This window comes from Gordonia oryzae (assembly GCF_003797185.1).
Lineage (GTDB): Bacteria > Actinomycetota > Actinomycetes > Mycobacteriales > Mycobacteriaceae > Gordonia > Gordonia oryzae.
Genome location: NZ_RKMH01000003.1, coordinates 287639 through 345309, shown reverse-complemented (window position 1 = coordinate 345309; position 57671 = coordinate 287639). Strand labels below are relative to the sequence as shown.

General features: G+C 66.3%; 52 protein-coding genes. 28 read left to right on the top strand and 24 right to left on the bottom strand.

The window, feature by feature from the left end; genetic code table 11:
* Positions 1–259 precede the first annotated feature (259 nt).
* From EF294_RS05800 to cysC, 8 genes are all read left to right on the top strand, one after another.
* Positions 260–1357, top strand: a complete 1098-nt coding sequence (locus EF294_RS05800; RefSeq protein WP_123926756.1) for a nucleoside triphosphate pyrophosphohydrolase — start codon at positions 260–262, stop codon at positions 1355–1357.
* 623 nt (positions 1358–1980) lie between these two features.
* Positions 1981–2868, top strand: coding sequence for a LysR family transcriptional regulator (locus EF294_RS05790; protein WP_123926590.1), 888 nt, complete (start codon positions 1981–1983; stop codon positions 2866–2868).
* A 69-nt stretch (positions 2869–2937) separates the two neighbouring features.
* Entirely contained in the window at positions 2938–3939 is a 1002-nt protein-coding gene (locus tag EF294_RS05785) for an alpha/beta hydrolase (protein ID WP_246007695.1), read from the top strand.
* Positions 3936–5009, top strand: coding sequence for a quercetin 2,3-dioxygenase (locus tag EF294_RS05780; protein WP_123926587.1), 1074 nt, complete (start codon positions 3936–3938; stop codon positions 5007–5009). The genes EF294_RS05785 and EF294_RS05780 overlap by 4 nt, the downstream gene beginning before the upstream one ends.
* A gap of 42 nt (positions 5010–5051) precedes the next feature.
* Complete coding sequence (locus tag EF294_RS05775; RefSeq protein ID WP_185090954.1) at positions 5052–6563, top strand: sulfatase family protein; 1512 nt, start codon at positions 5052–5054, stop codon at positions 6561–6563.
* Between the two features lie 107 nt (positions 6564–6670).
* Entirely contained in the window at positions 6671–7471 is an 801-nt protein-coding gene (gene stf0 / locus EF294_RS05770) for a trehalose 2-sulfotransferase (RefSeq protein WP_123926584.1), read from the top strand.
* Positions 7468–8433: a sulfate adenylyltransferase subunit CysD gene (gene cysD / locus EF294_RS05765; RefSeq protein WP_123926577.1), complete on the top strand. Its 966-nt coding sequence runs from the start codon at positions 7468–7470 to the stop codon at positions 8431–8433. The genes stf0 and cysD overlap by 4 nt, the downstream gene beginning before the upstream one ends.
* A complete protein-coding gene (cysC, locus tag EF294_RS05760; protein WP_123926574.1) occupies positions 8433–10322 on the top strand; it encodes an adenylyl-sulfate kinase in 1890 nt (629 codons plus the stop codon). Before cysD ends, cysC begins: the two co-directional genes overlap by 1 nt.
* Positions 10323–10637: 315 nt before the next feature.
* Here the strand turns inward: cysC and efeB are convergent, their stop codons facing one another.
* From efeB to efeU, 3 genes are read right to left on the bottom strand one after another with little or no spacing between them, the layout of a single operon-like run.
* Entirely contained in the window at positions 10638–11933 is a 1296-nt protein-coding gene (gene efeB, locus EF294_RS05755; protein WP_123926571.1) for an iron uptake transporter deferrochelatase/peroxidase subunit, read from the bottom strand.
* A gap of 43 nt (positions 11934–11976) precedes the next feature.
* Positions 11977–13167 (bottom strand): iron uptake system protein EfeO, encoded by a 1191-nt coding sequence (gene efeO, locus EF294_RS05750; protein WP_185090953.1) that lies wholly within the window; start codon positions 13165–13167, stop codon positions 11977–11979.
* Positions 13167–14900, bottom strand: a complete 1734-nt coding sequence (gene efeU, locus EF294_RS05745) for an iron uptake transporter permease EfeU (RefSeq protein ID WP_123926568.1) — start codon at positions 14898–14900, stop codon at positions 13167–13169. The genes efeO and efeU overlap by 1 nt, the downstream gene beginning before the upstream one ends.
* Positions 14901–15434: 534 nt before the next feature.
* On the opposite strand from efeU, the gene EF294_RS05740 reads away from it, so the two are divergent.
* The 5 genes from EF294_RS05740 to EF294_RS05720 all read left to right on the top strand — a co-directional run bounded on the left by EF294_RS05740 (position 15435) and on the right by EF294_RS05720 (position 19751).
* Positions 15435–16124, top strand: a complete 690-nt coding sequence (locus EF294_RS05740) for a lytic transglycosylase domain-containing protein (RefSeq protein WP_123926743.1) — start codon at positions 15435–15437, stop codon at positions 16122–16124.
* Positions 16125–16242: 118 nt separating this feature from the next.
* Positions 16243–17526, top strand: coding sequence for a phosphopyruvate hydratase (gene eno, locus EF294_RS05735; RefSeq protein WP_123926565.1), 1284 nt, complete (start codon positions 16243–16245; stop codon positions 17524–17526).
* A 13-nt stretch (positions 17527–17539) separates the two neighbouring features.
* Positions 17540–18235: an FtsB family cell division protein gene (locus EF294_RS05730; RefSeq protein WP_123926563.1), complete on the top strand. Its 696-nt coding sequence runs from the start codon at positions 17540–17542 to the stop codon at positions 18233–18235.
* Between the two features lie 47 nt (positions 18236–18282).
* Positions 18283–18807, top strand: a complete 525-nt coding sequence (locus EF294_RS05725) for a DUF501 domain-containing protein (protein ID WP_123926561.1) — start codon at positions 18283–18285, stop codon at positions 18805–18807.
* Complete coding sequence (locus EF294_RS05720; protein WP_123926558.1) at positions 18804–19751, top strand: Ppx/GppA phosphatase family protein; 948 nt, start codon at positions 18804–18806, stop codon at positions 19749–19751. Before EF294_RS05725 ends, EF294_RS05720 begins: the two co-directional genes overlap by 4 nt.
* A 146-nt stretch (positions 19752–19897) precedes the next feature.
* On the opposite strand, the gene EF294_RS05715 is transcribed toward EF294_RS05720, so the two are convergent.
* The 4 genes from EF294_RS05715 to EF294_RS05700 form a co-directional block, all read right to left on the bottom strand.
* Positions 19898–20407: a DUF4395 domain-containing protein gene (locus tag EF294_RS05715; RefSeq protein WP_123926740.1), complete on the bottom strand. Its 510-nt coding sequence runs from the start codon at positions 20405–20407 to the stop codon at positions 19898–19900.
* Positions 20408–20555: 148 nt separating this feature from the next.
* Positions 20556–21002, bottom strand: a complete 447-nt coding sequence (locus EF294_RS05710) for a hypothetical protein (protein ID WP_123926555.1) — start codon at positions 21000–21002, stop codon at positions 20556–20558.
* Between the two features lie 122 nt (positions 21003–21124).
* Positions 21125–22327, bottom strand: a complete 1203-nt coding sequence (locus EF294_RS05705) for a fatty acid desaturase family protein (RefSeq protein WP_123926553.1) — start codon at positions 22325–22327, stop codon at positions 21125–21127.
* Positions 22328–22332: 5 nt separating this feature from the next.
* Entirely contained in the window at positions 22333–23433 is a 1101-nt protein-coding gene (locus tag EF294_RS05700; RefSeq protein WP_123926551.1) for a ferredoxin reductase, read from the bottom strand.
* A 231-nt stretch (positions 23434–23664) separates the two neighbouring features.
* Between EF294_RS05700 and EF294_RS05695 the strand changes: the two genes are divergently transcribed.
* The 8 genes from EF294_RS05695 to EF294_RS05655 all read left to right on the top strand — a co-directional run bounded on the left by EF294_RS05695 (position 23665) and on the right by EF294_RS05655 (position 32210).
* Positions 23665–24042 carry a biotin carboxylase N-terminal domain-containing protein gene (locus EF294_RS05695; protein WP_425459399.1) on the top strand — a complete coding sequence of 126 codons (378 nt, stop codon included), beginning with the start codon at positions 23665–23667 and terminating at the stop codon, positions 24040–24042.
* A 31-nt stretch (positions 24043–24073) separates the two neighbouring features.
* Entirely contained in the window at positions 24074–24334 is a 261-nt protein-coding gene (locus EF294_RS05690) for a hypothetical protein (RefSeq protein ID WP_123926549.1), read from the top strand.
* A gap of 876 nt (positions 24335–25210) precedes the next feature.
* The gene (locus EF294_RS05680; RefSeq protein WP_123926542.1) at positions 25211–25876 is read left to right on the top strand and encodes a TetR family transcriptional regulator; all 666 of its coding nucleotides are present in this window, start codon (positions 25211–25213) and stop codon (positions 25874–25876) included.
* Positions 25877–26046: 170 nt separating this feature from the next.
* Positions 26047–27156 carry a dimethylsulfone monooxygenase SfnG gene (gene sfnG / locus EF294_RS05675; RefSeq protein ID WP_123926539.1) on the top strand — a complete coding sequence of 370 codons (1110 nt, stop codon included), beginning with the start codon at positions 26047–26049 and terminating at the stop codon, positions 27154–27156.
* A gap of 1 nt (position 27157) precedes the next feature.
* Positions 27158–28432, top strand: a complete 1275-nt coding sequence (locus EF294_RS05670; RefSeq protein ID WP_123926536.1) for an SfnB family sulfur acquisition oxidoreductase — start codon at positions 27158–27160, stop codon at positions 28430–28432.
* A 92-nt stretch (positions 28433–28524) separates the two neighbouring features.
* Entirely contained in the window at positions 28525–30135 is a 1611-nt protein-coding gene (locus EF294_RS05665) for a serine/threonine-protein kinase (protein WP_123926533.1), read from the top strand.
* A gap of 76 nt (positions 30136–30211) precedes the next feature.
* Positions 30212–31123: a serine hydrolase gene (locus EF294_RS05660; protein ID WP_425459398.1), complete on the top strand. Its 912-nt coding sequence runs from the start codon at positions 30212–30214 to the stop codon at positions 31121–31123.
* 151 nt (positions 31124–31274) lie between these two features.
* The gene (locus EF294_RS05655) at positions 31275–32210 is read left to right on the top strand and encodes a serine hydrolase (RefSeq protein WP_123926734.1); all 936 of its coding nucleotides are present in this window, start codon (positions 31275–31277) and stop codon (positions 32208–32210) included.
* Positions 32211–32232: 22 nt separating this feature from the next.
* Here EF294_RS05655 and EF294_RS05650 read toward each other — a convergent pair whose 3' ends face one another.
* From EF294_RS05650 to EF294_RS05615, 8 genes are all read right to left on the bottom strand, one after another.
* A complete protein-coding gene (locus EF294_RS05650) occupies positions 32233–33834 on the bottom strand; it encodes a YibE/F family protein (RefSeq protein ID WP_123926530.1) in 1602 nt (533 codons plus the stop codon).
* A 58-nt stretch (positions 33835–33892) separates the two neighbouring features.
* The gene (locus EF294_RS05645; protein WP_123926731.1) at positions 33893–35356 is read right to left on the bottom strand and encodes an LLM class flavin-dependent oxidoreductase; all 1464 of its coding nucleotides are present in this window, start codon (positions 35354–35356) and stop codon (positions 33893–33895) included.
* A 269-nt stretch (positions 35357–35625) separates the two neighbouring features.
* Positions 35626–36240 (bottom strand): response regulator transcription factor, encoded by a 615-nt coding sequence (locus EF294_RS05640; RefSeq protein WP_123926527.1) that lies wholly within the window; start codon positions 36238–36240, stop codon positions 35626–35628.
* Complete coding sequence (locus tag EF294_RS05635) at positions 36233–37336, bottom strand: sensor histidine kinase (protein WP_123926524.1); 1104 nt, start codon at positions 37334–37336, stop codon at positions 36233–36235. The genes EF294_RS05640 and EF294_RS05635 overlap by 8 nt, the downstream gene beginning before the upstream one ends.
* 29 nt (positions 37337–37365) lie before the next feature.
* Entirely contained in the window at positions 37366–38181 is an 816-nt protein-coding gene (locus EF294_RS05630) for an ABC transporter permease (protein WP_123926521.1), read from the bottom strand.
* A 31-nt stretch (positions 38182–38212) separates the two neighbouring features.
* Entirely contained in the window at positions 38213–39115 is a 903-nt protein-coding gene (locus EF294_RS05625) for an ABC transporter ATP-binding protein (protein WP_123926518.1), read from the bottom strand.
* A 327-nt stretch (positions 39116–39442) separates the two neighbouring features.
* Positions 39443–39862, bottom strand: a complete 420-nt coding sequence (locus EF294_RS05620; protein ID WP_123926515.1) for a hypothetical protein — start codon at positions 39860–39862, stop codon at positions 39443–39445.
* 96 nt (positions 39863–39958) lie between these two features.
* The gene (locus EF294_RS05615; protein ID WP_123926512.1) at positions 39959–41905 is read right to left on the bottom strand and encodes an APC family permease; all 1947 of its coding nucleotides are present in this window, start codon (positions 41903–41905) and stop codon (positions 39959–39961) included.
* A gap of 263 nt (positions 41906–42168) precedes the next feature.
* Here EF294_RS05615 and EF294_RS05610 point away from each other — a divergent pair, with 263 nt between their 5' ends.
* Together EF294_RS05610 and EF294_RS05605 are read left to right on the top strand one after the other, a co-directional pair.
* Positions 42169–42852, top strand: coding sequence for an MspA family porin (locus tag EF294_RS05610; protein ID WP_123926509.1), 684 nt, complete (start codon positions 42169–42171; stop codon positions 42850–42852).
* Positions 42853–42916: 64 nt separating this feature from the next.
* A complete protein-coding gene (locus EF294_RS05605; protein ID WP_123926506.1) occupies positions 42917–43588 on the top strand; it encodes an MspA family porin in 672 nt (223 codons plus the stop codon).
* Positions 43589–43701: 113 nt separating this feature from the next.
* Here EF294_RS05605 and EF294_RS22660 read toward each other — a convergent pair whose 3' ends face one another.
* The 4 genes from EF294_RS22660 to EF294_RS05575 form a co-directional block, all read right to left on the bottom strand.
* The gene (locus tag EF294_RS22660) at positions 43702–44064 is read right to left on the bottom strand and encodes a hypothetical protein (RefSeq protein ID WP_123926503.1); all 363 of its coding nucleotides are present in this window, start codon (positions 44062–44064) and stop codon (positions 43702–43704) included.
* 125 nt (positions 44065–44189) lie between these two features.
* Entirely contained in the window at positions 44190–44927 is a 738-nt protein-coding gene (locus EF294_RS05595; RefSeq protein WP_123926500.1) for a pirin family protein, read from the bottom strand.
* A gap of 1019 nt (positions 44928–45946) precedes the next feature.
* Positions 45947–46384 (bottom strand): TIGR03668 family PPOX class F420-dependent oxidoreductase, encoded by a 438-nt coding sequence (locus EF294_RS05580; RefSeq protein WP_123926497.1) that lies wholly within the window; start codon positions 46382–46384, stop codon positions 45947–45949.
* Between the two features lie 60 nt (positions 46385–46444).
* On the bottom strand, positions 46445–47038 hold the full coding sequence (locus EF294_RS05575; RefSeq protein WP_123926493.1) for a TIGR03086 family metal-binding protein: 594 nt from the start codon (positions 47036–47038) through the stop codon (positions 46445–46447).
* 94 nt (positions 47039–47132) lie between these two features.
* Here EF294_RS05575 and EF294_RS05570 point away from each other — a divergent pair, with 94 nt between their 5' ends.
* From EF294_RS05570 to EF294_RS05560, 3 genes are read left to right on the top strand one after another with little or no spacing between them, the layout of a single operon-like run.
* The gene (locus EF294_RS05570) at positions 47133–48131 is read left to right on the top strand and encodes a helix-turn-helix transcriptional regulator (RefSeq protein ID WP_123926490.1); all 999 of its coding nucleotides are present in this window, start codon (positions 47133–47135) and stop codon (positions 48129–48131) included.
* Between the two features lie 7 nt (positions 48132–48138).
* A complete protein-coding gene (locus EF294_RS05565) occupies positions 48139–48531 on the top strand; it encodes a hypothetical protein (protein WP_123926487.1) in 393 nt (130 codons plus the stop codon).
* Positions 48532–48533: 2 nt separating this feature from the next.
* Positions 48534–49376 carry an alpha/beta hydrolase gene (locus EF294_RS05560; protein ID WP_123926484.1) on the top strand — a complete coding sequence of 281 codons (843 nt, stop codon included), beginning with the start codon at positions 48534–48536 and terminating at the stop codon, positions 49374–49376.
* Here EF294_RS05560 and EF294_RS05555 read toward each other — a convergent pair.
* Positions 49339–50589, bottom strand: coding sequence for an SAM-dependent methyltransferase (locus EF294_RS05555; protein WP_123926481.1), 1251 nt, complete (start codon positions 50587–50589; stop codon positions 49339–49341). The genes EF294_RS05560 and EF294_RS05555 overlap by 38 nt on opposite strands.
* A gap of 256 nt (positions 50590–50845) precedes the next feature.
* Positions 50846–52273 (bottom strand): aldehyde dehydrogenase family protein, encoded by a 1428-nt coding sequence (locus tag EF294_RS05550; protein ID WP_123926478.1) that lies wholly within the window; start codon positions 52271–52273, stop codon positions 50846–50848.
* Between the two features lie 159 nt (positions 52274–52432).
* Here EF294_RS05550 and EF294_RS05545 point away from each other — a divergent pair, with 159 nt between their 5' ends.
* Together EF294_RS05545 and EF294_RS21650 are read left to right on the top strand one after the other, a co-directional pair.
* Entirely contained in the window at positions 52433–52756 is a 324-nt protein-coding gene (locus EF294_RS05545; RefSeq protein ID WP_123926475.1) for a putative quinol monooxygenase, read from the top strand.
* Positions 52749–52853 carry an immunity 63 family protein gene (locus tag EF294_RS21650; protein WP_221182439.1) on the top strand — a complete coding sequence of 35 codons (105 nt, stop codon included), beginning with the start codon at positions 52749–52751 and terminating at the stop codon, positions 52851–52853. Before EF294_RS05545 ends, EF294_RS21650 begins: the two co-directional genes overlap by 8 nt.
* Positions 52854–53023: 170 nt before the next feature.
* Here EF294_RS21650 and EF294_RS05540 read toward each other — a convergent pair whose 3' ends face one another.
* From EF294_RS05540 to EF294_RS05530, 3 genes are all read right to left on the bottom strand, one after another.
* Positions 53024–55369 (bottom strand): MMPL family transporter, encoded by a 2346-nt coding sequence (locus tag EF294_RS05540; protein ID WP_123926472.1) that lies wholly within the window; start codon positions 55367–55369, stop codon positions 53024–53026.
* A gap of 13 nt (positions 55370–55382) precedes the next feature.
* Positions 55383–56018, bottom strand: coding sequence for a TetR/AcrR family transcriptional regulator (locus tag EF294_RS05535; protein ID WP_123926469.1), 636 nt, complete (start codon positions 56016–56018; stop codon positions 55383–55385).
* Between the two features lie 109 nt (positions 56019–56127).
* Positions 56128–57642: a DEAD/DEAH box helicase gene (locus tag EF294_RS05530; RefSeq protein WP_123926466.1), complete on the bottom strand. Its 1515-nt coding sequence runs from the start codon at positions 57640–57642 to the stop codon at positions 56128–56130.
* Between the last annotated feature and the right edge of the window lie 29 nt (positions 57643–57671).

The following is a 57671-nucleotide window of genomic DNA, read 5'->3' as shown; positions in this document are numbered from 1 at the left end:
CATGCGGTAGCGAATAGGCTATTGATCATCGGCAAAAGTGTGGGACATTCATGGGGCCGGATGACTGCGGGGACGGTACTGATCGAGCGGCTACCTCGGCGGGCGCAAACCACTGTCGCCGTCCTGCGAGACCCGCTCGGTGACGTCCCACGATGTTGCTTGTGCAGCGTTTACCGTTGTGATGTTGTCGGTGAGTTGCCGCGATGTTGTTCCCTACCGTGTGCTGTTGTCGCAGCCCGCAGACGAAAGGCGCCTGGAAATGACGGTGGTCCTGCTCGATCCGCTCCGCCCGGACATGATCCCCGTACGCGCCCGCGCCCACCTGTCCGGCACCATCTACGTCACCGAGGATGTCCCGACCACCGTGTTGTGGGGCCTCGATCACTTTGAGCCGGTGTTCACCGAGGACGAGATTGCCGGGACCCTGCTGTCCACCGATCGACACCATCCACTCGTGGTCGCGCGAATCGCGCAGGGAGACGAGGTCATCGCCGCGACGATCCCAAGCGGCAGTGACCTACTGCCCGCAGTCGCGCTGATGGACACCTTGCGCCGCAATGGTCCGTGGGAGAGTCAACAGACCCATGCCTCGTTGCGACGCTATCTTCTCGAGGAAGCATACGAACTCCTCGACGCCATCGACGCGGGGGATCAGGCGAGTCTGCGGGAAGAGCTGGGAGACCTGTTGCTACAGGTGCTCTTTCATGCTCGGATCGCCGCCGATCATCCCACCGATCCTTTCGACATCGACACGGTGGCACGTAGTTTCACCGAGAAGGTCAGCGGCCGCACGCCCGGTGTGTTGTCCGGTGCCCATGCCGACCTCGAGACGCAGATCCGTGAGTGGGAGGAACGGAAGGCCGCGGAGAAGCACCGAGGATCGGTACTCGATGGGATCGCCACCACGGCGCCTGCGCTGGCGCTGACCCAGAAGGTCCTCGAACGGCTCACCGCCGCCGGATATCCGGAGGGGCGCATCGACCCGGCGGTACTCTCAGTGACCGTGACGATCGGTGACGACAGCGTCGAGGACGAGGCGCGGCGTCGCACTCTGGCGCTGATGTCACAAGTCCGTGCGGCAGAGGAACAAGCGGCTCGAGACGGTGTGACCCTTGACGGCCCGGACTCGTGGGAGGCGGTCCTCGACGGAACCGCAGGGGTCGACAGGACGGCCGTAGGAGAATCCGGTGATGCGGATGTGGCCGACCAAGAATCGCGCCACGAGGCCCCGGCGGAGAAGCGGACGGAGATCATCGACGAGGGGATCACCGACGAGGGGATCATCGACGAGGGGATCACCGACGAAGAGATCATCGACGTCGAGGTTGTCGATACGACCGCACCGCCGACGCACTGACTGCACGCGTACCGGCCGGCATCACCCGCGTTCGTCGCCGGTCATCGTGTGCATGATCGAGAAAGTCGCCTGGGTGCTCGACACACTGACCGTCCCGTCGGACGTCCGCGTGTCGTGTGGATGAAGCCCTTGTTCCGCAACGGGTAGAGCGCGCCTGCCGAATCGGGCCGCGCCAGACCTGCCATTGATCTATCAGAACGGTCTTTCGGTGATAACTCGGCGCCGGGTTGATGAGGTGCCGCCGACGATCTGGTGCCGCAGTGCCTTGAGAGATCTCCTGATCTCTCGGCGACACCGGCACCTGCGTTCGTGACGCCCTGCATGTACTACTTCGGTACTTGTCTACCGCGGTCGGAGCGGCGATGCGTTCTGAATCCGGCCGGCGATCAGCGGCGGATGAGCCCCTCAGGTTGGCGACGCCGTCGACGACTTCGTGCTCGCGCGTGGCGTGCGGTGTCGCGGTCCCGATCCTGCTGGCCGCGCTGGTGCCGCCGTTCACCACCGTCGAGTTGTTGCCTATCCTGGCCGTACTGCTTCTCGTGTCGATGCTTGCGTGATCGGCGGATCACGCAAGCATCTGCCTGCCACACTGGGATGAGCCGTGGCGAGGAGGATATCGAGAAGTGGATCTCACCATCGCGCACCTGCGCTACTTCCTCGCGGTGGCTGAGGAACTGCATTTCACGCGCGCCGCGCAGCGCCTGCACATCTCGGCACCCTCGTTGAGCCAGCAGATCCAGCAACTCGAACGCCGGAGCGGCGTCACACTGTTCCGCCGCACCTCACGGCAGGTCCAGCTCACCGCCGACGGCGCCGCCCTCGTCCCACTCGCCCGTGACGCCATCGCCGCGATGGACGCCGTGATCGCCTGGGCCGACAGTTCGGGCACCGCGTCGGTGTTGCGCATCGGGATCGCGGCGTCGAGCGAGATGAGCAACCGGCTGCTCGCGACGGCAGTGGAGCGACACCCGGACACGACCTGGCAGATCCACGGTTTGCCGCTCGCCGATGCACTGACTGCGCTGCGCTCGGGGGAGGTCGATGTCTCGTTGATGATCGCCGATCAGCAGCCCGCCGAGCCGGCAGATGTCGTGGTACGACCCCTGTGGTCCGAGGGTCGGGTGCTCGTCGTCAACGAGCGGCATCGACTCGCCGGGCGGGATGCGGTGACGCTGGCCGAGACCGACGACGAGACCTTCATCGGGATACGTGGTGGCGACGAACCGAAGAGTTGGTTCGTCGATCCGCGTCCGAGCGGCCGACATCTCGAGATCCTGCCGTTGGCAACGCATTTCGACGATGTACTACAGCTGTGTAGCGCCGGGGTGGGGGTCAACATCTGCGGGTCATCGGCCACGGTGACCCACGCGCGACCGGGGCTGCGGTACGTCCCGATCATCGACCTCGCGCCGGTCACGACGTACCTGTGTCACTTGCGTGCCAAGCCGAACGCCCTCGTCGAGGCTTTCGCCGCCATCGCCGAACAGGTCGCCGCCGACACACGATCATGAGGCCCAGCCTCATGATCGTGAGGCGATTCCATGTGGACCAGATCACAGTTCCGAGGAGACACTGGGACGGTGAGTTGCTCCCCGTTCGACACCGTGCAGCGCGACGTCGTCTACCGCTCGCGGCCCTCCGGTGACCTGCTCCTCGATCTCGTCGGCCCCTCGGGCCGCGGACCCCATCCGGCCATCGTTTTCGTGCATGGTGGCGGATGGTTTACCGGTGACCGCACGCTCTGCCCGGATCTGCACCGTCATTTCGCCGCGGCCGGATTTGTGATGGCGAGCATCGACTATCGACTCACTGGCGACGCCGGATTCCCGGCGCAACTCCACGACGTACGTGCTGCGATCGACCATCTACGCTCTCGCGCAAACGAATACGGCATCGATCCAGAACGCATCGGGGTGTGGGGTGCATCAGCGGGCGGTCACCTCGCCGCGCTCGTGGGACTCCACGCGCATCGCTCGCGGCTGCCCGGCGAGGACGCCGATGTCGATGCCCGGGTGTCCGCTGTTGCCGAATCCTATGGTCCGGCAACGCTGGTCGCCGGTGACGTGGCACCCGGACAGCAACTGCCCGGCGCCTCCGTACCGGCTCTGACTCCCGAAGGGCGGCTCCTCGGTGGCGACCCCGCCGAACTGCCCGAGGCCGCCCGCGCGGCGAGTCCGTTGTATCACGTCCACCGCGACGCCCCGCCCGTCCAGATCTCGCACGGTACCGCCGATGTCCTCGTCGGCGACGACCACAGCCGCCTGTTGTTCCGCGCGCTCGCCGACGCCGGGGTGGAGGCCGACCTCTACCTCGTCGACGGCTACCGCCACGGTTTCTTGAACCCGCCCCGACGATCCGACGTGCCGGGCCCGCCGGCGATGGACGAGGGCAGACTCGCCGCGGAGGGTGCCGCTCCCGCTTTGCTGCATTCCGCCCGTGGCGGACGGGAGTCGCAGTGCCGCAAAGACTTCGGCTTCGACGAGATCGCCGGCTTCTTCGTTCGTCATCTGCACCCCGACGCGTCGGTCTCGCCGTCGCCGGGACTGTCTCGACCCGCCCACACCTCAGGAGAGAAGTCATGACCACCACCATCGACCCGGATGCCATGCATGATCGAGCCCCTATCATCGATGCCCTCCCCGGCGAGGCCGTTCCGTATCGACTCGCGAGTGGGGAGGGGCTGCGCTACGAGATCGACAACCAGCTCTGGACGGTCATCGCGCGAACGGCCGACACCGGCGGATTGTTCGACGCCGCATTCATTCTCGGCCCGCGAGGATCCGGTGCCGCATTCCACGTCCTGCCGGACCATCAACGCTCCTATCACGTCTTCGAAGGCTCGGTGCAGTTCTGGCTTCCCGGGCGCAGCCGTGTTCTCGCGCCCGGTGACTCCATCCACGTGCCGCCGGGAACGCCGGTCGCCTACCGCATGCTCGGTCATTGCTCACGCATACTGTTCTTTTCTGCTCCGGGCGGTGCGCTGGACGCCCTCGCCGGCAGTGGCGCGGGGGTGAACCGTCATATCTACTCCGCCGATACGCATTCAGGTCTCAAAATGCCTCTGACAGAACTCTTCTCGTCGATCGGTGCACGTGCTCACGATGAGGCGCTCGCGGCGGTGTCCGACGAGTGGGACGACGCACTGCCGTCGGGGGCGCAAGCATATTTTCTGCGGGCACTCACCGGCGATCGGCGCGCGTGGCCGGACTCCCTCAACTCCTATCAAGCGCGCGGTGCCAACACCGGAGGCCGGTACTTCTCGGTGCTCACCCTCGGCGGCCGGTCGCCGTACATTCCGCAGCACTTCCATCGCCACCACACGGAAAACTTCTTTGTCCTCTCCGGTCGGGTATGGCTGTACGTCAACGGCGTCGAGACCCTGCTCACTGCTGGGGATTACCTGCACGCGCCGGCCGGCACCATCCACAGCTTTGCCTTCGACGCGCACACCACCCAGATGCTGGGCATCCTGACCTCCGATGTGTTCGAGAACTTCTTCGACGTCACCGGCGAGGCCACCGACGACCTCGTCTACACCGAGGGCCTGATCAACCCGGAGCACATGATGGGTAAGCTCGGCGCGGCCATGGCCGACCTGGACCTCGAGTTTGTCGGTCCGTCGCCGACGCGGACACGTGGCCTCGACCTCTGACCGTCTGCGACGGCAAAACGGTGCTGCGTGCATCATGGGACGATGCCCATTGACGATGTGCACGACAGCGCGGAGCCGAATCGGAGCGCGCCGGACCGGACGGCAGGAGAACCGGCCCGCGAGAATGTGATCCTGGTGCATTGGCACGATCTCGGCCGTCACCTGAGCTGTTACGACGCCGACGGAGTCGAGAGCCCGCATCTGGATCGGTTGGCGGCCTCGGGCATCCGCTTCGCCGATGCACACGCGACCGCGCCGCTGTGCTCGCCGGCGCGCGGGTCGCTGTTCACCGGGCAATATCCGCACCGTAATGGACTCGTCGGGTTGGCCCATCACGGGTTCGCCTACCACGAGGGAGTGCCTACGCTGCCGAAGATCGTGGGCGAGGCGGGCTACCGGACGGTTCTGTTCGGCATGCAACACGAGAGCACCGACCCGACGAGCATCGGCTTCGACTCGGTCGACGTGTCCGACTCGCGCTGCGATTACGTCGTCGCCGAGTCGCAGTGGTGGTTGGGCCACCACGTCCGGACCGCGCCGCAGCGGCCGTTCCTGCTGACCGCGGGGTTTTTCGAGACCCATCGCCCATATCCCGAGGACGAATATCCGCCCGCCGACACTTCCGGGATCGACGTTCCCGGATTCCTTCCCGACACCGCCGATGTGAGGGCGGACCTGGCAGGTCTGCACGGCAGCATCACCAAGGCCGACGCCGCGGTCGGTCGGCTGCTGGAGACGGTCGACGATCTCGGGCTCACCGAGAACACGTGGATTGTCTTCGTCACCGACCACGGCCTGGCGTTTCCCCGCGCGAAGTCGACGCTCTACGCGCAGGGCACCGGGATCGCGCTGATCGTCCGCCCGCCGGCGGCGCGCGCGATGCCACCGCAGGTCTACGACGGACTGTTCTCGGGGGTCGACCTCACCCCGACGATCCTCGATCTACTCGGACTCGGCGTGCCCGCCGATGTCGACGGTCACTCGCACGCCGCGCAACTCGTCGCGGCGGGTCGCTCGGTCCGCGACGAGGTTTGCCGCGAAGAGGTCTACACCGAGAAGACCTACCACGACGCCTTCGATCCGATCCGCGCCGTCCGGACCAAACACCACAGCTACATCGAGAACTACGCGCACCGACCCGAGTTGCTGTTGCCCCTCGACATCGCCGACAGCGCCTCGGCGCGCTCGATCGATCCGGCGGTGACCGAACGCGACCGGCCCCGTGTGGAGCTCTACGACCTCGATTCCGATCCGGATGAGCGCAACAATGTCGCCGAGGATCCCGCCTACGCGCAGGTTCGCGCCGATCTCGCCGACCGTCTTGCCCGGTGGCGCACGAGCACCGGTGACGAGCTCCCCAGCGAACCCGACGGCACTGCCATCGCCGAGAGATTCATGGCGGCCTTCCACGCGCGAGCCCGTGACACCGCACCGGAAGAAGAGGCATTGCCGTCCCGCCGACCGCTCGGTGCGCGGCGTGAGCTCGACGGCACCATCACCTCCGGTGAGGGCGATGCGATGCGCGCGTCTGCTGCCGAGGGCACGCCCCGCTGACTGTTGGCCTGATCGTGAAAAGTCAACAATTAAACGCAAATTGAGGCAAAGTGCCTAGGTTGCTCTCGGGTTCGGCGTGGTTGGTTCGGCGTGGTTAGACTGAGCCGATGCCCCACCCTCAGAGCTACCTGGTGTGTGCGAGTCAGCGCAGTGGTAGCACGTTGCTCGTCGAGTCACTCGCGGCCACTGGGGTGGCCGGTACGCCCGAGGAGTTCTTTCAGTTCTTCGCCTCGTCCTCGCAATCACCTCAACCCCGTGAATGGTTTGCCGGAGTGCGGGATTCGTCGATACTCGACATGCTCGACGAGGTCGACGCCGGAACGGTGGACACCCGCGACTTCAGCCGATGGCAGAGCGATGTCCTGGCCGCCGGTCGCAGCAGCAATGGGGTGTGGGGTGGCAAACTGATGTGGAATCAGACGCCGCTGCTCATCGCGCGGACCAGGGTCGGCTCGGGATCATTGCGCACCGCGCTGCGGGAGCTACTCGGAGCCGATCCGCTGTTCGTCCACGTGTTCCGCGATGACGTTGTGCCGCAGGCAGTGTCGATGTGGCGGGCGGTACAGACGCGGGTGTGGCGTGACGGACACGGCCCGCATGTAGATCCGGCGCGTGATGAACGCGCGCAGTACAACGCGGAGGGGATCGCGCATCTCGCGGCGATCCTCGACGATCAGGAACGGCAGTGGCGCCGCTGGTTCGCCGACGAGGGCATCACGCCGATAGACATCGAATTCGGCGAGCTGGTCAAGGACCCCCAGGGCACGACCGCCGGGGTGCTTGCGGCACTGGGCCTCGATCCTGATCTGGCTCCGCCCCCTCCGATCGCACCGCAGTCCAACGCGAGGTCCCAGGAATGGGCGCAGCGCTACCGCCGTGATGCGGAAAGGAACGGATATCCGCTATGACTTCTCCCGATACCGCGGCCACCGACAACGCGGCCACCGCCGAATTCGATCATGTTGCCGCACTGCGCATCCTCGAGTCCGAGGCGGTACACATCATCCGTGAGGTCGTCGCCGAACTCGAGCGGCCGGTGCTGCTGTTCTCCGGCGGCAAGGATTCGATCGTACTCCTGCGGCTGGCCGAGAAGGCCTTTCGGCCGCATCCTTTGCCGTTCCCGATCCTGCATGTCGACACCGGCCACAACTTCGATGAGGTCATCGAGTTTCGCGATCGGCGCGTGGCTCCGAGTGCCGACAACCCCGCGGGCCTCACACTCATCGTGGCGTCGGTGCCCGACGCGATCGCCGCCGGGCGCATCGCCGAATCGACCGACCCGTCGGGATCACGCAACCGGCTGCAGACTCGGGTCCTGCTGGATGCCTTGGAAGAAGGGGGATTCGACGCGGCGTTCGGCGGTGCCCGCCGCGACGAGGACCGCGCCCGTGCCAAGGAACGGGTATTGAGCTTTCGCGACGAGTTCGGACAATGGGACCCGCGAGCCCAGCGTGCTGAACCCTGGTCGCTGTACAACGGTCGCATCCGGCGCGGCGAATCGGTGCGGGTGTTCCCGTTGTCGAACTGGACCGAGACCGACATCTGGCGCTACATCGCGCTCGAGGGGCTCGACCTGCCGTCGATCTACTACGCGGCGCAGCGCGAGGTCTTCGATCGGGACGGCATTCTGCTCGCCGTGTCGCCGTTTTCACAGCCGGCCGCAGACGATGACGTGCGGACCGAATGGGTGCGGTACCGCACCGTCGGTGACCTCACCATCACCGGAGCGGTGCGGTCGAGGGCCACCACCATTGCCGAGATCATCGCCGAAATCAGCGAGGCGACCGTCTCCGAGCGTGGGGAGACCCGCGCCGACGACCGCACGTCCTCGGCGGCGATGGAGGACCGCAAGCGAGAGGGATACTTCTGATGAGTGCTGGGATCTCCACTGCGGACCGCCAGATCCTGCGGCTGGCGACCGCGGGCAGCGTCGACGACGGCAAGTCCACATTGATCGGACGGTTGCTGTACGACACCGGCAGCCTGCCCACCGACCATCTGGCCGGGGTCACCTCCTCTGACGGCAACGTCGATCTGGCCGCATTGTCCGACGGTCTGCGCGCCGAACGAGAACAGGGCATCACCATCGACGTCGCCTATCGGTTCTTTGCCAGCGACACACGCAGTTACGTCCTCGCCGACACCCCCGGCCACGAGCGCTACACCCGCAACACCTTCACCGGGGCGTCCAATGCCCACGTGGCCGTGCTGCTCGTCGACGCCCGTCACGGCGTGCAACGCCAGACCCGCCGCCACGCCCGGATCGCGACCCTGGTCGGGGTGCCGCATGTGATCGCCGCGGTGAACAAGATCGACCTGGTCGACTACTCACACCGGCGGTTCGGTGAGTTGCAGGTCGAATTGACCGAACTCGCAGTGCAATTGGGAATCGGTGAGATCACGGCGATTCCGGTAGCCGCTGCCCTGGGCGATAATGTGGTGCATCGGTCGGCCAATACGCCGTGGTATTCGGGACCCACGCTGCTGGAGTACCTCGAGGCGGTGGAGCTGGCGGCGCCGTCGCCGCAGCCGCGAGAGCTCCGGTTGCCGGTGCAGTGGGTATCGCGCCCTGGGCCCGACGGAAAGCGGATCTACACAGGCCGAGTGGCCGCGGGCACCCTTGCACCCGGCGACCCCATCACCGTGCTGCCATCCGGGTCGGTCAGCACGGTGACGTCGGTGGACACCCTCGACCCCGATCGGCCAGTCGCGGTCGCGGGGCTGTCGGTGTCGGTGCAGCTCGCCGACGAGATCGATGTCGGTCGTGGAGATGTCATCATCAGCGGCGCGCCCGACGCGCACCTGCCGGTCTCGGCCCGGGAACTCTCGGCAACATTGTGCTGGCTGTCCTCGGCGCCTCTGCACGCCGGGGATCGTGTTGCCCTCAAACAGGGAGCGACCACGGTGCGCGCCACCGTGCAGTCACTGGAACGACGACTCGACCCCGAATCGCTACTCGAGGTCGTGGGACCAACGGAGTTGGGGCTCAACGATATCGGTACAGTGACGCTACGAACCTCATCGGTCGTCGTGGCCGACACCTACGCTCAGAATCGCGATACCGGCGCGTTCATCCTCATCGACGAGGCCTCCAACGACACCGTCGCGGCCGGAACGATCCTCGAGGCACGGGAGGTTGTTCCGGGCAAGGCGACGCGCAACGACATCAAGTGGCACCCGAGCTCACTGCAGCGATCCGAACGGTGGACCAAGACAGGACAACGCGGGGCGACGGTGTGGCTGACCGGATTACCTGCCTCGGGGAAGTCCACCGTGGCGGTCGCGCTCGAACGTGAACTGGTCAACCGGGCACGGGTGGCCTACCTCGTCGACGGTGACAACATCCGGCACGGCATCTCCGACGATCTGGGATTCTCGCCAGGTGACCGTGCTGAGAACATCAGGCGCGTCGGGCATCTCGCGCGGTTGTTCGCCGACGCTGGTGTCGTCGCGATTGCGTCGATGGTCTCGCCGCTGCATTCCGATCGCGAGATCGCCCGCGAATTGCATCGCGCCGCCGAGCTCGACTTCATCGAGGTGCACGTGTCGACGCCGGTCACCGAGTGCGAACGACGCGACCCCAAGGGGCTCTACGCGCGGGCGCGGCGCGGTGAACTCAAGGGGCTCACCGGGATCGACGCACCTTATGAGAAGCCCCGATCGCCGGATCTGCGTGTCGACACCACCGGTGCCGACGTCGACGAACTCGCCGGCCGTGTGCTCGCACTGTTGGTCGAACGCGGCATCATCGACCAGTGATGGCTGCCGAGATCGCGCTCACCCCACCCGATGCGGCGCCTGGTGCTGTGAGCGTCGGGAAGGTGATTGCGCAGTAGCCCTGGGCGCCCGACAGCGGTGCACTCGCAGCGGGGCGGTGCCGCACGAGAAGGTGGTGCACTCGGGCGGGGCCTCTGGCCACCACCGCACCGCGACAGGCGCATTCACGAAGAACTTTCCCGAGACCCGCGTTTCGGACACCGTCTCTCCGATGAATCCTACGTGCACCGACACCGCAGACTGGCATCGAGGATGTACCGGTCGTGGCCGAACGGCGAGGTGAGGTGGTAGGCGGGATCAGCCCTGATACCCGAACATCTTCTTGCCGTACCAGTCACCGATCCCGGTGAGTCCCGGTGGGATCGCAAACAGCGAACTGGACACCGGAGAGATGTACTCGTTGAGGGCGTCCTGGGCCAGGTTGTTCTGGATGCGGGCGAACTGCTCGTGCGCGTTCTTCTGATAGGCGATGAAGAACAGTCCGGCCGAGAGCGTGCCGGTGCGGACGTCGATCCCGTCGGTGAAGTTGTATCCGCGGCGCAGGAGCTGGGCTCCGCCGTTGCTGTCGGGGTGGGCCAGGCGCACGTGCGAGAAACGGTCGATCTTGGTACGGCCGTCGGTCCCCTTGACCGTGAAGTTCGGATCGGTGAACTCACCGCCACCCGACAGTGGTGCGCCGGAATCCTTGGTGCGCCCGAAGATCCGCTCCTGATCGGAAATATCGTCGGAGTCCCAGGCCTCGATGTGCATGCGGATCTTGCGGCTGACGAGGTAGCTTCCACCCTTCATCCACGGTTGGTCGGTCTCCTCGCCCACCCACACGAACTTCTCGGCGACAGCCGGCTCCTCGGCCTTGATGTTGGCCGTTCCATCTTTGAAGCCCAACAGATTTCGTGGTGTCACCTGATCGGTGCTGGTTGCCGATGCACGCCCGAACCCTTCCTGCAGCCATCGGAGGGTGATCACGCTGCGCCCGATACGGGCCAGGTTGCGCACGGCGTGAAAGGCCACCTGTGGGTCCTCGGAGCAGGCCTGCACGCAGATGTCGCCGCCGCTGATGGACGGGTCGATGGTGGTGTCGACGGCCAATTGGCCGAGCGGTCGGAGTGCCTCGGGCATCTTGGCGGCCAGGCCGAGCCGGTCGTCGAAGAAGCTCGGCCCGAATCCGACCGTGATGGTCAGACGGTTGGGGCCGAGGTCGAAGGCCTCTCCGGTGTCGGCGGGAGGTGCCATCGGGCGTGACTCGACCGGACCCACCGGTTTGCCCTGGGCGAGCAGACTGGCCGCCGCCGCCCATCGTGCCATCATTGTCTCGACCTGTGCGACCGTCGTCGGTTTGAGATCGAAGGCGGCGAACACGAGCGAATTCTGTTGACGTGTGGTGATACCGGCCTGGTGCTCGCCGTAGAACTCGACGGTCTCGGTGGCCGGATCGCTGCGTGTGTCGGCAGTGGCGGTATAGGTGATCCCCGCGCCCGCGGCACCACCGACAGCCAGCCCGGCACCGGCGATACCAGCGCCGGTGAGGAACCCCCGTCGGTTTACCCGGCCCCGTTTCTGCGGTGTGGGTTCTGGCGTGTCGGTGGTGCTCATGGGGTATCGAACTCTCCTGTCTTGTGGTGTGGGGACGGGGCCGTCAGCTGGCGGCGGCGATCTTTCCGCCGGCCTGCGACAGCGGGTCCTTGACCGCGATGATGGCTGTGGCCATCTCCCGCTTCTGCTGTTCGGTCACGTCGTTGAACGGTTTGAATCCGCCGGGCCCGTTGGGATCCCGGAAGCTGTCGATCAGCGAGTTGACCCGGTCGAAGGCCTGCTGGATCGTCGTCGTGAGCTGCGGATCGATCTCGTTGAGGGCGGTCTTGACGATGGCGAACGCCTGCTGGCTGCCCTCGATGTTGGCTTGCATGTCGACGAAGTCGATGTGCGAGTAGGCCTCTTCCTCACCGGTCAGCTTGCTAGTGGAGACCTCGTCGAGGAGGTCACCGGCCCCGTTGATGATGTCGGCGGGTTTGATGGTGAACGAAGGCTCGTTGACCAGGCGCTGCAGATCCTTCACGTTGGTCAGTACGGTGGCCGCCACTGGCTTCATCCCGTCGAGGTTGCCGGCTTCCCACAGCTGCTTCTCGATGACGTGGAAGCCCTGCCAGGTGTCACCGGGGCCCAGCGCGTCCGGGCGAGCGTCGATGGCGACATCGAGGTTCACGGCTTTGTCGGTCGAGCAGTCCGAAGCGCCGTTGGCGCAGAAGGATCCGGCGATCGGCTCGATACGCTCGTAGTATGGGCGGGCCTTGATGTAGGCGTCCTTGGCGGCGGCGAGATCGCCGGAGTCGACCGCGTCAACGAGGTTCTGGGTCGATGTGGTCAGACTGTTCGCCTGGGTGATGACGTACTGCTTGTATTCGGCCGCGGCCGCGTTGAGCTGGTCGGGGACGCTACCGGTGGCCCTGGTGGCCGTGCCGGTGACGGTGAAGGTGGTCTTCTCGGTGGTCGCACCAGGGCAGTACAGCTGATAGGTGCCCCCATCGAGTTTGTGGGAGAACGACGTTGCCGCCATACCGGGCGCGATGTTCTCGCGTTCGGCGAGGATCTTGCCATCCTGCAACAGCTCCACCTCGCTGACCGCTGCCGCGTTGGTGTTCTTGATCTCGAAAGTGATCGGCCCGGCGTCGACCTTGTCGGGGGTGACCTTGCAGCCGTCGTTGGTCATCTCGACCGTGACGGTCTTCGTCGCACTCGACGAATCGCCGTCGTCACTGCTGCTGCAGGCGGCCACACCTACGATGGCCACGGCGGTCGCCGACACGGCAACCAGTCTGGAAGCCCTCATCAAGTTCTCTCCTTCTTCTCGGGCGGCGCCACCACGGCGGCCGGGTCCATATCCGGGTTCACGTCGGGTCCCGGAGGCTCCAACGTGCTCGGGTCACCGCCACCGGACACCGGGGCCGACGGTGTCGATGGGGTTGGTCGGGTCGGGCGACGGCGCGACGCCATCGCGCACAGTGCTGCAAGCGCCGCGAACACCGCGGCGAAGACGGTAAGGGTCAGCGGCACCGTCACACCGCGCGAATGATGGCGATCGAGCTGATCCTTGGCGGCCCCGAGGGCGGTGAGGTCGGCGGCGGTGGGCTGATGCCCGGTGTCGAATGTGGCGACCCTCCCGAGCACGACCGCAGAGCCCTTTTCCGGGGTGGCCGTCGCGGTGATCGCGTAGCGCACATCGGCGGCGAGTGGACGGGCGAAATACGGATCGACCGAAACGGTGACCGAGGCGCTGACGACGTAGACCACCGGCGCCGACTCGCCGAACCGGCGGGTGTCCAGACCCACCGGCAGACGTCCGCCGTTGCCGGCGACGATCTGGGCGACGCTCACCCGAGTCGGAGCACCCGGTATCAAGGCGGTGATCGGCAGGTTCGGGGTGACGACCTGGTCGAAGGTCGGCGCGGACAGGCCACCGAAGGTGGTCGTCTCACCCCCGGAGAGTCGTTCGAGGGGGGTCGTGACGGCGCCGCTGGTCAGCTCACCGGTTGCGGAGTCCGCGTCTGTTGTCGATACCGAGACCGAGACGTCCGCGGGCACCTGCACCGCGGTGCCGGACAGGATGCCGCTCGTGGTCGGGGTCCCGGTGGGTGGTGCCGCCAGCGTCGACGATGGCGGTGCGGGGCTGGCCGGCGCGGTGAGGAATACCACGAGCGCGGCGATCGACAGCACCGCGGCGCAGGCGCCGGTGGCGATCGCGGCGAGTCGGCGCGGGAATGTGCGCCCGGCCGGCCACAGGACGATCGTGCCGACCACCACTACATAGATCAGCCAGCCGACGACCTCGACGAGGACAGGTTTGGGTTGTAGCCCGAGCACGCCGGTCAACAGCGAGGACTGCACCGAGCCGGGCCGCACCAGCCAGCTCAGGTCGACGACCTGTTGTTGTCCGACGTCGAGCCATCCGGCCTCGTGGGCGGTGTGCAGGGCCGTCATCACCAGCCCGGCCGCGACGAACACCAGCAACAAGCCGGTGATCGTGAAGAAGCGGGCGAGGTTGATGCGCACTCCACCGCGGTAGATTCCGTAACCCAGTGCCACCGCGATGGCGATGCCGAGGATCGCGCCGGCGGCCGAGGGCCCCGCGTTGCCGCTGGCGTTGAATGCCGCCACGAGGAAGACTGCGGTCTCGAGCCCTTCGCGCAGCACCGCCAGGAACGCCATCAGGACGAAGGCGAACGCTGATCCGTTGGTTATCGCATCGGATGCGGCGGATTCCAAGTCCCCCTTGAGGTCTCGGGAATGCTTACGCATCCAGACGATCATGTAGGTCACCATGGCGACTGCGACGGCGCCGATCACCGTCTCCAGGGCTTCCTGCTGCTGTTGGGGCAGATCGCGGGACAGCGCCTCGAACCCGATCGCCACACCGACGCAGATGAGGACCGCCACGATCACGCCGATCCACATCCAGCGCAGTGCGTCGTTGCGCTGTTGGCGGCGCAGGAATGCGGCGATGATGCCAACGATCAGGGCCGCTTCTAGGCCTTCGCGGAGGCCGATGATCAGGGTTGCGAGCATTGTTGCCCTCGTTTCGTGCGATACGGAGCTTGTCTCACGCTGCCGCAAATGTCCGATTCCGTGGCTTGTCGGCGGGCCGTGATACCACGGTCGGCGACCGTGAACTGCGAGGGGATCATGCCCGCCACCAGCTCCATTTGCGACTTCCTTGTCCAGTGCACCCCGGGTTCCGCGCCGGGTGACGCAGCATTGGTGAGGCTAACCGACGATAGTATGCCCTTCCCTCGGGAACCGGATGCGCTCGGGTGAAGTTGAGAAGGGTGTCGGGCTCCGACGCGTCGACGAGTGGAGTCCGGTGTCGGGAATGTGCAACCCTGTGTCGTTCGTGCGGTCGCCATCGTTCGGTGTGGTCATCGTTCTTGTGGTCATCGTTCTTGTGGTCATCGTTCGTGTGGTCATCGGGGAGAGTCCGACGACGAGGTGCAATACGCGTGGTCCACACGCGCAGAAGGGGTAGTGAGGGTGCAAGCGGGTAGCAGTGCGCGCCGGTATCGCGTGCTGATCGGTGTCTGGATCGCTGCGGTCGTCGGATCGATGACCCTGACGAGTTGCCTCGACGTCGGTTCACTGAACCGACCCGACATTCCCGACGGCATCCCGCCCGCGCCCGGTGCGCAGCAGCCCTACATCGACATCGACCAATCGGGCCGGACCGCCGACGCCATGGCCGGCTGGGCTCGTCCCATCGCCGAGGGCACCGGCATTCCGCTGATCTCCCTCGAGGCGTACGGCAACGCCGCGGAGATCCAACGCCAACAGCATCCCGAGTGCGGGCTCGCGTGGACGACCCTCGCCGGCATCGCCGGCGTGGAAAGCAAACACGGTACCTACCGTGGCGCGCGTGTCGCCGCCAATGGTGATGTGTCGCCACCGATTCGGGGAGTGCCGCTCGACGGCACCCGCGGCAACATGGAGATCCCCGACACCGACCACGGCCGGCTCGACGGTGACGCCACCCACGACCGTGCGATGGGGCCCTTCCAGTTCATCCCGCAAACCTGGGAGCGTTACGGTGTCGACGCCAACGGTGACGGCAAGGCCGATCCGGACAACATCGACGATGCGGCGCTCTCGGCGGCCCGCTACCTGTGCGTCTCCTCCGGCGGGGACATGACCACAGCCGCTGGCTGGGAGAAGGCGGTCAAGGTCTACAACAACTCGATGGCCTACGTCATCGACGTACGCAACCACGCCAACGCTTACTCGGTCAACGTAGGCTACTGACGTCGCCGGTCCCTGGCGCAAAGCCATCGCAGAAGAATCGGGAGACATGCCCTAGGCTTTGTCGCGTACCCGTCGGCGCTCAAGAAGACGCCGACCCGTCCATCGAAAGGGGCGCAGCGTGGCAATCATCGAACAGGTGGGCGCGCGTGAAATTCTCGACTCACGCGGTAATCCCACTGTCGAGGTCGAGGTGCTGCTCGACGACGGCACCTTCACCCGGGCCGCGGTCCCGTCGGGCGCATCGACCGGCGAACACGAGGCGGTGGAGCTGCGTGACGGTGGCGATCGCTACAACGGCAAGGGCGTCACCAAGGCCGTCGAGAGCGTTCTCGGCGAGCTCGCCCCCGCGGTCATCGGCATCGACGCCGAAGAACAGCGACTCGTCGACCAGGCGCTCCTCGACTGCGATGGCACCCCCGACAAGGGCCGCGTCGGCGCCAACGCGATCCTCGGTGTCTCGCTCGCGGTGGCCAAGGGCGCTGCCGAATCGGCTGGGCTGCCGCTGTTCCGCTACGTCGGTGGACCCAACGCGCACATCCTGCCCGTGCCGATGATGAACATCATCAACGGCGGTGAGCACGCCGATAACGGCATCGATTTCCAGGAATTCATGATCGCGCCGGTCGGTGCCCCGACCTTCAAAGAAGCGCTGCGCTGCGGCGCCGAGGTCTACCACGCACTCAAGTCGGTCCTGCACAAGCAGGGTTTGAACACCGCGCTCGGTGACGAAGGTGGTTTCGCTCCCGACTTGCCCAACACCGAAGCCGCGATCGCGGTCATCGGCGAGGCCGTCGAGAAGGCCGGCTATGGCTTCGGCCGCGATGTGGTGATCGCGCTCGACGCCGCCTCGACCGAGTTCTTCTCGAACGGTGTGTACAAGCTCGAGGGCAAGGACTTCTCGTCCGACGAGATGGTGCCGTTCTACGAGAAGCTCATCACCGACTTCCCGATCGTCTCCATCGAGGACGGTCTGGCCGAGGACGACTGGGACGGTTGGGCCAAGCTCACCGAGGCCATCGGCGACCGCGTGCAGCTCGTCGGCGACGATTTGTTCGTCACCAACCCCGAGCGGCTCGAGGAGGGCATCTCCAAGGGCATCGCCAACGCGCTGTTGGTCAAGGTGAACCAGATCGGCAGCCTCACCGAGACCCTCGACGCCGTCACGCTGGCGCACCACAACAGCTACAAGACGATGATGAGCCACCGGTCCGGTGAGACCGAGGACACCACCATCGCCGATCTCGCCGTGGCCTGTGGCTGCGGTCAGATCAAGACCGGCGCACCAGCCCGTAGTGAACGTGTGGCCAAGTACAACCAACTGCTGCGTATCGAAGAGGGCCTCGGCGACGCGGCACGCTACGCCGGAGACCTCGCCTTCCCGCGGTTCTCGTTCGGTTCGTGATTAGCTAGGGCCCATGGCCGATGCCGATGGGCGTTTCAACTCCGAGCGCGACGGGCGTCGGCGGGCGAAGCGATCCACCAGGGATCCGCGTTCTGCCGAACGCGCCCGCCGTGCCCCTCGTCGCTCCGCGTCGTCGCGTCGTTCCCCGGTCTCGGTGATCGAGACCGGGGAACAGGAGATCCATCGCGACGACGTCGACCTGGTCGACGAGATCGGCGCCGACGCAAGCCCCGCCGACGCGGCCTTTGACGGCGCGCCCCGGCGGGTGTCGGCGCGGGGGAGTCGTACGCCGCGTCGTCGCCCCACCATCGCCGACTCCGTCACGGCGCGCATGCGCGGTCTCGACGCCAAACGCGCGGTCATCATGGCGCTGGTGATCGGCGTCGTCGCCATTGCGCTGGCGCCGTCGCTGCGCAATTACTACCAAGGCCGCTCGGAGTACAACCAGGTCGTCGCTTCCAACGAGCAGTTGCGCCATGAGGAGGCCTACTACCAGAAAAAGGTCAACGAGCAGGGCGACCCGGCATACAAGGAGGCTCAGGCGCGCGAGCGGTTGGGCATGGTGCGTCCAGGTGAGACCGGACTGGTGATGATGTACCCCGGCGACGCCGACAAGCAGGCCGCCGAACAGGCCGCGCAGAAGCATGCGGCCAATCCTTGGTACAGCAACCTCTGGGAATCGGTGGCCACGCCTCCCGACGGTCGGTGACCGGCGTTTTTCTCCCGGCCGCCTCTCGGCGGCTACTGTGACCACTCGTGAGCATCTCCTCCGACGATCTCGCGGTTGTCGCCGCCCAACTCGGCCGTGCGCCACGCGGTGTGATCGAGGTCAGCTACCGCACTCCCGACGGTGTTCCGGCCGTTATCAAGACCCGGCCCCGACTGCCTGACGGCACACCGTTCCCCACGCTGTACTACCTGACCGATCCGCGCCTCACGTCGGAGGCGAGTCGGCAGGAATCGGCCGGTGTCATGAAAGACATGACCGCGCGGCTGGCGACCGACGCACAGCTGGCCGCGGCCTATCGCGCCGCACACGAGTCCTATCTGGCCGAGCGCAATGAGATTGAGTCTCTCGGAACGGATTTCACCGGCGGCGGGATGCCCGACCGGGTCAAGTGTCTCCATGTGCTGATCGCGCATTCGCTGGCCACGGGTCCGGGGGTGAATCCGCTCGGCGACGAGTCGGTGGCATTGGCCGCGCAGGCCGGATTGCGCGGGACCGCCATTCCGGTCGACTGGCCGTCGGCGCCCGTCAACGAGAACGGAGATGTCGGATGAGTGTGGTCGCCGCCGTCGACTGCGGGACGAACTCGATTCGCCTGCTGGTCGCGCAGCCCGGGGAGACGACGCCGCTGACCGATATCCACCGGGAGATGCGGGTGGTTCGTCTCGGCCAGGGCGTGGACGCGACGGGGCAGTTCGCCGACGAGGCGATCGAGCGCACCCGCGTGGCCCTTGCCGACTACGTCGAGGTGATGATCGGCGCAGGAGTGGAGAAGGTGCGGATGGTCGCGACGTCGGCGACCCGTGACGCCGTCAACCGGGACCGGTTCTTCGCCATGACCGCGGAGTTACTCGGTTCGGTGGTGCCCGGGACGGTCGCCGAGGTCATCACCGGCGCCGAAGAAGCGCGACTGTCATTCCGCGGGGCTGTGGGAGAACTGCCCGCCGATCAGGGGCCGTTCGTGGTGACCGACCTCGGGGGCGGCTCGACAGAGGTCGTTGTGGGCGACGGCGATCGGGTCACCGCGGGCTTTTCCGCCGACGTCGGCTGTGTGCGCGTCACCGAACGTGCCCTGCCGTCCGACCCGCCCACCGCCGCCGAGGTTGCCGCCGCGCAGGGGTTCATCGCGGAGCGACTCGCCGAGGCGTTCGCGGCCGTCGACGTCTCGTCCGCGCGCACCTGGGTTGGGGTGGCGGGAACCCTGACGACGCTGTCGGCACTGCACCTCGGTCTCGCCGAATACGATTCCGACGCGATCCATCTGTCCCGGGTGGGGCGTGACGATCTCGACACCGTGTGCCGAGGACTGGTTGGCATGACACGTGCTGAGCGGGCGGCGATCGGCCCGATGCACCCAGGTCGCGTCGATGTCATCGGCGGCGGCTCGCTGGTGACGATGGAACTGGCCCGCCAATTGGCCCAGCGCGCCGGGATCACTGAACTCGTCGTCAGCGAACATGACATCCTCGACGGCATCGCGCTGGGTGTGCTCGACTAGGCCCACTAGCCCAGCACCCCGCCTACGGCGCTCGCCATTCCGCCGACGGCGCTCGCCACTGTGCCGACGGCGCTGGCTACTGTGCCGACGGCGCTGGCTACTGTGCCGACGGCGCTGGCTACTGTGCCGACGGCGCCTGGGTCAGATCAGCGAGAGCTGTTCGCCAGATCCGGGTTGCGCAAGGAGATGTTGTTGCAGGCCTCGCAGACGGTTTCGGGGATGATCCCGTTGCGCTGCAAGAGGCCGAAGACCACGCAACCCAGGCAGAGGCCGAGCGCGAATTCCAGTGTGGCAGCGACGATCAGGACGCCGACGACGATCTGGGCCGCGAGTCCGTAGCCGAGGAGGCTCAGCACGAGCGCGGTGGTGCTGAAGGCCAGTCCGATGCCCTGTGCGAACCGCTTCGGGGGTCCGGGAACGAGTTTGGTCTTGCGCCAGATCTTGGGGGCAATGACCCGCACCGAGAGCTGACCGAATGGCGACAGCGTGGGCCCGGACGCGACGCGCAGGGCGAACCCGATCGCCAGCAGCGCGTAGAGCGCCCAATGATTGACAACGATCGAGACGATTGCAAGCGCCACCACCAGGCCCGCGGTGGATCGCGCCGCGTAATCATTCACCGGGTTGGGGAAGGTGAACACCGAACGCACCGACACAAGATCCTCCTCTGACGTCTCCAACAGGAGTAAGTTACGCGACGCTCTGCTCGGAGTCACGGGTTGGGCTCATGACGAATGAAACCAAGGCATGGGGGCGCTGTGGACGTATTTCCGGGCGCTGTCGGCGATATGGCGGTAGCCCCGGTCACTCCTCGACCAGGGCTACCGGGCTCTCAAGGGGCGCGCCATCGGTATCGTCGGCGTCACGGTCATCGCCGCCGGAGTCCGGATCGGACTCGTCGAGATCCGGCGGGACCGCCGGCGCCTCGAGCGACCCTTCGAGGTTGAGTGGCTCTCGGTCCGACGTTGCCGACTCCTTGATCGCGGGAGCGTCGACGGAGTCCTCGGCATCGAGAGCGCCCTCGTCGTGGTCGTCGGCGAGTTCGGCGTCGAGGACGTGGTGCGACTCGTCCGCCTTGGCGCGTTGCGCCGCCTCCCGCATCTCGAAGCCGTCGGTGACGATCTCACCGATCTCCCGGGCCACACCGGCCACGGCGCTGGTGATGATGGTGGCGATCTGGCCGACATGGGTGGCGGTGGACTCCACCAGTTCCTGGATCAGATCCTTGTTGCGTTCGATGCGATCGACCACGGTGGATTCTCCTCGCTGGGTCGTGCGGGATGGTGACGCGCGCGGACGGCAAAGCCGAACGGGCGGCATCGACGGTGTGATTCCGACGATACCGCCCGTCTCGGGGCGACGCGATGGCTTGCTCAGGCGACCTCGGCCGGCTTGTGTCGGTCGATGATGACCGTCAGATCGTTGTCATCGCGGGTCATGAAGTTCGGCAGCGACAGCTTGGCGATCTTCTTCCAGGTCGACCCGAGCTGATGGCTCAGCGACCCGGTGTTGTACGGCAAACCGTAGCGCTCGCACACCTCGCGTACCTCGGCCGACATCGCCGGATACCGGCTGGCCGGGATGTCGGGGAAGAGGTGATGCTCGATCTGATGCGACAGGTTGCCACTCATGATGTGGAACAGCTGACTGCCGGTGATGTTGGCCGAGCCCAGCATCTGCCGCAGATACCACTGGCCGCGTGTCTCGTCGGCGCATTCCTCGGCGGTGAAAGTCTGTGCACCGGTGGGGAAGTGACCGCAGAAGATGATGGAGTACGCCCACACGTTGCGCACCAGATTGGCGGTCGCGTTGCCGAGCAGGGTCGGCACGAACATCGGGCCGCTGAGGGCGGGGAAGACGACGTAGTCCTTGAGAACCTGTCGACTTGCCTTGCGCCACATGCCCTTCACGAGGCCTTTGATGTCGCTCCACTTGCGCTTGCCGGCGACGATGTTCTCCGCCTCGAGATCGTGGAGCATCACGCCCCACTCGAACAGCAGCATCAGCGCGGTGGCGTAGCCGAGGTTGCCGAGATAGTAGGGGTTCCACTTCTGATCACGTGCCATCCGCAGGATGCCGTAACCGATGTCGCGATCCTCGCCGAGGATGTTGGTGAAGGTGTGGTGCAGATAGTTGTGGCTGTGCTTCCACTGATCGGCCGGACATACGTTGTCCCACTCGAATTCGCGAGAGTTGTAGGTGTCCTCACGCATCCAGTCGTACTGGCCGTGCATGACGTTGTGGCCGATCTCCATGTTGTCGAGGATCTTCGAGACCGACAGGGCGCCGACACCGGCGACCCACGCGGGCGGGAAGAACCCGAGGAACAACAGTGCGCGCCCTGCGAATTCGAGTCCACGCTGCGTACGGATGATCGAGTACAGGTACTCGCGATCCTTGGTACCGAGATCGGCGACCACGCGGGCCTTGATCTCGTCGAGCTCGCGGCCGAGTTGTTCGACCTGTGCGTAGGAGAGCCGCACGGTGTTGGGGTCTGCAACCTTGCGCAGCGCGAGCGGCGCGGCGGTCTCGGTCTCGGGTGTCTCGGTTTCGGGGGGAAGGATGTTGGTTGCCATGGGTGTCATACCTCGATTTCGACGTCGCCGACGGGTGCGTTGATGCACAGCTGGATCTGGGTGTCGGATTCGGTATCGGTCTCGCCGGTCAGCACGTTGCGGGTGCAGCCCGACTTCTTGATTGCGGTGCAGGAAAAGCAGATCCCCATCCGGCAGCCGGACTCGGGGCTCAGCCCCGCCGACTCGGCCTGGTCGAGGATCGTGCGACCGTCGTTGGTCGCCGAGGTGCCCGACGCGGTGAAGCTCAGTTCACCGTGGACGGGCTCATGGGGATCGATGGCCGCCGGCACGGCGAGGGTGAAGGCCTCGCTGTGCACACGGGCGTGCGGATGGGCGGTCTCGTAGTGGTCGAAGACCGCGTCCATCAGGGTCGCCGGCCCGCAGACGAAGACGTCCGCATCGTCGTGGTCGGCGATGCCCTCGAGGTGCGCGCCGGTGAAATGTCCGATGACGCCCTCGTCCATCCCGGCGTCCTCGGTACCGCGGGTGTAGTGCAGTCGCAGGTCCAGGTGAGGATGCACCGCGGCCAATGCGGTCAGTTCGGCGCGGTAGGCGAGGTCCGACGGTTTCCGGGCGTAGTGGACAAAGGTGACCGGCTCGTCATAGCCATTCGCAACGAGCGTACGCAGCATTGAGAGTGCAGGTGTAATGCCGCTACCGCCGCTGATGAACACCGGCGCACGTACCTCGGCAGGCAGGACGAAGTCGCCTGCAGCCTGCGAGAGGCCGTAGACGTCGCCCACCGCCGCGGTCTTGCGCAGGTATCGCGAGACCAGTCCGTCGTCGTGTGCGGTGATGGTCAGTTCGACGGTGCCCTCGGGTCCCGCGGCAGCGTTGGCGGGGGAGAAGCAACGGGTCTGGCGCACGCCCTCGACCACCACGCTGAGCTGGATGAATTGACCTGCCTCGTGTCCTTGCCACTGGCGCGTGGGGGCGAGGGTGAGCCGGACCGTTCGGTCGGTCGGACGCTCGACGCGGATCACTCGGGCGCGTAGGTCACGCCAGGTCAGCATCGGGTCGACCAGTTCGAGATAGCGGTCGACCGGATGCGGGGACATGGTCGCCTCGATGATCGAGGAGAACACTTCGGGAAGGCGGATGCTCATGGTGCAGGCTCCGTTCGTCTCACTCCGGTGAGTGAACATCTGTACTCCGAATAGTGTGGCATGTTTCCGGCCCGGTTCGTCAAGGGATCGGCGCAGTTCGTGATCGCGTCACAGCGCGCGAGAGCATGTGATGGACACCACGGCGAAGCGGTCGGAGCGCGCAGAGGTGGTGAGGGTGGCGGTTCGGGTACCGGTGCGGCGTCGGACACGCTCGGAGGACGGAACTCCGACGTGAGACAGGCGCCGACAACGCTGTTCGTGGCCAACCGCATCGAGATCGCGCTGCGGATGCTCCGAACGGCATCGGCACTCGGCCTGCGCACAGTCGCCATGTACTCCGTCGACGACGCGGACGCTCCGCACGTCAGAGCGGCCACCACGGCCGTCGCGCTTCCAGGTACCGCTCCCGCCGCCGATCTTGATGCCGGTGCGCGGGTGTCGGCCGCGTCCTCGGCCGGTGCGATGATGGTTCACCCCGGTTACGGGTTCCTCGGTGAGGATGCCGATTTTGCCGACGTGAGGAACTGCTGCGGGGTGCGTGCTACATCGAGGTCCGGGTCGTTGCCAGTCTCGATGCGGACGGCACGGTGCGGCGCTCGCGCTCGGTGACCGGGACTGTCAGGAGATCGGACCGGTCCACGTGCAGATTCGCAGCAGCGTCATCGACGTGCTCGTGCGCGACGACGCTGACGCCGTGGCCGGCGCGCGGCACTGCCTGTCCCTCCTTCCAGGGCAAACTTCACCGATGAAAAGCGCCCGATCCGCGATCGGCACGACGCGCGTCTTTTCGGAGAATCGCTTGCGCGCCTGCGGTATTCAGGCTGTTATCGATGGGATCGCCGATGTCGGATCGGTGCAGTGGCTGCGCCCGTCCACGGCCGCGGCATCGTCACCGCGTTGATCCGGGTCCAGGGTGTGGCGCACGGCCTGTTGGCCAGTTCGGTTCGACACCTCGGCGGGCGATCGACGCCGGGGCTGCCGACAAGGCCGACGAATATCTGGCGCTGTGCCATGCACACCGACTTCGGTCTTCGTCGCCGGTGCGAGATTGACCGTGCCGTTCGGCACCGCGATCCCGCGTAAGGGTTTACGGGGGCTCGGCTCGAAGGTCTACGAGCACGGTCAGGCGTTGCACCCGGCCACCACCTCGAACTCGACGACGTGATCGACCTGTCGACCACCACCCCGGGACCGGATTCGTCAGCTCGGGCGATCAGTCGAGCAGAGCACTGAGTGCCGTCGGCACACGGACGTGCGACCATCCGAGCGATGGCCGTGATTCCGTAGTCACTCGCAGATGATGAGGAAGAGACTCAGGTCACAGTTGACAGGCGAAACGATGTCACTCGCGGATCTACTCGGCCGCACGGCTCCGGTCACCGGCGCCGCTGCTTGGCTGCGGCATTACGACCAGTGACAGCGGCCAACACCTCGGCGACGCGGCACCTATCGGGCTTTCAGCGAGGCACTGCGCAGGACGGATTCCCTGCGCCCCAACCCCACCGCAGCCACCCGGGGACCACTCCACCGGCACCGTCGGTTTCTGCGGATGTGCAGCACTGCGATGCCCACGATGCGCTGCGTGATTCGCTGCGACGCCGGTTCGCTGATCTGCCGGCGCCGGACAACGGCTATCGCCACCGTGCCGGCCGGCCGAACTCGTCGCCCTGGCCCATCATCTTCCTGGCGGTAAGCGCAGGTGAGAGCGCTTCTGGCGGGTTCGGCGCGCCGTGGACCCGGCACCGGGGACACACTGCGATGTCCTAGACTCGGTTAGGTGACCCGCCGCCCCACTTCGCGTGCCCCGCGGCCTGCGGAACCGGAGAGCCGTGCCGATCGCAAGAACCGCACCCGACAGGCGTTGCTCGAGACCACGCTGGACCTGGTGAGTGAACGCAGCTTCGCCAGTATCAGTCTGCGGGAGGTCGCCCGCGGCGCGGGGATCGTCCCGACAGCGTTCTACCGGCACTTCGCGTCGATGGAGGATCTCGGCGTCACGCTCGTCGAGGACTCGATGCGGATTCTGCGCCGCACACTGCGCGAGGGCCGGCGCGACCTCGCTGCTCGTCAGGCGCTGCCGACGGCACAGAATTCGTTGGCGATCCTGCTGAGCCATGTGCACGAGCATGAGACCGATTACCGCTTCTTGATACGCGAGCAGCACGGCGGGGTCGCCGAAATCCGTCGCGCGATCGACACCGAATTGCGATTGTTCTCCAAGGAACTCGCCATCGACCTGTCGCGCATCCCCGATCTCTCGCAGTGGCAACCGCAAGACCTCGAACTGGCCGCCGAACTCATCGTCTCCATCATGCTGACCGCGGTGGCCGACCTGCTCGACGGTGAGCACCGCGGGCGCGATGTCGAGGCCGACATCGTGCACCGCACCGAGCGGCAACTGGTGATGGTGTTCCTTGGCATGGGGCAGTGGAAGAGCGGATAGGGGACGAGCGGGTGGGCCCCCGCCGGTGCGGAAGGGCGCCGGGCGAGTCGAGGGTTTTCGCGCGCGCCGATTTCAAGGGTGGGCCGCGCCGGCTTCTCGGGTGAGGATGGCCGACGTTGTCGCGCACCGAGTCGTCGGTGCGTCGCGTTCACACGACGAGCAGGAGACCCGTGTCCACCGAGAAGATCGCCGACGAGATCAAGTTCGCCTATTGGGTGCCCAATGTGTCCGGTGGGCTGGTGACCAGTGACATCGAGCAGCGGACCAGCTGGGACTACGAGTACAACGTCAGACTCGCGCAGACCGCCGAGAACAACGGCTTCGAGTACGCGCTGTCCCAGGTCCGTTACGAGGCGTCCTACGGTGCGGAGTTCCAGCACGAGTCCACCAGTTTCAGCCTCGCGCTGCTACTGGCCACCCAGCGACTCAAGCTGATCGCCGCCATCCACCCGGGTCTGTGGCATCCGGCCGTGCTCGCGAAGTTCGGCGCGACCGCCGACATCCTGTCGAACGGACGCTTTGCGATCAACGTGGTCAGCGGATGGTTCAAGGACGAGTTCACCCATCTCGGCGAGCCGTGGCTTGAGCACGACGAACGGTACCGTCGCAGCGCGGAATTTCTCCAGGTCATCCGCAAGATCTGGACCGAGGACAACGTCGACTTCCGTGGCGACTTCTATCGCATCCACGACTTCACCCTCAAGCCCAAGCCGCTCAACACCCCCGAGCGTCCCAATCCCGAACTGTTCCAGGGCGGTAACTCGACCGCGGCCCGCAACAACGGTGGCCGCTTCTCCGACTGGTACTTTTCCAACGGCAAGGACTTCGACGGCGTCACCGAGCAACTCGATGACCTGCGTGCCGTCGCACAGGCACACGAGCGTGAGGTGCGCTTCGGGCTGAACGGCTTCATCATCGCCCGCGACACCGAGGCTGAGGCCCGCGATACTCTGCGTGAGATTGTCGAGAAGGCGAATCGTCCTGCGGTGGAGGGCTTCCGGTCGGCGGTGCAGCAGGCGGGCAACTCCACCGGCAACAAGACCGGCATGTGGGCCGATTCTTCCTTCGAGGATCTCGTGCAGTACAACGACGGTTTCCGTACCCAGCTGATCGGCACGCCCGAGCAGGTCGCCGAGCGAATCGTGGCCTACAAACGTCTCGGCGTCGATCTCATCCTCGGTGGATTCCTGCATTTTCAGGAAGAGATCGAGTATTTTGGCGAGCGCGTCCTGCCCCTCGTTCGAGAGCTCGAAGCCGCGCAGCCCAGCACCGTCGGCTGAGATGAGCCTCACCGCTTCCGGCGTGCGGGCCGATCGAGGTGCCGCGCGGCTGGATTCGGCCGAGCGGGCCCGAGCCGCCGCGCACGCCCTCGCCGATCGGTTCGCCTCCGGCGCCGCCGAACGCGACGCGCAGCGTCGGCTGCCCCACGAGCAGATCGACGAGTTGTCAGCGAGCGGGCTGCTCGCCGTCACCGTGCCGGACCGATTCGGTGGGCCCGACCTGGCACCGAGCGTGGTCGCCGATGTGACCCGTATCCTCGCCGCCGCGGATCCCAACATCGCGCAGATTCCGCACAGTCACTTCGTCTATTTGAACCTATTGCGGCTCGCCGCGTCGGAAGAGTTGGCACGCAAGCACTTCGACGCCGTGTTGCGCGGCGGCCGGGTGGCCAACGCGCAATCTGAACGCGGTGGAACGACGATCGCCGACATCTCCACGACGCTCGTAGCCGACGGTCCTGGTCGGTTCCGTCTCGACGGCGAGAAGTTCTATGCCACGGGCTCGTTGTTCGCCGACACGCTGGCCGTGCTGGCCCGTCACGACGCCGACGAACACCTCGACGGCGGTGAGTACGTGGCGTTCATCCCCGCCGACGCGCCCGGGGTGGAGCTCGTCGACGACTGGGATGCCTTGGGGCAGAAGACTACCGGCTCGGGGACGGTGCGGCTGCGGGGTGTCGCCGTCGATGTCGCAGACCTCGTCGCTCGTGCGCCCGCGGTCTCCCGGCCCACCGGATACGGTGCGTTCGCGCAGTTGCTGCACGTCGCGATCGACGTCGGCATCGCACGCGGCGCCCTCGACACCGCCGCCGAGTTCGCCCGCACCAGTGCCCGACCGTGGTTCGAGGCCGGTGTCGAGCGGGCCGTCGAGGATCCGCTGTTGGTGCAACGATTCGGGGAGCTCGGCGTCGACCTCATCACCGCCGAGGCGACCCTCGACGCCGCCGGGCGTGCGGTCGACCGGGCTACCGGGTTCGCTCCGTACGAGACCGCCACCGCCGACGGAGCCGGCCACGACGCACATGCGGACGCCGTCGCCGACGCGTCGATCGCGGTGGCCGCGGCCAAGGTCGTCGCCGACCGCGTGGCCACCGGCATCGCGTCGGCGCTGTTCGAGGTGGGCGGCACTCGCAGCGCTGCTGGTGGCACGGGCCTGGATCGCTTCTGGCGCAATGCCCGAACGCACACCCTGCACGATCCGGTGCGCTGGAAGCTGCAGCACATTGGACGCAAGGTTCTGCGTGCGGAGAACCCGCCCGTACACGGTGTCATCTGAGCGAATGAATTGTCGCTGAGACGATCGCGAGGTCGTTCTTCCGGACCGCCGACGACCGTCGATTTGTCGGTGTGCACCGTTATGCTCACAGGATGTCAACCAGTCGCGCCAACACCCAGTTCGGGCCGTATCGCCTGGACGAGTTGCTGGGTCGGGGCGGGATGGGTGAGGTCTACCGGGCCTACGACACCACCAAGGACCGCGAGGTTGCGCTCAAACTGCTCAATCCCGGCCTCGCCGACGACGCCGTCTACCAGCAACGGTTCCGCCGCGAATCCCACGCCGCCGCGCGGCTCGGCGAACCCCACGTCATCCCGATCCACGACTGGGGAGAGATCGACGGTGTGTTGTTCATCGACATGCGACTCGTCTCGGGTGAGGATCTGCGCGCGCTGTTGCGGCGTGAGCATGCGCTCGCCCCGGCACGGGCGGTCAGCATCATCGAGCAGGTGGCCTCGGCACTCGACGCCGCCCACGCCGACGGTCTGGTGCATCGCGACATCAAACCCGAGAACATCCTGATCGCGCAGAACGACTTCGCCTATCTCGTGGACTTCGGTATCGCCCACGGTTCCGACGACACCCACCTCACGCAGGCCGGCACCGCCATCGGGTCGATCGCGTACATGGCTCCGGAACTGTTCGATGCCGTCCCGGTGAGTATCGCCAGCGATATCTACGCACTCACCTGTGTCCTGTTCGAAAGCCTCGCCGGGCGTGTGCCGCATCCCGCCGACACGATCAGCTCGGCGATCAAGGCCGCGGTCATGTCCCCGCCTCCCGCACCGAGCAGCGTCAACGCCGAGGTGCCCCGGGCGATGGACGCGGTCATCAGCCGCGGACTGGCACCGGAGCCGGCGCGACGCTACGGCAGTGCCACCGAACTGGCCTCCGCGGCCCGCGCCGCTCTGACCGGCGAGGCCGGTGACGGCACGACGACGATCGTCCCGACCGCCATGCCCGGACAACCCGGCCCGAACCTGCGCAAGCCGGCCCCGCCGACCGTGCTCGGTACCGCCGCGGAGAACGACGAGGCGATGCGCGCCACCCAGATCCGACCGTCGGCGCCCATCGGGCCGATCGGCGGTGGGAGCGCAGCTACTCTGTCTGAGTCCCACAACTATTCAGGGCCCCACAACTATTCGGGACCCCAGAACTACTCCGGACCCCAGAATCTGTCGGGGCCGCAACAGTTCTCGGGCCCGCAGGTGCCCGGCGGCATGCCCCCGGGGTACCCGCCGTACGGGCAACCCGGCTATGCCGAACCGCGGCGGGACCGTTCGCTGGTCGTCGCGGTCACCGCCGTGATCGTGGTGGCCGTCCTCGGTCTGCTCGGCGTCGGCGCGTACTGGTTGTTCACGCGTAATTCGGGTGACGACTCGACGGCGCAGTCACCGACGACGACCACGATCACCGCGGCCCCGCCGATCACCAACCAGCCGACGGTGACCGCCGCGCCGTCGTTCCCGCCCAATGCGGTTCCGTGCGACGCGACGTCGGCGATCGGCTCGCAGGTGACCAGCTGTTCGTTCGCGCAGGCGGTGCGAGATGCTTACCACAACTCGGGCCCCTACGGTCAGTCACGAGCGGTGGTCGCCTACAGCCCGGTCACCGCGCAGGCCTACACGATGGTGTGTGCCCCGCAGGGTTCGGCGGTGGTGTGTCAGGGTGGCAACAACGCCGTGGTCTATGTCCTGCCGTGATGGCGGGGTCCCCCGCGTGCCCTCGTGGCAGGCGGCGCCGACCGGTGACTGGGAAATGCAGGTGAGGGGAGTGTCGATGGGGAAGCGACGTGGCCGGGCGGTGAGCGTGTGGGTCGCCGGCGCGGCGCTTGCCATTGCCGGGGCGATGGTGATGACCGGCTGCGCGACCGGTGAGTCGTCGGCCCCGCGATCCACGGTCACCGTGTACGCCTCGTCAACGACCTCGGCCGCGGCGTCGGCTTCGTCGACGCCGCCCAGCGCCGGCGCGAATCCCGCGCTGGCCGCTGGATTCCGCCGCGTCGCCGCCGGGACGGGACTGCGGGTGGGCATTGCGGTCGCTCCGGTCGGCCCGAACGCGACAGCGAGCCTGCTGTTCGGGGACCGCGATCCCGGTGTGGCGTGGTCGACGATCAAGGTGCCGCTCGCCGTGGCCGCCGAACGTGAGAACGGGACGTCCTCGTCGGAGCGCGACGCCATCATCAACTCCGACAACCAAGCGGCCGAACAACTCTGGGCGTCACTCGGTAGTGATACCGAGGCGTCGGCCAAGGTGACCGCGGTACTGCGCGAGGGCGGCAACCCGAACGCTGTGGTGCCCTCGCAGCAGTTGCGTTCGGGCTTCACGATCTTCGGGCAGACCCGCTGGACGCTGCCGGACGCGGCGACCTTCGCCGGGCATCTGCCGTGCATGCCGGGCACCGGTCACGTGCTCTCGCTGATGGGCCAGGTCGCCGGCAACCAGCAGTGGGGTGTGGAGATCATGCAGATTCCGAAGGCCACCGCCGTCAAAGGTGGATGGGGCCCTGGCGTCGACGGGGCCTACCTGGTGCGGCAGATCGGCGTCCTCACCTACCGCGACGGTCAGCAGAGTGCGGTGGCGATGAGCGCCGTCGGAGGGTCGATGTCGTCGGGGACCGCGGCGCTCAACGCTCTCGGCAATTGGCTGAACCAGAACATCGCTGCACTGCCGCGCGGCCGCTGCCGCTGACCCGGAGCGCAGTTCGACGTCGATTGTTCGGCGCAGGTGTCCCGGTCACGGCCCGCACACGGTGCGGTCTCGGTTGATCGGCCGGCCACGTGGTGGTGCCCAGACGGCGGTTAGAGTTCTTGATGTTACTGAAGTGACCCAGGAGGCCTGTGTGGCGTTGTGGAAACGATGGACCGTGGCGTGTGCGACGAGTCTGGTGGTGGCGAGCGCCGGTCTCGCCGCAGCGGGCGTGGCAGGAGCCGCCCCGCTGCCGTTCTCCGTTCCGGCGACGCCCGCGTTACCGCCCCTGCCCGAGCCGTTGCGGACGTGGCTAACCCCGCCCGTGCCGTCACGAGAGGCGTTGACCAAATCCTTTGCGTCGTTCCAGAAGTCACTCGCCACCACTACCCCGGGCGCGATCGGTCTCGCTCTCGCACCGGTCGGATCGGACTCGGTGATCTCGGTGGGCACCTTCACCACAGGACGGGCGTGGTCGACGCTGAAGGTCCCGGTGTCGCTGGCCGCCGAACGTCGGCTCGGCTCGGCGGTGCTCGACGACGAGACCAACGCCATCACTGTGTCCGACAACGACGCCGCAGGGGATCTCTGGACGCAGCTCGGTCCCGGCGCGACGCCGGTCGACGCAGTGACTGCGGTCCTGCGCGAAGGCCACGACCTCAACACCCATGTCAGCTCGCAGCTCGACTCGGCGACGTCCTACCCCGGGTACACCATGTGGGCGCTGGCCGATCAGGCGATCTTTGGGGCACATCTGCCCTGTATGCCCGGTACTGATCGGCTGTTGGCCTTGATGGGTGCGGTCGGACCCAACCAGCGATGGGGCGTGGCCAACCTCGCCCGGACCAACCAGAAGGTGAGCGCCACGGCCGTGAAGGGCGGCTGGGGCCCGGGCACCGGGACGTCGTCGGCGTTTTTGGTCCGTCAACTGGGCATCATCACCGTTCCCGGTGGTCAGGTGGCAGTGTCGATGGCCGCCGTCCCGCGTAGCGGCAAGTTCTCCGATGGCACCACCATGCTCACCAAGATCGGCGAGTGGATCGGACGCAATCTCTCCGCCGTCCCCACCGGACGGTGCGGCGTGGGCTGATCTCGCGCTCTGGTGCGCTGAGTCAGTCCGGCATCGAGTGCCGGCCGGTGCGCGGCGGTTCCGGTGCGCGACGTGGCGGCGGATCTGGAGCGCGACGTGGCGGCGGTTCCGGTGCGCGTCGTGGCGGCGGCTCTGGAGTGCGCCGCGGTGGCGGTTGGTGGATCGGCGACTCCTGGATTGGGTTCTGTGGTGCAGGTGCCTGTCGTGACTCGGTGTCCGGTGCGTCGGGGGCGTCGGCGCCGTCGGCGGCGGCGCGCGCACCCGACGGTCGGGCCAGGGCTGCAGCGATGCCTGTGGTGAGCGGCACCGACAGTGCGATGGCGATACCGCCGACAAACGATCGCGCCAACTCGACGGCGACGGTATCGCTGGTCAGCAGCGAACCGAACGGCTGGCGGGCCACCGAGAACAACAGCAAGAGTGGCAAAGCGCTACCGGCATAGGCGAACACCAGCGTGTAGACGGTAGACGCGATGTGATCGCGTCCCACCCGCATAGCCGCGCGGAAGGTGGCCAGGCGACTCGGCTCCCCGGCCGCGGCGAGTTCGAAGGCGGCCGACGCCTGGGTGATCGTCACGTCGTTGAGCACACCGAGCGTACCGATGATGAAACCGGCGAGTAGCAGACCGCTGACCGAGATGCCCCCCTGGTAGACCTGCAGATTCGTCGTCTGATCGCTGGAGAGTCCGGTGAGGTTCATGGTGGTGATCGACGCCCAGCTCAACATCCCGGCCAGCAGCAACGACATCAGCGTTCCGAGCAGGGCCGAACTCGTCCGCATGCTGATGCCGTGCGCGAGGTAGAGCACGACAAACAGAATGGCCGCCGAACTGACCACCGCGACCGCCACCGGCGATTCGCCGTCGAGGATGGCGGGCAGGGTGAAGGCCCCGAGCACGACGAAGGCGAAGACGAGACCGATCAACGACCGCAACCCGCGCCACGCGGCGACGAGAATGATCGCACCCGCGAACAGGACCGCCCACACAATCGTCGAGCTGGTCCGACCGAAGTCGAAGAACGTGTAGCGGGGTTGGCCGTCGGGGCCGGGCGTGGTGCTCATCCGGACCGCGTCGCCGATGTGCAGGGTCGGTTGACCTGGCTGTGGATCGTCGGGTGCGCCGAGAGTTTGCGCGGATGAGTCGGGCCCACTGCCGGATTGCGCCCGATTGGTGGGTACCTCCAGCAGTGTGTACTTCCCGGAATCGGCGCCCGAGGTTATCGACACGACGGTCTCGATGCATGGTCCGGTGCCTGCGCCGGAGATCGGGATGTCGGCGGTGTCGGCGATCGTGCCGACCATCTGATTCAGGCAATCACCACGGGTCTGGCTGACGATCTTGCCGTCGACGGCGTGGATCGCGCCGCCGTCGGCGCCCCGGAACTGTGCGGGGATCGGATGCTCACCCCCCGAGGGCCACAGCAGCACGATTCCGGCGATCATCGCCAGCCCGAACATACTCAGAGCACCGATGACGATGCGTCGGGCCATCGGTGTCAGGTCGGCGGCGATGTCGTTGAGGGAATGGGAGTGACTGTGGCCGTGACCGTTTCGTGGCGCTCGTCGCCTTCGGGCGGCTTTGTTGGGACTGTCGGGCGTCGCGCCGCGCTCGCTGCTCACCACGCCACCCTATGACGCGGGCACCGCGTCATGGGCGAAAGACGTCGTTGCCGGGCGACGACTATCGGGTCGGCACCGGCCCACGCGCGGCCGCGCGCACCGAGTCGTCGATGGTCGAGTTCGCGCCGCCGACACGGAACGAAGCACCCCGATGATTGTCGGGAAGCAGATCACCACGCCCGAACAGCTTGTGACGCAACGTACCCGGCGTGTACTGGCGACGATAGACCCCGCGACGCTCCAGGGCTGGGATGACGTGGGCGACGATGTCGGCGAAAGACCCGGGTGTGACAGCGTAGGCTACATTGAAGCCGTCGACGTCGGTGTCGTCGACCCAGCCCTGTAGGGCCTCGGCGATGTCATCACCCGACCCGATGAGCACCGGTCCCATCCCGCCGATGCCACCCCATGCGGCGATGTCGCGGACCGCCCACTCGTGGCCCGATTCGTCCGCCTGGGCGAAGGCGGCAACGGCGGACTGGATGGCATTGCTATGCACGTTGCCGATGGGTTCGTCGAGATCGTAGGAGGACAGGTCCAGGCCCATCCATCCCGACATGAACACCAGCGACCCCTCGTCGCTGGCGTAGCGCCGATACTCGGCTGCCTTCTCACGGGCGGCCTCGGTCGTCGAGTCGGTGATGATGGTCAACAAAGTGTAGATGCGGGCGTCGTAGGGGTCGCGGCCGGCGGCGACGAGTTCCTCTCTGATCTTCGACACCACCTCGCGCAGAATCTTTTTGGTGGGCGCGGCGACGAAGATGGCCTCGGCGTTGGCCGCGGCGAACCGGCGGCCGCGCACCGACGCGCCGGCCTGGTAGATCACTGGACTGCGTTGTGGGGACGGCTCGGACAGATGGATGCCGGGCACCGTGAAGTGCTCTCCGCGGTGACCGATGTGATGCACTCTGTCGGGGTCGGCGAACACCCCCGCGGCACGGTCACGGCGCACCGCGCCGGATTCCCAGGAGCCCTCCCATAGTTTGTAGAGGACGGTCAGGTACTCGTCGGCGTGGTCGTAGCGGCTGTCGTGCTCGAGTTGATCGGCGGCGCCCATGTTACGGGCCGCCGACGGCAGGTAGCCGGTGACCACATTCCAGCCGAGCCGGCCGCGCGTCAGGTGGTCCAGCGTCGACAGCCGTCGGGCGAACGGGTAGGGATGCTCGAATCCCGTGCCGGTGGTGATCCCGAATCCGAGATGTTCGGTCGCATACGCCATCGCCGACACCAACAACAGTGGATCGTTGACGGGGATCTGTGCCCCTTGCCGGATCGCGGCCTCGTCGGTCCCGCCGTAGACGTCATAGGTGCCGAGGACATCGGCGATGAACAGGCCGTCGAATCCGCCGCTCTCCAACAGGATCGCCAGGTCGACCCAATAGTCGAGAGTGGTGTAATCCCACGAGCGGTCATCGGGGTGGCGCCACAGCCCGGGGGATTGGTGCGCAACACAATTCATGTCGAACGCGTTGAACCGGATCGGACGCCGATGCAGGGACGAGGCAGGGTCGGACACCCCGCCCATGGTGGTCATGGCGAGTGCCGGTGACCAGGTTTGGGATCGGCGCGAGGCAAAAGTGCGCGCGGGCGTGGACAAAGGTTTCCGCCGTTCCCGCCCCGACTGGGCACGGACAGAGCCCCGACGACACCCTCCGTGTCGGCGGACCAACGGAGTTGCTGCTGGGCCACTACGACGTGAGCCACGACGCACGATCGAGTTCTTTGCACGTACGTCGAGCGCGCTCTTCTCAACGCCGAGCGCGCCCATCCCGTCGTCGACAGCGCCCGGCCGCCTCAGATCCAGCCGCGTTCGCGGGCGACGCGGGCCGCCTCGGCGCGGGTGGCGGTGCCGGTCTTGCCGATCGCCGACGACAAATGGTTGCGCACGGTGCCCGCCGACAGATGGACCTGCGTGGCGATCGTCGCCACCGTCGCCCCCGACAACGCCGCGCGCAGTACCTCGGATTCGCGTTGGGTCAGCGGATTGTCGCCGCTGGTGAGGCTTTCGGTGGCCAACGTGGGATCGATCACGCGGAGACCTGCGTGTACTCGGCGTACCGCGTCGGCCAGTTCGCCTGCCGGAGTGTCCTTCACGACGAACCCCGACGCGCCGGCGTCGATGGCGCGGCGTAGGTATCCTGGGCGGCCGAAGGTGGTGACGATCAGCGAACGCACCCCCGGCAGGTGCCGTCGCAGGGCAGCCGCGGCCTCGATACCGTCGGCGCCGGGCATCTCGATGTCGAGCAGGCACACGTCTGCGGCGTGCTCGCGCGCAGCGTCGACGACCTCGTCGCCGCGCCCCACCTCGGCGACCACCACAAGGTCGCTCTCGAGGTCGAGTAGGGCGGCCAGCGCGCCACGTACCAGGGCCTGATCGTCGGCGAGTAGGAGGCGGATCGGTTCACTCATCGTCGACCACCACCGTCAACGTCGTTCCGCCCGTGTCCGATTCGATCGCCAGGGTGCCGCCTGCGGACTCCACCCGTTCGATCAGTCCGCGTAAGCCGTTGCCGGGAACGGCTACACCGACCCCGCACCCGTCGTCCTGGACCGTCAGTGTGGCGTCGTCGATCCGCACCTCGCAGTGCGTGGCGTGGCTGTGGCGGACCACATTGGTGACGGCCTCCCGTAGTACCCACGCGAACAGTTCCCCGTGCGGGGTGTCCGTCCGTGGATCGGGAAGCGTCGCAGCGATATCCGCGGCACGCAAGGCGGTTTGCGCGGACGCGATCACGCTCGGCAGGTCCGGGGTGCGCAGGGCTCCGACGGTTGCCCGGACCTCGGCGAGCGCGGAGCGAGCCAGCGCATTGACCTCGGCCATCTCGTCTTTCGCGCGTTGAGGGTCCAGATCGACGAGGCGACGGGCCAATTCGGTCTTGATGGTGATCACGGTCAGTGAGTGTCCGAGGATGTCGTGGACGTCGCGGGCCACCCGCTCGCGTTCGGCGACCACCGCCAATTCGGAATTGAGCTCACGCTGGCGCTCCTCGGCGCGTTCGCGCTCGCCCTCACGAACGGCGAGTACGCGAAAGCCGATCATGGTGAACCCGACCGCGACCAGGATGATCACGATGCCGCCGTCGACCTCCCACCCGGCGATCGTCGGCACCGCGATCGACGCGACGATCAACGCGGCCATCGTGATTGCCGCCCACAGGGCGGAAAAGCTGAACGCGGCGACGGCCATCAGGAAAGGTGCTGCGCCGAAGGTGTTCTCGCCAATGATGGGCAGTAGGCCCGCGGCCAGGACGAGCAGAACGATAAAGACCCACACACCACGTGGTTCGACTTCGGTGCGACCGGTGAACAGGTACACCGACGCCAAGAGGTAGACCACGGCGAAGAGCCCGATGAGGACGAGCCCCACGATCTTGGCGGTGTGGCCGTGGTCGGAGGCGGCGACCGCGCCGATAGGGTAGGCCAGGAACAACATCCAGATTGCGGTGAACACCCAGCGTAGGTTGCGCCAGGGTGCCCACCGGTCGCTCATGCGGTTGTTCATCATCTCCGGATTCTGCTGGTCGACGCATCCGATCACTGCCGTGCCGTACTGCGACTGTAGAAGAACGAGGCGGTCGAGGCGAAGATCACCGCCCAGATGATCACATTGGCAACGGTTACCCAGAGCGAGATGTGGGTGCCGTACACGGTGACACCGTGATCGAGCGGATAGCGCGCGAGCGTGACGACCCCGAACATCGGTGTGAACTGCGCGATGGTCAGCATAACGCCCTTGAGGGGGACGAACACGTTGCCGGCGAAGGCCAACAGCGCCAACACGCCGCCCATCACCTGCATTGCCCCGTCGGATTTCATGATGCTGCCCACGGCCAGACCGAAAGCGGCGAACACCGAAGCGCCGATCCATCCGAGCAGCAGGCAGGCGATCCACACCCCGACCGGGGCGTGGGCGCCGGTGGCGATCCCGGCGACGGTGAGCACCAGGATCGGCAGCGCACCCATCGCCAACGCGACGCACACCTTGGTGGCCACGTATCCGGTGGGTTGCAGCGGCGTCATCATCAGGGTGCGCGTCCAGCCGGCCTGCTGTTCGAGTGCCACCGACGCAGCATTGGAGGCGGCCGCGAGTACAGCGCCGTAGACGGCCATGCCGATCAGGACGTAGAACGCAACATTACCCGAACCGACTGTGTCAGAGGACTTCTGGGTGGCACCGAATACGAGATACAGCAGGCCGGGCATGGCGACGGTGAAAACGAGGGCACGCCGATTGCGCAGGACGCGGCGGATGTCGGTGCGCATGTACAGGGGCGCGGGAAGGAATCCGCGGAGTGTGGTGTCGTGTGACGCCGATCGAGGTGCGGCGGACGAGGGCGAGGCGGTGGTCATGGCGGCGACTTTCTGTCGAAGGGTGGTGCAGTCAGGCAGCTGAGGTGAGGGCGAGGAACGCATCTTCGAGGTTGTGCGTGGCGATCTCGACCTGGCGGGCGTTCGTGCCCGTCAGCAGGGCGCGGGCAAGTGCATCGGAATCCGTGGCGGACAGATAGATTCGGCCACCGCGGCGTTCGACGACCTCGAGGTCGGCGATGACGCGCGCGACGGCGGCGAGTTCGGATTCGTCCATGATCGCCGAGACGACACGCCGGCTGGCCATCGCGCGGATCTCCGAGGTGGAGCCGTCGGCGACGATCTGGCCACGCGCGATCATGATGATGCGGTCGGCGAAGTCGTCGGCCTCGTCGAGATAGTGGGTGGCGAACACGACGGTGCGTCCGCGTCGGGCATCGGATCGCATGGCGGACCAGAAGTTCCGGCGGGATTCCACATCCATGCCCGCGGTCGGTTCGTCGAGCACGATGAGGTCGGGGTCGGGCAGGGTCGCCAGCGCGAACTTGAGTCGTTGCTGTTCACCGCCGGAACAGCGGGACACCTTGCGTCCGGCCAGATGCGCGATGTCGGCACGGGCCATCGCCGACTCGGAATCGGCGCCTCGGCCGTGCAACGAGGCGATAATGCGGACGGTCTCTTCGACAGTGAAATCGGGTAGCAGACCACCGTTCTGGAGCACCGCGGCGATACGTCCGCCGCGAGCCGCAGACCGTGCGCCCTGCCCGTACACCTCGACAGAGCCCGAATCCGGTTGGGTCAGGCCGAGGATCATGTCGATCGTCGTGGTCTTACCCGCTCCGTTGGGGCCGAGGAAGGCGACGACCTCTCCCGGTGCAACGGTCAGATCGAGGCCGTCGACGGCGGTGACCCGACCGCCATCCCCGCCCCGGAACGTCTTGCGAAGATCTCTCGTGCGGATTGCTGGTGTGTTCATGCATCTCACGATGCCCTCGACGCTCCGCCCGCCGCCAGAGCAGATGTCATCGATAGTCCATGACGTCTGTCATGTGTCGTGTCGCCACCCGTCCGACGAACCACGGGTAATCCTCGATGGTCGCCGCCCCCGGTCGAGGGTCGAGCAATGCCGGTCGAGTGTAGCGAGCATGTCGTGTCCCGAGACCACCGCACGACAGGGCTGGGTCCTGCCGGTCAGGAATACAGTTCCCGCCGGATCGGGTCAAAGATCCCACAAACGCCTGGGTCTTCGGCACGATCCGGCGGAAGTGGTATTCGCGTCTCGAGGCTCGCGCAGGGTGGCCGACTAACGCCAGCACCCCTGCAGTGTCTGGAAGTCGCCGGCGAAGGCCATTCCGGTTCCGGTGCAGGTGGGTCCGTGCACGCCGTCGACGGTCACCGAAGCGCCGGGTCCGGCGATGCCGATAGCCAGGCCGGGTCGTACGCCGGTCATGGTGACCGAGGCGTTGGGACCGATGGCGATCGCCGCGGGTCCGGCGTAGTTGGTGGCGGTAGAACTGGCGCGGCCGCCATCGGCGGTGATCGCCAGGCTCAGACCGGTGTTCGACGCACTGGCCGAACAGCTCTCGCTGGAGGCGGTCTGGCCCGGCAGGGCCGGACAGACCATCGGAGCGGCCGCGGCGTGCGGTGCGGCCGCGAAGGCGATCGCGCCGGCTCCCGCGGTGGCGATGGCGAACCCGAGTGCGAGGCGGGCTGGTGAACGCATGGTGTTTCTCCTCGATGTCAGTGGTGGACAGACATCAGGCGTTCGGTGCGCCGCGCGTCACGGATTGCCGCGATATCCACGCGACGGTGTGGTGCGTCAGCCGACGTGAATCGCAGGCCTGCGTGCGGCATCGGGTTCGGCGCGGCGCACCACCTCGCGGGTCACCGCCGCCACCTCACCCTGCCCGATGAACAGGAAGCGCAGGATATTGACAATCGGATTGTCCTCGCTCCATTCGAAGTAGACGTTGGGTACGAGGTCGGTCCAGTCACGGATAGCGAAGAGGGTGGACGCAATCGTGTTCGGTACCGCCGCCGAGCTCACCCACAGGATGCGGAATCCGCCCTCGTGATAGCGACCGTGGATTTCCAGATCGGTGACGAAGTCCGACGAATCGGTGACATTGACTTCCAGGAACACGATCTGATCGGCGTCGGGGATGTGGCTCTCGGCGCGTTGCTGGAGTTCCTTTTCGCGATATTCGACCAGGGAGCGATCGTCGGGGTCGTGGGTGACGATGTGGATCTCGCCGGCCAGTGCTGCACCGTCAATGATTTGCTGAGCAGTCTCGTCGAATGTGATCTCCCCGCTGCGCAGCTCGAATGAGCGACTGATCCGGGATGCGAACGACAGGATGAGGATCGCGGCAATGAAGAAGGCGGCGACCTGCACACCCTCGGGGCGTTCGATGACATTGGTGACGGTGGTGTAGCAGAACACCAGGGCGATACCGCCGAAACAGATGGTGGCGACGTGTCGGCGATGTTTGCGGACCGAGAGCATCACCGCGACCGCGGCAGAGGTCATCAGCACGAGCACGCCGGTGGCATACGCCGAGCCCTGTTTGTCCACCGAGGCGTCGAAGTAGATCGTGACTCCGGCAGCGATCAGGATGAACACGACGACCAGCGGCCGGGTGGCGCGGGCCCAGTCCGGGGCCATCCCGTAGCGCGGGAGGTAGCGCGGTACGAGGTTGAGCAAACCGGCCATCGCCGAGGCGCCCGCGAACCACAGGATGAGGATCGTACTGATGTCGTAGACCGTGCCGAAGGCGTTGCCGAGGTCGGTGTGGGCAAGAAAGGCCAGCGCGCGGCCGTTGGCCGGACCGCCCACGTCGAATGCCTTCTCAGGTATCAGGATGGTACACACGAGGCTGCTGGTGATCAGCAGGATACTCATGGTCACGGCCGCGGTGGTGAGAAGTTTGCGGGCCCCGGCGATTCGGGTCGTCGGGCGATCGGGTGGATCGTCGGGCGAACCGTCTATCTGGGGCATCACCGCGACCCCGGTCTCGAATCCGGACAAACCGAGGGCGAGTTTGGGGAACACCAGCAGCGCGACCGCGATCATCATCCACGGGTTGCCGTGCTCGGCGGTCATGGCGCGACTCCAGTCGACGATCACGTGGGGCGAGGTTGCGATCCGCCACAGTCCGTGGGCGATGACGACCGCGTTGAGTGTCAGGTAGATCGCGACGAGCCCCACGGCAACGGTGATCGCCTCGGTGAAGCCGCGCAGAAATATTGCCGCGAGAAAGGCCAGGAAGACCAAAGTAATGGCGATATTGTGGCCATTGAAAGCATGTGGAACAAAAGGGTTTTCGATGAAGTGCGCTGAGGCATCGGCGGCAGAGAGTGTCATCGTGATCAAGAAATCGGTGGCTGCGAAGCCCAGTAACACGAGTACGAACACCTTGCCTCCCCACCACGGGAGCAGGCGCTCGAGCATCGCGATCGATCCCGACCCCTTAGGCGAGCGCTGGGCGATGTAGCGATACACCGGTAGCGCGCCGAAGAGGGTGAGAGCTACGAGCACCACCGTGGCGAGCGGGGCGATCGTGCCCGCGGCGAGTGCAGCGATACCCGGTTGATACCCCAGTGACGAAAAGTAGTCGACGCCGGTCAGGCACATGACCTTCCACCACGAGTGGGTCTCGGTTTCGGTGCTGGTGCGTCGATATGGACCCATGAGTCCGGCGGGCTCGGGGGAGATGTCGGAGAGAAACCATCGTCGCATCGTCGGAGGAAGCGCGAGTAGGGGCATCCGATGACTGTAGTGGCACTACGGCTGCGTGTGTGTGCAGACCCTCGCGGACCGCCACGCTTGGATCATGCCGATCGGAAAACACGGACAATTCGGCACTCTTCTGTCGCGTATCACCGTTCGGCGACTTGCAAGTTTTCCCTCTCGAAGATTTTTTGACTCCGATTGTCCACCTGAGAGTCACGTTTTCGTATAGGTGGGACCTATAGTTTTCGTTTGGTCGCCGATACCTGCGGCCGGTACATCATCTCCGAGGGGAAATAATGAGCACCTCTACGTCACGGCTGCGTCCGATTGCCGCACGGGCGGCGGTCGCTGGCGCCGCGGCGCTCGGTGTGGCACTTGCGCTCGCAGCGCCTGCCCACGCCGATGCATTCGTCCGACTGCCCAACGGCACCGCTGCGGGCGACGGTTTGACATTGACTCGTACACACGAGACCGCGCAGATCTCACCATCGCTCGCCGATAACGGGCTGGGTCGAACTGCCTGGGTCAGCGCGAACATCGTCCTGAAGGCCGACGGGCTGAAGCCGTCGGCAGCCGGGCCCAACAACGGCCCGGCCGGTGAGTCGGCCATGCCCGGCTCCAATGGAACCGCCACCGACGGAGCCGCTGCGACGTTGTCTGTCGGCTACATCGTCGGTTGCCAGGTCAACATCAGCAACGCCACACTCGGCCTGTCGGGCAGCCTCGACGTGGTCAAGAACACCTTGGGAGGTACCGGAACCGCGAGCATCCCCGTCTCGCCCGGACAGGTCGTGTTCTATCAGCTCGACTACAAGGACATCGAGAAGTCGGGTACCTACTACTTCGACTACGACCGTGCGCAGTTGCAGGTGCAGAACTGCGGCGGATACGCCCAGGCCCGCTCGTTCGTGACGGTGGAGACGACCGGAAACAACCACCGCAAGATCAACCTCTACGGCGCGCCGTTCTCGATCGGCTGATGAACGTTCTCGACATCCTCGCGTCGGTGTCACCGACGCCTCACCACTTCCAAGGGGAAGACTCATGACCATCAGCGTCCAGCGACTCATCGTAAAGAGCGCGCCCGTGGCGATCGGTGCCGCTGCGTTGTTGTCGGCGGCCGGCGTGGCCGCCGCCGACGTGCACGTAGCTCTGCCGTCGCAAACCGACACGCAACGGCTCGGTGACGGAACCGTCGTCACGGTCACCCGTACCGGGGAAACCGCCAATATCAATCCGTCGCTCGGGGGGACTCCGCTGCATCGCAACGCTTGGGTCTCGGCGAGCTACGCCGTGCACACCAGCGCCAAGGCGAAGAAGATCAAGGTGCAGGCCGGATACATCGTGGGGTGCCAAATCAACATCTCCGGAGTGACCGGTTCGGGCAACGGCTCCGACACGGTCAGCACGACCAGTGGTGCGGCCTCGTCCACCGGTGTCGGGGGTGGTGGTCAGCTCACGATCGGTCCGGGGCAGGCTGCCAATGTGTACGTCAACGACGTGGAAAGTGCCGACGACTTCGGTAACGACAAGCACAGTTCGAGCGTCAGTTTCAAGGGCGTTGACTCGGCCAAACTGAGCTATGTGAATGAGACGATTCAGATCAACGGCTGCGGCGGCTACGCGCAGGCGCGCTCCTACGCAAAGGTCACGGTCGTCACCAGCAACGCCGAGCAGATCTCGACGTTCTATGGAAAGCCGTTCAGCCTCGGTTGATCTCCCTCTCACAGGACCGACACTGAACTGACGATGCCACACACTGCCGATCCCTGATCCCGGGGTCGACAGTGTGTGGCTAGTGGGTAGCGGTGGTCCTCAGCCAGGCTCAGCTAGACCAGTTCGTTCTTGTCGTCCGAGTTCACCGATTCGGCCAGGGCATTGTCGAAACTGGCCGCGACGGTGCCGATAGAGGCCGCGATCGGGTCCTCGGCCAATCGCTGCCCGAACACGATGGCAGTATACTGCGATCCGGCGTCGCTATGATGGACCCGTTTACTCAAATCGACTACCCCGCAACATGTTCTGTTGTCGATCGCATTGGTGATCGCATCGGTCACCACGTTCACCGTCATCTCCGTGGCCACCTTCCGCATCGCCGGCCACTCCGCCGACCCTTGGGCCACCAACTGGGCCACCATGTCCACGGCGTCTCGCTTCAACTCAGCCGAGCACCGCTTCGATCCTGCTGCCATAGGTTTCATCCTCTCTCAAGGGGCGCCCTCCGGAAACCCCGGGACGGATCAGTGACGGTGATCCGGGGAATGGAGGCGGTGGCGATGCCCGGCGCTGGTCACCGAGCCGCGGGATCGGCAATGAGTCAGAATCCGGCGTGCATCTCCCAGTAGAGAATCTCTGCGTCGTGGATCGCAGTGACCGAGACATCGCCCGCATCGGTCAGGCGTGCGGCATCCCCATCGGTGAGACGAGTGCCGTCGACTGCTACCGATCCGCGCACGACATACAGGTGACCGAATCGGGCGCCCGGGAGCACCGCCGAGGTGCCCGCGGTCATTCGCGCAGCGTGCAGTGCGGCAAACGGATTCGGCAAGGATAGTGCGCAGCTGTGACGATCGCGGTCGAGTCCCGACACAATCGGCACGAGTTCACCGGTCGACAGTGCGGAAGTGACGTCGGTTTCAGCGTATTCAGGTTCGTGACCGGCATATTCGGTCGCGACCCACATCTGCACGACCCGCAACCGGGTGCGCTCGGTGCGGGTGGCGGCATTGCGTTCGGAGTGGGTGATGCCGGTGCCTGCGGTCATCCGCTGCACGACGCCCGGCGTGAGGATTCCGGAGTTGCCGCGCGAATCCCGATGGTGCAGAGCGCCGTCGACGACCCAGGTGATGATTTCGACGTCGGTGTGTTCGTGGGTGTCGAAGCCCTCGGCAGGGTCGACGGTGTCGTCGTTGTTGACCAGCAGGATGCCGTGCGCGTTGCCGGCGAGGTCGAAATTGCCGGTGACGGGGAAGGACTGGAGCGAGGTGAGCCACTCGTTGTCCCACCGGTGGCGGTCGTCGGAACGGATCACCCGAATGGGATCGGAGGTGGTCATGGGGGCGTCTCGCCTTCCAAGTCGTCGAGATGGGTGGCCAGCGCGCGCATCAGATCGCCCAGTGCCGCGCCGTCCTGCGCGGTCAATGCGCGTTGTCGGTGAGCATCGAAAAACTTTCACGCCGATCTCCAGGACCGTCCGCACGTGACAGCCAACCGCGCGGACCATTACATCGACCGGATACTAGGGTGTGTCCCCCAATTCCCTTTGCGGGTCTTGGCGGCCCGATTGCGCCCTGGCCGCGGTGTCGTCGGTCACGATAGCTGCCGCTATCGCTTCCTCCTCCGCCTTGCCAGAACGCAATCGTTCGCGCCAGTCCCTCGCAGAAGAATTGGGAGACACACCTTAACTGACGCCGCGACGTGAAGAAGGGCCGTCCGCTGTGACAGCTTACGCATCCGGGCTCGGCCCTCGAGGAATTCATGGAGGATCTCCACAGTGCCCGGACCGCTGGTCGGTGGTCCGGGCACTGTCTCTGTGAGAGCGACGGCCCCAGACAATGCGCCTCTCGGCAAGCGGCCGCTCGAAGCGGCAAATGGGGTGGGGCCCGGGGCAGACTCTGGGACCGTCGATGCCATCAACGACGGATGAGGCACGCGGTATTCCCGCTCGCGCCGAACCGGCGCGGGTGTCGGTGCCCCGGATGCTGCTGGTTGCCGTTCGACTGCTCTCCCGTTCTCACCGCACAGGCCGGTCCCGGCTGTCTAGTCTCGAAACGTGGACGATCCAGCGAGCGGTACGGCTTCTGCGCGGGTGATCGCGGTGCGAATGCCGTCGTCGTCATCGACGACGAGGATCCGCTGCTTCGGGGACGATCACCGACGAGCCGACCGATCAGACGCCGGCGGGTAAAGCGTCCAATCTGCTTGCCGGAACCGCTCAGCAGATCGAGGACATCCTCAAGCGGTACCGGGACGCCGGCATGACGATGCCGCTGTTGTGGCCGCCGTTTCGGGATGTCCCGACGTCGAAGACGGTGGACGATCTGAAGCGACTGACCGAAGAAATCCTGCCCAGGGTCAACGCGGGCTGACCGCGCCGGTCTGCGTCGACCAATGGTGCCAGCGCAGACCGGTCACGATGATCACCGCGCCGTGCGGGCGGTGCTCGCGATACTGCGGGTACTTCCTCGCCAACGCGGTGATGGCCTTCGTGCCCTGCTCGGTGGCGGCGTCGACGATGACAGCATGACCGTCCACCCGCACCCACCAAAGCTCTTTCCATTCGTCGGAATAGTGATCGACGAGCACCGACACCCGGGGATTCTCCTCGATGTTCGCCAGGCGTCTGAGGGCTTGAGAGCGTTTGGGTTTGTGGTCGACGCAGGTGACCAGGCGCTCGTCATCGAGCGCGAAGACTATGGGTACCAAATGCGGTGTGCCGTCGGCGCGCGCGGTGGCCAGACGAGCGACGCGCGCCGCGGCGAAGGCCCGCACGTAGCCAGTGCCGAGGGACATGAGGTCCACGCTCGCACACTTTCGACGTGGCGGTGCGCGATCGTCATGCAGGGGCGATCGTCAAGCACGCGTCCACGGCGCGGACTTGCGCCCCGACCAGTTCGCCAACCGCTCGGTGGCGCCCGCCTCAGGGCGGGGTTCGACGACGGCGTTGAACGGCACCTCGTCGTCCGCGCGGATCTCGGCCGGGATGAATTGCCCGGCGACCGCGAGTGTGGCCTCGGCCAGTGCCTGCTCGGTCTCGGCGGTCTGGCCGGTGGCCACTGCGAGGTCCCAGCCGTGGACCAGGGTTTCGTTGACGTAGCCCCACAGTGCTCCGGCTCCCGGAACTTCTCCCCACGGAACCCGTACCGGAGCAGTGAGTTTCGCGTCGTCAGACCAGAGCGCCGCCGCCCGGCCGGTCGCGTCGATGTAGGTGGCGGCGTCGTGATGCTCGTCGATGCTGGGAACGGCGAGAACGTCGTCCCCAGCGGCGAGCGCGATCGCACGGTGGGCGGTGCCGTTGAGGTGTCGGGCGAGCATGCGGACGTCGAAGTCGTCACACGGAGTGGGGGAGTCGAGCTGATCGTCGCGAACGTGGGCGAGCAGTTCGCCGACCCATTGGGTGGCCGCGGCGTAAGCGGGGCGGGGATCTGCGGGCTGAGTGTTCGTCATGACGGAGGTCCTTTCGGTTTCTTCGGGCTGGCGAGGACCAGTGAACTCGCGATACCTGACACCTTGTGTCGTGATTTTCTGACAGACTTTTCCCATGCGCGCCGAGCGGTTGTTGTCGGTCCTGATGCTGCTGCGATCACGGGGTCGGATGACCGCTGCCGAGTTGGCGACGGAGCTGGAGGTCTCCGAACGTACGGTGCTCCGCGACATAGAGGCGCTGTCGTTGTCCGGTGTGCCGGTCTACTCCGAACGGGGCCGCCACGGCGGATTCGCATTGGTCCCGGGATATCGGACAGACCTCTCGGGACTGACGCTGCACGAATCGATTGCGCTGCTCTCCGGTGGAGGACGAATCGACTCGCCGGCGGCGGCGCGCGCCAAACGCAAACTCGAGGCATCCCTACCGGATGCGCACCGCGGCCAGGTGGCCGACGCGGCCCGTCGAATCCTTGTGCGCCCCGACGGATTCGTGAAAGCAGCCGACGACCTCGATGCGCTGCCGCCGGTCCAGCAGGCCGTCGTCGCGGGTCGGCGGATCGCGGTGGTCTATCAGCGGCCCGGAGCAGAGCCCACCGAACGCGTTCTCGATCCGATCGGGCTGATCGTCGCCGGTGACACCTGGTATCTGGTCGCGAATTCTCAAGGGGATGAACGTATGTACCGGATCTCCAGGATGAAGGATGTGCGCCTTCTCGACGAGCCCGCCGACCGTGCGGACTCCGTCGATCTCGAGCAGGTGTGGGAACGTCGTCGGGATGCGTTCCGTTCCGGTTTCACGCCGCTCGACGTGACGGTTGCGTGCTCACCGGAATCGGTGAAGGCCCTGACGCGCGGACCGGTATCGGTCCTGTCCGTGGAACCCGCCTCGGACGCCACCGAAACAGTCGGCGGGGTGCGTGTGACGCTGCGCTTCGGCGACGGGGCGCACGCGACACGCATCCTGTGGTGGCTGTCGTTCGATATCGAGTTGTCGGTGATCGAGCCGATTGCGCTGCGACGAGAGTTGGAAGAACGCGCCCAGCGACTCGCGCCAGTGCACTCTGAGCTGCCGGTGCCCGCATTTGCCCCCTCTACCTCGCCCGAACAGCGATAATGACGCCATGGCAGACAAAGGTGTGCATGGGGTGGGGGCGCGTCCCGGTGAGCGTCAGCGAATCCGGAAGTTGGCGCAGGCTGCGCTCAATGCGGATGTGACCGTCGAGCAGGTCGACACGATCCTGACCGACCTGGGCTCGGCACTCGACGGCTTCGACCGCACGCTGTCCGACCTGGACGGCACCATCGAATCGCTCAACTCCACCTTGGGGCAGCTGAGTACGACCCTGAACATGGTCGATGTGACCGTCGACCGGATGGCCGACGTCGTCGCCCGTCTGGAGAAGGTCGTCGGCAGGGTGGAAGTGCTTGTCGCGGTGGGTGAGACGGCGCTCAAGCCGCTCGGCGCGATCGAATCGGCCGGGCGCAGCGTGATGTCGCGGATCGGGCTGGGGTGACCATGTCGGCAGCCGAAGAACGGCAATTCCGCGGGGCGCACGGTGAGACGATCGTCTACGACCTGTACCGGCCGGATGACGGTGAGCCGCGTGCCGTGGTCGTCATCGCACACGGGATGGGCGAGCATGGCCGGCGCTACCGGCATGTCGTCGATGCTCTCACCGGGGCCGGGTATCTCGTCGCCGTTCCCGATCACCTCGGTCACGGGCGTTCGGGTGGGGCCCGGATGCGCATCACCCGGTTCAGCCAGTACACCGACGACCTCGCCCGGGTGATCTCCGAGACGGGGATCGACGGCGTGCCGACCTTCTTGATCGGCCACAGCATGGGCGGGTGCATCGCCTTGGACTACGCGCTCGATCACCCCGAAGCCCTTGCCGGACTGGTGTTGTCCGGTGCGGCGATCATGCCGGGCGACGATCTGCCCGGTCCGCTGATCGCGGTGTCCAAGCTGGTGGGCAAGATCGCCCCCACCTTGCCGACGCTCGCTCTGGACTCGGGGAGTATCAGCCGGGACCCGGCGGTGGTCGCCGACTACGAGTCCGACCCGCTGGTGCACCGCGGCAAGATTCCCGCCCGTCTCGGAGCCGAGATGGTCTCGACCATGCAGTCGTTTCCCGCGCGGCTGCCCTCGCTACGGATGCCGGTGCTGGTAATGCACGGCAGCGAGGACACGCTCACCAACCCCGACGGCAGCCGGCTCGTCGACGAGTTGGCGTCGTCGACCGACAAGACGTTGATCATCTGGGACGGATTGCGTCACGAAATCTTTAACGAGCCCGAAAAGGACGAGGTGATCGGCACTCTCACGCGCTGGCTGGCGCAGCAGGTCGGCGCATCGTGATCTGCTCGACGTCCATGCGGCCGTCGCGGAAGGCCATTCGACCGCCGACGAGGTAGAGCCGCCACACCCGCGCCATCTCCTCGCCGACCAGGTCGATGACGGCGGCCTGGTTCTTCTCGAACGTCTCGTACCATGCGTCGACGGTGCGCACGTAGTCATGGCCCATGTGCCGGATGTCGGTCACGTGCAGCCCGGCGTCGGCGAGCATGCCGACCGTCTGCGAGACCGGACGCATGTACATGTCGGGGGCGATGAAGGACTCGATGAACGGTCCGCCACCCGGATGGTGTCCGGCGCGCCGCGACATCTGCTGGATACACACGCCGCCACCGGGAATCACTTTGTCGTGCAACACCTGCGCGTACGTCGGGTAGTTGCGTTGCCCTACATGTTCACCCATCTCGATCGAGGCGACGGCGTCGAAACCGGTGTCGGGTATCTCGCGGTAGTCCTGGACGCGGATCTCCACAAGGTCGCCGAGGCCGCGTTCGGCGATACGGGCGTCGATGAACCTTTTCTGCTCGGCGGCGATCGTCACGCCGATGACGCGGGCGCCGTAGTGCTGGGCTGCATACAGCGACAGTGAACCCCATCCGCATCCGATGTCGAGGAGACGGGCTCCCGGCCCGAGCTGGTCCAGTCCGACGTTGCGACACACCCGGTCCAGCTTGTCGGCCTGTGCATCGGCCAGCGAGTAACCCGGGTCGTCGGAGGTCCACAATGCGCTCGAGTACGCCATGTGCTCGTCGAGGAGCAGTGCGTAGAAGTCGTTCGACAAGTCGTAGTGGTGGCTGATCGCGGCCCGGTCCCGGGCTCGCGAATGCAGTTGCCCGCGCACCCGGGCCTGGGTGGCCGGCGGGGCCATCGGCGGGCCGAGCAGCCGGTGGGTGACGGCGAGTCGGGCGAGGTCGAACAGCAGACGGGGCGTCGGACGGATCGGTCCCAGACCGCGCTCGGTGACCGCCGCCCACACGTGGGTCAGTGCCTCGTCGAGGTCACCGGAGACGTCGAGTTCACCGGTCACATAGGCCTGCGCCGCGCCGAGTTCGCCCGGATGCCACAGCATGCGCCGCAACGCATCCCGGCTGTAAAGGACGAGATGCGGCGCATCGTGCGGGCCGGCGGTGCTGCCGTCCCACGCGGTCAGATGCACCGGCAGTTCGCCGCCGATCCGGTCTTCGATCACTCGTGCCAGCGATGCGGCGACGGTCATGGGGCCTCCTGGGATGGGGTCGGTCACCCGTTGTTCGCCGCCCACCGCGGTGCGGATGGGTCACCGCGGGCGGCAGTTGCCCGCCGACAGCGCCCCCAATACCGACGACGGCGCCCGGAAAAACGCCGACAGCGCCCCCGATACCGCCGACCGCGCTCGGAAAGCGCGGTCGGCGGCTGAAATGGCGCGGTCGGCGAGGTGAAGAGCGCTGTCGGCGGTACCCGAGGCGCCGCTATGTGGCGCTGCGGTCGGCGAGTCAGGCGCTGTAGCCCAGCAGCGACTTGACCTCGAGGAAGTCCTCGAAGCCGTAGTCGCCGCCCCACTCGCGGCCGTTGCCGCTCTTCTTGTAGCCGCCGAACGGGGCGGCCGGGTCAACTTGCGCGCCGTTGAGCGAGATTGATCCGGCTCGGATGGCCCCGCCGATGCGGCGCACCTCGTCGAGGTCCTTGCCGGACACGTAGCCGGCCAGGCCGTACTCGGTGTCGTTCGCGATCTTGATGGCCTCGTCGATCGAGTCGTAGCCGATCACCACCAACACCGGCCCGAAGACCTCAGTACGGGCGATCTCCATGTCGTTGGTGACGTTGGTGAACACGGTCGGCTTGACGTAGAAGCCCGTCTCCAGGCCGTCCGGTCGACCCGCCCCGCCGATGACGGCGTTGGCGCCCTCGTCGATTGCGCGCTCGATGAGACCCTGGATCTTCTCGAACTGGGCCTCGGAGACCACCGGGCCCAGCTGGACGCTGCTGTTGGGATCGCCGACGGTCAGATTGGCACCGGTCGCCGTGGCGATCTCGGCGACTTCGTCGAGCCGCGAGTGGGGAACAAGCATGCGGCTCGGCGCATTACACGACTGGCCTGAGTTGAGCATCATCGTTGCAATGCCGCCGGCGACGTTTTTGGCGAAATCCTCGTCGTCGAGGATGATGTTGGGGCTCTTGCCGCCGAGTTCCTGCGCCACGCGCTTGACCGACGGGGCAGCGTTCTTGGCGACCTCGATGCCGGCCCGGGTGGAACCGGTGAAGGAGATCATGTCGACGTCGGGGTGCGACGACAACGCGACGCCGACACCCGGCCCGTCACCGTTGACGAGATTGAACACCCCCGCGGGAACACCTGCGGCATCCATGATCTCGGCCACGATGGCTGCGCTGAACGGCGCGATCTCCGACGGCTTGAGCACGACGGTGCAGCCGGTGGCCAGGGCCGGGGCCAGCTTGCACATCACCTGGTTGAGCGGCCAGTTCCACGGGGTGATGAACCCGCACACGCCGACCGGCTCCTTGACGATGCGGTGGCTGCCGCGGTCCTCACCGAACGAATAGGTGGGCAGAGTCGCCGCGGCGGTCATGAGATGACCGAGCCCGATCGGTACCTGAGCGGCCTTCGACAACCCGGCCGGAGCGCCCATCTCCTCGGTGACCGCAGCGGCCAGATCGTCCATGCGCTTCTGATACTCGGCGACGATGGCGTTGAGTACGGCGGTGCGCTCCTCGACGGAGGTGACGCCCCAGGTGGTGAAGGCCCGCTTCGCCGCGGCGACGGCGGCATCGACGTCGGCGGCGGTGCCGAGTGCGACCTGACCCGCCGACTTCTCGGTGGCCGGGTTGATCACATCGATGAGGTTCAGCTCGGTCGGCTCGACCCACTGGCCGTCGATGTAGAACTTGGTGATCTCGCGCATATGTCCTCCGTCTCGGGGCTGGTGCCCATGTGTGTTCCACCCCACAGTATCCCTCCCGGAAGACGACCGAGCTAGCGGTCGGTAAGCAGAGGTGAACTGTCTCAGAACGAGACGGATCGGAGCACCGAACTCACCGGTTGGCGTCCTAGGCTGATCCTCATGATCCACATCGTCGCCACCTGGAAGATCAAGCCCGAATACGCCGACTCCTGGCCGTCGCTGAGCAAGGAATTCACCGAGGCCACTCGCTCCGAACCGGGCAATCGCTGGTTCGAGTGGTCGCGCAGCATCGACGACCCGAATGCCTACGTCCTCATCGAGGCCTTCGACGACGACGCCGCCGGAGCCCACGTCAACAGTGATCACTTCGCGAAGGCCACCGCCGAACTGCCCGCTTATCTCGCCGAGACCCCGAAGATCATCAACACCACCGTCGATCAGGATGAGTGGTCGGAGTTGGGGGAGATGGCGGTTGATGCTTAACGACTCCTGGCATCTGATGAGTCGGGAACGAGGACAGTTCGTTTCCGATCGGGTGGCCACCGAACGTGTGGAGTTCGTGCGGATCGCCCCCGAGTAGATCGAGCCCACGGCCTCCACGAGCCGGGTGCACGGGGCGTGCGGCATGGCGGGATAGTGCGACGCACTCGGAGCGGCCGACACGGTACGGGTCCGGCAATGGCTCGACGCCACGCGAGCTGAGTTGGTCTCGCGTGGCGCCGACGCCGCGGGTTGCGCTCGGCGCAGGACTCAGCGTGAGGTGCCGACGGAGTCGCGTTCGGGTGCGTCATCGGGTGTTGTGCCGGCACCGAGTTGCTCGCCCTCGACGTCGATGTTGGGCAGGATGCGGTCGAGCCAGCGCGGCAGCCACCACGCCTTGTCGCCGAGCAGGGTGAGCACGGCAGGCATCAGCGTCATGCGGATGAGGAACGCGTCGAAGACTACGGCGATGGCGAGTGCGAAGCCCATCACCTTGATGAATTGCATGTCCTGCAACATGAACGCGGCGAACACCGAGGTCATGATGGCGGCGGCAGCGGCTACCACGCGCGCACTGTGCCGGTACCCGATGACGACCGCCTGCTTCGCGTCGGCACCGTGTTTATATGCCTCCCGCATGCGCGTCACCAGAAACACTTGATAGTCCATCGCCAAGCCGAACACGATGCCCACCAACATGATCGGCAAGAAGCTCACCAGCGGCTGCGGATTGCCGACAATGCCGCCCCAGCCGTCGGAGAACAGCGCGACGGTGACGCCGAAGGTGGCCGCGACCGACAGCAGGAACCCGAGTGCGGCGACCAGAGGCACCAGGATCGAGCGGAACACCACGGTCAGGATCAAGAACGCCAGGCCGATCACGATCACCAGGTAGGGGATCAGCGAACTCGACAACCGGTCGGAGACGTCGAGTTCGATCGCCGTCTGCCCGGTCACCCCGTAGGTCAGGTCGGTGCGTTTCTCGACGCCGGACTCCATGTCGCGCAGGGTGGTCACCAGATCGTGCGTCTGGTCCGAATCGGCTGCGCTGGAGGGGATCACGGAGATTTCGGCGGTGTCGCCGGCCTTGTTGATGCCGTCGGCGGCGATCCACGCGTGTGCCACACCGTTGGTGGAGCGCACCTGATCGACGAGGCGATCGAAGGCTTGCACGCGTTCGGGCACACCGGTGACGCCGCGTCCGTCGACCACGAGGACGAGCGGTCCGTTGTATCCGGGTCCGTACTCGTCGGCGACGAGGTCGTAGGCCCGTCGCTGGGTGGTCGAGGGGTCCGCGGTGGCGTCGTTGGGCAACGCCAGTGTGAGTCCCGCCACAGGTAAGGCAAGCAGGATCAGCAGCACGACGATGACACCGGTGATGACACGCGGATGATCCACCACCCGCCGCACGTACCGCTGTCCGTTGTGCACGCGCACCGACTCCTCGCCGGTGACGTCGGGGGCATTGAGGAAACGCAGGCGTCCGGCAAAAGCCTTGCTGCCGAATAGCCCCAGGATCGCCGGCAGCAGCGTCAGCGCCAGCAGGACGGCCACGATGACGGTGACTGCGGCGGCGATGCCCATCGCGGTGAGGAACGGGATGTTGACAACGGCGAGCGCGGCGAGCGCAATCACCACCGTCGATCCGGCGAAGACCACCGCCGAGCCCGCGGTGCCCACCGCGCGGCCGGCGGCCTCGGCACGATCTGCCGACTTGTGCATCTCATGTCGGTAGCGCGACACGATGAACAGCGCGTAGTCGATTCCGACGGCCAGGCCGATCATCGTCGCCAGCACCGGGGTTTCCTCGCTCAGGTCGAAGAAGCCGGTCGCGATCGATACTCCGAGCACGCCCACGGCGGCACCGATGATTGCTGTCAGAATCGGCATACCCCAGGCGACCAGGGAGGCGAAGGTCAGGATCAGGATGATCGCGCCGATCCCGATACCGATGATCTCCGAGGTTTCGCCGAACTTGGATCTGCTTGTGGCGGTGCCCTTCATCTCGACGGTCAGTCCGGCGTCGCGGCCGGTCTGGGCGACCTTGTCCATCGCATCGTGCATCGACGAGGTGACATTCTTGGCTGCCGAGACATCGAACCCCGCCCCGAACTGCACGGCGGTGGCGTCGGCGTTGACCGGCGCTCCGGCCTGCACGGTGGCCGCAGCGGCCTCGGGAGTGGCGCCGAATGTCTTCTCCTGGAAAGCGATCAGCTGCTGGCGGATGGGCCCGGGATTGGCCTGTGTGCCGTAGACCAAGAGTGGGTTGATGAGTTTGTCGGGGTTCTTCACCTTCTCGACAGTCTTGAGCTCGTCGAGCATGCGCTGCACAGCGGAGGCGTATCGCGGATCGGTGAGCGACGCCCCCTTGGGCGTGGCCACCACGTAGGTCACGCTGACGTCGTCTCCGAATTTCGGCTTGTCCGGGAAGCGTTCGACCATGAGGTTCTGCGCCCGCTCGGACGGAATGCCCGGGATCGAGAAACTCTCGGTGGTGGGTTTGGACAGGAACGCTGCGCCGACACCGAGCGCGATCAGTACCAAGATCCACACGGCGATGGTCTTGAACCGGTTGGTGTAGGCCCAACGGCCCACCCGGGACAGGAATGTTGCCACGGAACAAAACTCCTCAGTTGTTGGACAAGCTCGGGGATCGTATCGGAAGTTGTTGTGCCATACCGGCTCCCAGCTGATCGAAAGCGGCATTGAGCATCTCGCGGGCGGAGTGGTGTCCCGAGTTTCGGTGCGCCGACCAGAATTCGAGCGCGGTCCGCGCCGCACACAGCGCGGTGGTGAACGCAAGATGGGGCCGCAGAGTCTCGGGATCGGCGCCGCGGGCAGCCATCATCTCCGACAGTCGGGTATCGATCGAGGCGCCGAGATTGATGCTGCGGGAGTGTGCGGTCAGGGTGGGTTCGGTGTCGAACATGCGCAGCAGCGTGACCAGCGACTCCGGGTTGGTGTCGGAGTCGGTGGCGATCTCGATCATTGCGAATCTCAACGAATCCCAGAGTGATTCGCCCTGCGGGCGGGCGCGGACGCCGTCATCGATGCGGTCGAGGAGTATGCCGACAAAGGCGATGAGGGCGTCCTCTTTGCTGGTGAAGTAGTTGTGGAAGGTGCGCACCGATACCCCGACCTCGGCGGCGACGGCGTCGATGGTCACCGCGTCGATGCCATCGCGGGTGGCCAGGATCAGGACCGTCTCTGCAAGGGCGAGGCGGGTGGCTGCCTTCTTGGACTCACGCAGGCCGGGGGATCGCATGACTCCCACCGTACGGAAATTGCACGGGACTGCAATGTTGCAGACCTGTGCAATTTTGAGGGGGTGGTCTCACCGCGGCCCGCAGGTGATGCGGGTCACTCGAGAGGTGTCAGCGAGCCGCCGACGAGGTGTGTCGACGCCCAACCTGACCGTTGCCGTTGCGGCCGTTTCCGCGCCGCGAGCCGCTCTGAGGGTCGCGGCCGCGGGACCCATCCGACCGTGCGGCGGTTCCGGTGCGCGAGGTGCTCGACTCCGGGTGGCCGGTCGCCGACCGGTGATTGCCACCCGAGCGCGACCGTGAACTCTGTCCGCCGGACTGGTCGGTGCGAGCCCGGCCGCCACTGTGGCTGCCACCGTTGCGACCGCGACCGCGGCTGCGACCGCCGGACTGGTCGCCGGATCGACGCGGGCCGCGCGCCTGATGCTGCGCTGCGGGCTGCTCGGGAGCGGGCGTGACGTAGGGGGCCCGCTCACCGACGAGGGTGACGACGGCCTCGGAGTCCGCGTCCACACGCTGCGGGGTCACTTGGATCTTCGCCTTGTGCAACAGCGATCGCAGGTCCCGGCGCTGCTCGGGCAGACAGACGGTGACGACGTCACCGGCGTTGCCGGCACGCGCGGTACGCCCCGATCGGTGCAGGTAGGCCTTGTGCTCGGCCGGCGGATCGACGTGCACGACCAGCTCGATGCCGTCGACGTGCACGCCGCGTGCGGCGACGTCGGTGGCGACGAGCACGCGGACCGAGCCGTTGCCGAAGGCCGCGAGACTGCGGTCACGCTGTGCCTGCGACAGGTTGCCGTGCAGATCAACCGCGGGAATGCCGTCGGCGGTCAGCTTCTTGGCGAGCTTCTTGGCCTGGTGCTTGGTGCGGGTGAACAGGATTCGTCGGCCGGTACCGGAAGCGAGGGTGTTGATCAGCGCGGTCTTGTCGCCGGCGCCCGCCACCTCGAAGACATGGTGGGTCATCTGCTCGACGGGCGAGGAGGAGTCGTCGACCGAGTGCATCACCGGTTGATTCAGGAATCGCTTGACGAGTTTGTCGACGCCGTTGTCGAGGGTGGCCGAGAACAGCATCCGCTGTCCGTCGGCGGGGGTGGCTGCGAGGATGCGGGTGACGGCGGGTAGGAAGCCGAGGTCGGCCATGTGATCGGCCTCGTCGAGCACGGTGATCTCGACGTTGTCCAGACGCACGATGCGTTGCTGCACAAGGTCTTCCAGGCGGCCGGGGCAGGCGACGACGATGTCGGCGCCGCGGCGCATCGCGTCTTCCTGACGCTTCTGACTGACGCCGCCGAAGATGGTGGTGACGCGCAGGCTCAGCGCAGCTGCGAGGGGTTCGATGGCCGTCGCGATCTGGGTGGCCAGCTCACGGGTGGGGGCCAGGACCAGTCCGGTCGGTGCGCCCGGGGTGCGGGTGACCTCCATCTCGGCCAGTCCGGCGACCAGCGGGATGGAGAAGGCCAGGGTCTTGCCGGAGCCGGTACGGCCCCGGCCGAGGACGTCGGCACCGTCGAGGGTATCGGTCAGGGTGTCGGCCTGGATGGGAAACGCCTCGGTCTTGCCGTCGGCGGCGAGCACCTCGACGAGTGCGGTGGGCACACCGAGGGATGCGAATGTCGTCATACGTGTGGTGCCTTTCGGGCAGTCTCACG

Excerpts from the sequence above, each read along its gene's own strand:
- EF294_RS05630 (WP_123926521.1), bottom strand. The coding sequence starts at position 38,181 with ATGACCACCGCCTCGCCCTCGTCCGCCGCACCTCGATCGGCGTCACAC.
- EF294_RS05660 (WP_425459398.1), top strand. The coding sequence starts at position 30,212 with ATGGGGAAGCGACGTGGCCGGGCGGTGAGCGTGTGGGTCGCCGGCGCG.
- EF294_RS05620 (WP_123926515.1), bottom strand. The coding sequence starts at position 39,862 with ATGCGTTCACCAGCCCGCCTCGCACTCGGGTTCGCCATCGCCACCGCG.
- EF294_RS05800 (WP_123926756.1), top strand. The coding sequence starts at position 260 with ATGACGGTGGTCCTGCTCGATCCGCTCCGCCCGGACATGATCCCCGTA.
- EF294_RS05665 (WP_123926533.1), top strand. The coding sequence starts at position 28,525 with ATGTCAACCAGTCGCGCCAACACCCAGTTCGGGCCGTATCGCCTGGAC.
- EF294_RS05635 (WP_123926524.1), bottom strand. The coding sequence starts at position 37,336 with ATGATGAACAACCGCATGAGCGACCGGTGGGCACCCTGGCGCAACCTA.
- EF294_RS05705 (WP_123926553.1), bottom strand. The coding sequence starts at position 22,327 with ATGGCAACCAACATCCTTCCCCCCGAAACCGAGACACCCGAGACCGAG.
- EF294_RS05610 (WP_123926509.1), top strand. The coding sequence starts at position 42,169 with ATGAGCACCTCTACGTCACGGCTGCGTCCGATTGCCGCACGGGCGGCG.
- EF294_RS05605 (WP_123926506.1), top strand. The coding sequence starts at position 42,917 with ATGACCATCAGCGTCCAGCGACTCATCGTAAAGAGCGCGCCCGTGGCG.
- EF294_RS05645 (WP_123926731.1), bottom strand. The coding sequence starts at position 35,356 with ATGGGCGGGGTGTCCGACCCTGCCTCGTCCCTGCATCGGCGTCCGATC.
- stf0 (WP_123926584.1), top strand. The coding sequence starts at position 6,671 with ATGCCCCACCCTCAGAGCTACCTGGTGTGTGCGAGTCAGCGCAGTGGT.
- EF294_RS05565 (WP_123926487.1), top strand. The coding sequence starts at position 48,139 with ATGGCAGACAAAGGTGTGCATGGGGTGGGGGCGCGTCCCGGTGAGCGT.
- EF294_RS05730 (WP_123926563.1), top strand. The coding sequence starts at position 17,540 with ATGGCCGATGCCGATGGGCGTTTCAACTCCGAGCGCGACGGGCGTCGG.
- EF294_RS05670 (WP_123926536.1), top strand. The coding sequence starts at position 27,158 with ATGAGCCTCACCGCTTCCGGCGTGCGGGCCGATCGAGGTGCCGCGCGG.
- efeO (WP_185090953.1), bottom strand. The coding sequence starts at position 13,167 with ATGAGGGCTTCCAGACTGGTTGCCGTGTCGGCGACCGCCGTGGCCATC.
- EF294_RS05580 (WP_123926497.1), bottom strand. The coding sequence starts at position 46,384 with ATGTCCCTCGGCACTGGCTACGTGCGGGCCTTCGCCGCGGCGCGCGTC.
- EF294_RS05535 (WP_123926469.1), bottom strand. The coding sequence starts at position 56,018 with ATGCGATCCCCCGGCCTGCGTGAGTCCAAGAAGGCAGCCACCCGCCTC.
- EF294_RS05720 (WP_123926558.1), top strand. The coding sequence starts at position 18,804 with ATGAGTGTGGTCGCCGCCGTCGACTGCGGGACGAACTCGATTCGCCTG.
- efeU (WP_123926568.1), bottom strand. The coding sequence starts at position 14,900 with ATGCTCGCAACCCTGATCATCGGCCTCCGCGAAGGCCTAGAAGCGGCC.
- EF294_RS05625 (WP_123926518.1), bottom strand. The coding sequence starts at position 39,115 with ATGAACACACCAGCAATCCGCACGAGAGATCTTCGCAAGACGTTCCGG.
- EF294_RS21650 (WP_221182439.1), top strand. The coding sequence starts at position 52,749 with ATGCTTAACGACTCCTGGCATCTGATGAGTCGGGAACGAGGACAGTTC.
- EF294_RS05775 (WP_185090954.1), top strand. The coding sequence starts at position 5,052 with ATGCCCATTGACGATGTGCACGACAGCGCGGAGCCGAATCGGAGCGCG.
- EF294_RS22660 (WP_123926503.1), bottom strand. The coding sequence starts at position 44,064 with ATGGCAGCAGGATCGAAGCGGTGCTCGGCTGAGTTGAAGCGAGACGCC.
- EF294_RS05560 (WP_123926484.1), top strand. The coding sequence starts at position 48,534 with ATGTCGGCAGCCGAAGAACGGCAATTCCGCGGGGCGCACGGTGAGACG.
- EF294_RS05615 (WP_123926512.1), bottom strand. The coding sequence starts at position 41,905 with ATGCCCCTACTCGCGCTTCCTCCGACGATGCGACGATGGTTTCTCTCC.
- efeB (WP_123926571.1), bottom strand. The coding sequence starts at position 11,933 with ATGAGCACCACCGACACGCCAGAACCCACACCGCAGAAACGGGGCCGG.
- EF294_RS05575 (WP_123926493.1), bottom strand. The coding sequence starts at position 47,038 with ATGACGAACACTCAGCCCGCAGATCCCCGCCCCGCTTACGCCGCGGCC.
- EF294_RS05780 (WP_123926587.1), top strand. The coding sequence starts at position 3,936 with ATGACCACCACCATCGACCCGGATGCCATGCATGATCGAGCCCCTATC.
- EF294_RS05545 (WP_123926475.1), top strand. The coding sequence starts at position 52,433 with ATGATCCACATCGTCGCCACCTGGAAGATCAAGCCCGAATACGCCGAC.
- cysC (WP_123926574.1), top strand. The coding sequence starts at position 8,433 with ATGAGTGCTGGGATCTCCACTGCGGACCGCCAGATCCTGCGGCTGGCG.
- EF294_RS05740 (WP_123926743.1), top strand. The coding sequence starts at position 15,435 with ATGACCCTGACGAGTTGCCTCGACGTCGGTTCACTGAACCGACCCGAC.
- EF294_RS05570 (WP_123926490.1), top strand. The coding sequence starts at position 47,133 with ATGCGCGCCGAGCGGTTGTTGTCGGTCCTGATGCTGCTGCGATCACGG.
- cysD (WP_123926577.1), top strand. The coding sequence starts at position 7,468 with ATGACTTCTCCCGATACCGCGGCCACCGACAACGCGGCCACCGCCGAA.
- EF294_RS05530 (WP_123926466.1), bottom strand. The coding sequence starts at position 57,642 with ATGACGACATTCGCATCCCTCGGTGTGCCCACCGCACTCGTCGAGGTG.
- EF294_RS05555 (WP_123926481.1), bottom strand. The coding sequence starts at position 50,589 with ATGACCGTCGCCGCATCGCTGGCACGAGTGATCGAAGACCGGATCGGC.
- EF294_RS05640 (WP_123926527.1), bottom strand. The coding sequence starts at position 36,240 with ATGAGTGAACCGATCCGCCTCCTACTCGCCGACGATCAGGCCCTGGTA.
- EF294_RS05595 (WP_123926500.1), bottom strand. The coding sequence starts at position 44,927 with ATGACCACCTCCGATCCCATTCGGGTGATCCGTTCCGACGACCGCCAC.
- EF294_RS05550 (WP_123926478.1), bottom strand. The coding sequence starts at position 52,273 with ATGCGCGAGATCACCAAGTTCTACATCGACGGCCAGTGGGTCGAGCCG.
- EF294_RS05700 (WP_123926551.1), bottom strand. The coding sequence starts at position 23,433 with ATGAGCATCCGCCTTCCCGAAGTGTTCTCCTCGATCATCGAGGCGACC.